Annotated in this window: 52 protein-coding genes and 1 pseudogene (1 of these 53 only partly in view); 32 read left to right on the plus strand and 21 right to left on the minus strand. The window is 62.4% G+C overall.

What is annotated here, in order from left to right; genetic code table 11:
- Positions 1 to 343 precede the first annotated feature (343 nt).
- Entirely contained in the window at positions 344 to 748 is a 405-nt protein-coding gene (gene cueR / locus Q8K09_RS01055) for a Cu(I)-responsive transcriptional regulator (RefSeq protein WP_305253110.1), read from the plus strand.
- A 139-nt stretch (positions 749 to 887) separates the two neighbouring features.
- Here cueR and Q8K09_RS01060 read toward each other — a convergent pair whose 3' ends face one another.
- From Q8K09_RS01060 to Q8K09_RS01070, 3 genes are read right to left on the minus strand one after another with little or no spacing between them, the layout of a single operon-like run.
- On the minus strand, positions 888 to 1,475 hold the full coding sequence (locus Q8K09_RS01060) for an HAD family hydrolase (RefSeq protein ID WP_305253111.1): 588 nt from the start codon (positions 1,473 to 1,475) through the stop codon (positions 888 to 890).
- Positions 1,472 to 2,341, minus strand: a complete 870-nt coding sequence (gene tesB, locus Q8K09_RS01065; RefSeq protein ID WP_304878242.1) for an acyl-CoA thioesterase II — start codon at positions 2,339 to 2,341, stop codon at positions 1,472 to 1,474. Before tesB ends, Q8K09_RS01060 begins: the two co-directional genes overlap by 4 nt.
- A gap of 13 nt (positions 2,342 to 2,354) precedes the next feature.
- Positions 2,355 to 2,519, minus strand: coding sequence for a hypothetical protein (locus tag Q8K09_RS01070; RefSeq protein WP_305253112.1), 165 nt, complete (start codon positions 2,517 to 2,519; stop codon positions 2,355 to 2,357).
- Positions 2,520 to 2,640: 121 nt separating this feature from the next.
- Here Q8K09_RS01070 and Q8K09_RS01075 point away from each other — a divergent pair, with 121 nt between their 5' ends.
- Entirely contained in the window at positions 2,641 to 3,588 is a 948-nt protein-coding gene (locus Q8K09_RS01075) for a histone deacetylase (protein ID WP_305253113.1), read from the plus strand.
- 122 nt (positions 3,589 to 3,710) lie between these two features.
- On the opposite strand, the gene Q8K09_RS01080 is transcribed toward Q8K09_RS01075, so the two are convergent.
- A complete protein-coding gene (locus tag Q8K09_RS01080; protein WP_305253114.1) occupies positions 3,711 to 5,684 on the minus strand; it encodes a DEAD/DEAH box helicase in 1,974 nt (657 codons plus the stop codon).
- A gap of 360 nt (positions 5,685 to 6,044) precedes the next feature.
- On the opposite strand from Q8K09_RS01080, the gene Q8K09_RS01085 reads away from it, so the two are divergent.
- The 5 genes from Q8K09_RS01085 to Q8K09_RS01105 all read left to right on the plus strand — a co-directional run bounded on the left by Q8K09_RS01085 (position 6,045) and on the right by Q8K09_RS01105 (position 11,105).
- Positions 6,045 to 6,848 (plus strand): TIGR04255 family protein, encoded by an 804-nt coding sequence (locus Q8K09_RS01085; RefSeq protein ID WP_305253115.1) that lies wholly within the window; start codon positions 6,045 to 6,047, stop codon positions 6,846 to 6,848.
- Positions 6,849 to 6,858: 10 nt separating this feature from the next.
- Entirely contained in the window at positions 6,859 to 7,485 is a 627-nt protein-coding gene (locus Q8K09_RS01090; protein ID WP_305253116.1) for a helix-turn-helix transcriptional regulator, read from the plus strand.
- Positions 7,486 to 7,498: 13 nt separating this feature from the next.
- Positions 7,499 to 8,320 carry a hypothetical protein gene (locus tag Q8K09_RS01095; RefSeq protein ID WP_305253117.1) on the plus strand — a complete coding sequence of 274 codons (822 nt, stop codon included), beginning with the start codon at positions 7,499 to 7,501 and terminating at the stop codon, positions 8,318 to 8,320.
- Between the two features lie 395 nt (positions 8,321 to 8,715).
- Complete coding sequence (locus tag Q8K09_RS01100) at positions 8,716 to 10,092, plus strand: hemolysin family protein (protein WP_305253118.1); 1,377 nt, start codon at positions 8,716 to 8,718, stop codon at positions 10,090 to 10,092.
- The gene (locus tag Q8K09_RS01105; RefSeq protein ID WP_305253119.1) at positions 10,089 to 11,105 is read left to right on the plus strand and encodes a CNNM domain-containing protein; all 1,017 of its coding nucleotides are present in this window, start codon (positions 10,089 to 10,091) and stop codon (positions 11,103 to 11,105) included. Before Q8K09_RS01100 ends, Q8K09_RS01105 begins: the two co-directional genes overlap by 4 nt.
- A gap of 252 nt (positions 11,106 to 11,357) precedes the next feature.
- Here the strand turns inward: Q8K09_RS01105 and Q8K09_RS01110 are convergent, their stop codons facing one another.
- A complete protein-coding gene (locus Q8K09_RS01110) occupies positions 11,358 to 13,496 on the minus strand; it encodes a NosR/NirI family protein (RefSeq protein WP_305253120.1) in 2,139 nt (712 codons plus the stop codon).
- Between the two features lie 208 nt (positions 13,497 to 13,704).
- Between Q8K09_RS01110 and Q8K09_RS01115 the strand changes: the two genes are divergently transcribed.
- Positions 13,705 to 13,908, plus strand: coding sequence for a DUF3079 domain-containing protein (locus tag Q8K09_RS01115; protein WP_305253121.1), 204 nt, complete (start codon positions 13,705 to 13,707; stop codon positions 13,906 to 13,908).
- Positions 13,909 to 14,266: 358 nt separating this feature from the next.
- On the plus strand, positions 14,267 to 15,526 hold the full coding sequence (locus Q8K09_RS01120; protein WP_305253122.1) for a TIGR03862 family flavoprotein: 1,260 nt from the start codon (positions 14,267 to 14,269) through the stop codon (positions 15,524 to 15,526).
- A gap of 665 nt (positions 15,527 to 16,191) precedes the next feature.
- On the opposite strand, the gene Q8K09_RS01125 is transcribed toward Q8K09_RS01120, so the two are convergent.
- Complete coding sequence (locus tag Q8K09_RS01125) at positions 16,192 to 17,529, minus strand: DEAD/DEAH box helicase (RefSeq protein WP_305253123.1); 1,338 nt, start codon at positions 17,527 to 17,529, stop codon at positions 16,192 to 16,194.
- A 263-nt stretch (positions 17,530 to 17,792) separates the two neighbouring features.
- On the opposite strand from Q8K09_RS01125, the gene Q8K09_RS01130 reads away from it, so the two are divergent.
- From Q8K09_RS01130 to Q8K09_RS01140, 3 genes are read left to right on the plus strand one after another with little or no spacing between them, the layout of a single operon-like run.
- A complete protein-coding gene (locus Q8K09_RS01130) occupies positions 17,793 to 18,395 on the plus strand; it encodes a LemA family protein (protein ID WP_305253124.1) in 603 nt (200 codons plus the stop codon).
- The gene (locus Q8K09_RS01135) at positions 18,395 to 19,120 is read left to right on the plus strand and encodes a YgcG family protein (RefSeq protein WP_305253125.1); all 726 of its coding nucleotides are present in this window, start codon (positions 18,395 to 18,397) and stop codon (positions 19,118 to 19,120) included. Before Q8K09_RS01130 ends, Q8K09_RS01135 begins: the two co-directional genes overlap by 1 nt.
- A 25-nt stretch (positions 19,121 to 19,145) precedes the next feature.
- Positions 19,146 to 19,763, plus strand: a complete 618-nt coding sequence (locus Q8K09_RS01140; protein WP_305253126.1) for a TPM domain-containing protein — start codon at positions 19,146 to 19,148, stop codon at positions 19,761 to 19,763.
- A 272-nt stretch (positions 19,764 to 20,035) separates the two neighbouring features.
- On the opposite strand, the gene Q8K09_RS01145 is transcribed toward Q8K09_RS01140, so the two are convergent.
- The 3 genes from Q8K09_RS01145 to Q8K09_RS01155 form a co-directional block, all read right to left on the minus strand.
- Complete coding sequence (locus Q8K09_RS01145; protein WP_305253127.1) at positions 20,036 to 20,218, minus strand: DUF6435 family protein; 183 nt, start codon at positions 20,216 to 20,218, stop codon at positions 20,036 to 20,038.
- A gap of 234 nt (positions 20,219 to 20,452) precedes the next feature.
- Positions 20,453 to 21,070: a PolC-type DNA polymerase III gene (locus Q8K09_RS01150; RefSeq protein ID WP_304878208.1), complete on the minus strand. Its 618-nt coding sequence runs from the start codon at positions 21,068 to 21,070 to the stop codon at positions 20,453 to 20,455.
- Positions 21,071 to 21,234: 164 nt separating this feature from the next.
- The gene (locus tag Q8K09_RS01155) at positions 21,235 to 21,714 is read right to left on the minus strand and encodes an NYN domain-containing protein (protein WP_304878206.1); all 480 of its coding nucleotides are present in this window, start codon (positions 21,712 to 21,714) and stop codon (positions 21,235 to 21,237) included.
- A 154-nt stretch (positions 21,715 to 21,868) separates the two neighbouring features.
- On the opposite strand from Q8K09_RS01155, the gene Q8K09_RS01160 reads away from it, so the two are divergent.
- Positions 21,869 to 22,531 carry a YciC family protein gene (locus tag Q8K09_RS01160; protein ID WP_305253128.1) on the plus strand — a complete coding sequence of 221 codons (663 nt, stop codon included), beginning with the start codon at positions 21,869 to 21,871 and terminating at the stop codon, positions 22,529 to 22,531.
- A gap of 43 nt (positions 22,532 to 22,574) precedes the next feature.
- Positions 22,575 to 23,009 carry a VOC family protein gene (locus Q8K09_RS01165; protein WP_305253129.1) on the plus strand — a complete coding sequence of 145 codons (435 nt, stop codon included), beginning with the start codon at positions 22,575 to 22,577 and terminating at the stop codon, positions 23,007 to 23,009.
- A 236-nt stretch (positions 23,010 to 23,245) separates the two neighbouring features.
- On the opposite strand, the gene Q8K09_RS01170 is transcribed toward Q8K09_RS01165, so the two are convergent.
- The 3 genes from Q8K09_RS01170 to hrpB all read right to left on the minus strand — a co-directional run bounded on the left by Q8K09_RS01170 (position 23,246) and on the right by hrpB (position 27,117).
- The gene (locus tag Q8K09_RS01170; RefSeq protein WP_305253131.1) at positions 23,246 to 24,091 is read right to left on the minus strand and encodes an SDR family oxidoreductase; all 846 of its coding nucleotides are present in this window, start codon (positions 24,089 to 24,091) and stop codon (positions 23,246 to 23,248) included.
- A gap of 32 nt (positions 24,092 to 24,123) precedes the next feature.
- A complete protein-coding gene (locus Q8K09_RS01175; RefSeq protein WP_305253133.1) occupies positions 24,124 to 24,363 on the minus strand; it encodes a CDGSH iron-sulfur domain-containing protein in 240 nt (79 codons plus the stop codon).
- Positions 24,364 to 24,582: 219 nt separating this feature from the next.
- A complete protein-coding gene (hrpB, locus tag Q8K09_RS01180; RefSeq protein ID WP_305253135.1) occupies positions 24,583 to 27,117 on the minus strand; it encodes an ATP-dependent helicase HrpB in 2,535 nt (844 codons plus the stop codon).
- Positions 27,118 to 27,257: 140 nt separating this feature from the next.
- Between hrpB and Q8K09_RS01185 the strand changes: the two genes are divergently transcribed.
- The 5 genes from Q8K09_RS01185 to Q8K09_RS01205 all read left to right on the plus strand — a co-directional run bounded on the left by Q8K09_RS01185 (position 27,258) and on the right by Q8K09_RS01205 (position 30,863).
- The gene (locus Q8K09_RS01185; protein WP_305253137.1) at positions 27,258 to 27,677 is read left to right on the plus strand and encodes a polyribonucleotide nucleotidyltransferase; all 420 of its coding nucleotides are present in this window, start codon (positions 27,258 to 27,260) and stop codon (positions 27,675 to 27,677) included.
- 86 nt (positions 27,678 to 27,763) lie between these two features.
- The gene (locus tag Q8K09_RS01190) at positions 27,764 to 28,618 is read left to right on the plus strand and encodes a cation diffusion facilitator family transporter (RefSeq protein WP_370869474.1); all 855 of its coding nucleotides are present in this window, start codon (positions 27,764 to 27,766) and stop codon (positions 28,616 to 28,618) included.
- Positions 28,619 to 28,864: 246 nt separating this feature from the next.
- On the plus strand, positions 28,865 to 29,620 hold the full coding sequence (locus tag Q8K09_RS01195) for a VIT1/CCC1 transporter family protein (protein WP_305253140.1): 756 nt from the start codon (positions 28,865 to 28,867) through the stop codon (positions 29,618 to 29,620).
- A gap of 401 nt (positions 29,621 to 30,021) precedes the next feature.
- Complete coding sequence (locus Q8K09_RS01200; protein ID WP_305253142.1) at positions 30,022 to 30,501, plus strand: Lrp/AsnC family transcriptional regulator; 480 nt, start codon at positions 30,022 to 30,024, stop codon at positions 30,499 to 30,501.
- A gap of 158 nt (positions 30,502 to 30,659) precedes the next feature.
- A complete protein-coding gene (locus Q8K09_RS01205; protein WP_305253144.1) occupies positions 30,660 to 30,863 on the plus strand; it encodes a DUF2788 domain-containing protein in 204 nt (67 codons plus the stop codon).
- A 159-nt stretch (positions 30,864 to 31,022) separates the two neighbouring features.
- Here the strand turns inward: Q8K09_RS01205 and Q8K09_RS01210 are convergent, their stop codons facing one another.
- Positions 31,023 to 31,652 (minus strand): pseudouridine synthase, encoded by a 630-nt coding sequence (locus tag Q8K09_RS01210; RefSeq protein ID WP_305253145.1) that lies wholly within the window; start codon positions 31,650 to 31,652, stop codon positions 31,023 to 31,025.
- 141 nt (positions 31,653 to 31,793) lie between these two features.
- On the opposite strand from Q8K09_RS01210, the gene Q8K09_RS01215 reads away from it, so the two are divergent.
- Positions 31,794 to 32,828 carry an NAD(P)-dependent alcohol dehydrogenase gene (locus Q8K09_RS01215; RefSeq protein WP_305253147.1) on the plus strand — a complete coding sequence of 345 codons (1,035 nt, stop codon included), beginning with the start codon at positions 31,794 to 31,796 and terminating at the stop codon, positions 32,826 to 32,828.
- A 153-nt stretch (positions 32,829 to 32,981) separates the two neighbouring features.
- Here the strand turns inward: Q8K09_RS01215 and Q8K09_RS01220 are convergent, their stop codons facing one another.
- Together Q8K09_RS01220 and Q8K09_RS01225 are read right to left on the minus strand one after the other, a co-directional pair.
- Positions 32,982 to 34,736: a bifunctional diguanylate cyclase/phosphodiesterase gene (locus Q8K09_RS01220; RefSeq protein ID WP_305253149.1), complete on the minus strand. Its 1,755-nt coding sequence runs from the start codon at positions 34,734 to 34,736 to the stop codon at positions 32,982 to 32,984.
- A 7-nt stretch (positions 34,737 to 34,743) separates the two neighbouring features.
- Complete coding sequence (locus tag Q8K09_RS01225; protein WP_305253151.1) at positions 34,744 to 36,306, minus strand: PAS domain-containing methyl-accepting chemotaxis protein; 1,563 nt, start codon at positions 36,304 to 36,306, stop codon at positions 34,744 to 34,746.
- Positions 36,307 to 36,454: 148 nt separating this feature from the next.
- Between Q8K09_RS01225 and Q8K09_RS01230 the strand changes: the two genes are divergently transcribed.
- Positions 36,455 to 36,910, plus strand: a complete 456-nt coding sequence (locus Q8K09_RS01230) for a transcriptional regulator (RefSeq protein ID WP_305253153.1) — start codon at positions 36,455 to 36,457, stop codon at positions 36,908 to 36,910.
- Between the two features lie 318 nt (positions 36,911 to 37,228).
- Here Q8K09_RS01230 and amn read toward each other — a convergent pair whose 3' ends face one another.
- Positions 37,229 to 38,704, minus strand: a complete 1,476-nt coding sequence (gene amn / locus Q8K09_RS01235; RefSeq protein WP_305253155.1) for an AMP nucleosidase — start codon at positions 38,702 to 38,704, stop codon at positions 37,229 to 37,231.
- A gap of 83 nt (positions 38,705 to 38,787) precedes the next feature.
- A pseudogene (locus Q8K09_RS01240) lies at positions 38,788 to 39,114 on the minus strand (DUF3703 domain-containing protein).
- A gap of 92 nt (positions 39,115 to 39,206) precedes the next feature.
- On the opposite strand from Q8K09_RS01240, the gene Q8K09_RS01245 reads away from it, so the two are divergent.
- Positions 39,207 to 39,941, plus strand: a complete 735-nt coding sequence (locus Q8K09_RS01245; protein WP_305253156.1) for a hypothetical protein — start codon at positions 39,207 to 39,209, stop codon at positions 39,939 to 39,941.
- 395 nt (positions 39,942 to 40,336) lie between these two features.
- Here the strand turns inward: Q8K09_RS01245 and Q8K09_RS01250 are convergent, their stop codons facing one another.
- The 3 genes from Q8K09_RS01250 to Q8K09_RS01260 form a co-directional block, all read right to left on the minus strand.
- Positions 40,337 to 41,989, minus strand: coding sequence for an acyl-CoA dehydrogenase family protein (locus tag Q8K09_RS01250; RefSeq protein WP_305253157.1), 1,653 nt, complete (start codon positions 41,987 to 41,989; stop codon positions 40,337 to 40,339).
- Entirely contained in the window at positions 41,986 to 42,639 is a 654-nt protein-coding gene (locus Q8K09_RS01255; RefSeq protein WP_305253158.1) for a TetR/AcrR family transcriptional regulator, read from the minus strand. The genes Q8K09_RS01250 and Q8K09_RS01255 overlap by 4 nt, the downstream gene beginning before the upstream one ends.
- Positions 42,640 to 42,853: 214 nt before the next feature.
- Complete coding sequence (locus Q8K09_RS01260; protein ID WP_305253159.1) at positions 42,854 to 45,235, minus strand: hybrid sensor histidine kinase/response regulator; 2,382 nt, start codon at positions 45,233 to 45,235, stop codon at positions 42,854 to 42,856.
- A gap of 503 nt (positions 45,236 to 45,738) precedes the next feature.
- Here Q8K09_RS01260 and Q8K09_RS01265 point away from each other — a divergent pair.
- The 5 genes from Q8K09_RS01265 to Q8K09_RS01285 all read left to right on the plus strand — a co-directional run bounded on the left by Q8K09_RS01265 (position 45,739) and on the right by Q8K09_RS01285 (position 49,830).
- Positions 45,739 to 46,533, plus strand: coding sequence for a hydroxymethylpyrimidine/phosphomethylpyrimidine kinase (locus tag Q8K09_RS01265; RefSeq protein ID WP_305253161.1), 795 nt, complete (start codon positions 45,739 to 45,741; stop codon positions 46,531 to 46,533).
- A gap of 27 nt (positions 46,534 to 46,560) precedes the next feature.
- A complete protein-coding gene (gene thiE, locus Q8K09_RS01270) occupies positions 46,561 to 47,190 on the plus strand; it encodes a thiamine phosphate synthase (RefSeq protein ID WP_305253163.1) in 630 nt (209 codons plus the stop codon).
- Positions 47,191 to 47,243: 53 nt separating this feature from the next.
- Entirely contained in the window at positions 47,244 to 48,533 is a 1,290-nt protein-coding gene (hemL, locus tag Q8K09_RS01275; protein WP_305253164.1) for a glutamate-1-semialdehyde 2,1-aminomutase, read from the plus strand.
- Entirely contained in the window at positions 48,533 to 49,189 is a 657-nt protein-coding gene (locus Q8K09_RS01280) for a hypothetical protein (protein WP_305253166.1), read from the plus strand. Before hemL ends, Q8K09_RS01280 begins: the two co-directional genes overlap by 1 nt.
- A 92-nt stretch (positions 49,190 to 49,281) precedes the next feature.
- Positions 49,282 to 49,830, plus strand: a complete 549-nt coding sequence (locus Q8K09_RS01285) for a tetratricopeptide repeat protein (protein ID WP_305253168.1) — start codon at positions 49,282 to 49,284, stop codon at positions 49,828 to 49,830.
- Positions 49,831 to 49,952: 122 nt separating this feature from the next.
- On the opposite strand, the gene Q8K09_RS01290 is transcribed toward Q8K09_RS01285, so the two are convergent.
- Entirely contained in the window at positions 49,953 to 50,276 is a 324-nt protein-coding gene (locus Q8K09_RS01290; RefSeq protein ID WP_305253169.1) for a DUF1820 family protein, read from the minus strand.
- Positions 50,277 to 50,466: 190 nt separating this feature from the next.
- On the opposite strand from Q8K09_RS01290, the gene miaB reads away from it, so the two are divergent.
- The 5 genes from miaB to lnt all read left to right on the plus strand — a co-directional run.
- The gene (miaB, locus tag Q8K09_RS01295) at positions 50,467 to 51,798 is read left to right on the plus strand and encodes a tRNA (N6-isopentenyl adenosine(37)-C2)-methylthiotransferase MiaB (protein ID WP_305253170.1); all 1,332 of its coding nucleotides are present in this window, start codon (positions 50,467 to 50,469) and stop codon (positions 51,796 to 51,798) included.
- 165 nt (positions 51,799 to 51,963) lie between these two features.
- Positions 51,964 to 52,968, plus strand: coding sequence for a PhoH family protein (locus tag Q8K09_RS01300; RefSeq protein ID WP_305253172.1), 1,005 nt, complete (start codon positions 51,964 to 51,966; stop codon positions 52,966 to 52,968).
- Positions 52,961 to 53,419 carry an rRNA maturation RNase YbeY gene (gene ybeY, locus Q8K09_RS01305; protein WP_305253174.1) on the plus strand — a complete coding sequence of 153 codons (459 nt, stop codon included), beginning with the start codon at positions 52,961 to 52,963 and terminating at the stop codon, positions 53,417 to 53,419. The genes Q8K09_RS01300 and ybeY overlap by 8 nt, the downstream gene beginning before the upstream one ends.
- Positions 53,420 to 53,458: 39 nt before the next feature.
- On the plus strand, positions 53,459 to 54,298 hold the full coding sequence (locus Q8K09_RS01310; RefSeq protein ID WP_305253176.1) for an HlyC/CorC family transporter: 840 nt from the start codon (positions 53,459 to 53,461) through the stop codon (positions 54,296 to 54,298).
- Positions 54,299 to 54,459: 161 nt separating this feature from the next.
- Positions 54,460 to 55,779, plus strand: partial view of an apolipoprotein N-acyltransferase gene (lnt, locus tag Q8K09_RS01315; protein WP_305253178.1) — the 5' portion only. Its footprint extends 201 nt past the window's final position; the window shows 1,320 of its 1,521 coding nt (coding positions 1–1,320); its start codon is at positions 54,460 to 54,462; its stop codon lies off the right edge, out of view.

Genomic DNA, 55,779 nt, shown 5'->3' on the forward strand with positions numbered 1-55,779 from the left:
GTCCGCGATGCTTTACCCTGGGCTGACAACCTTCGCGGACAAGTCCGCTCCCACAAGAACACGACCGCAGGCCGACGATGAATATCCGCCAACCACACAACCCGCACCACCACCGCCCCGAAGGAGGGGACTTGTCCGCGATGCTCTGCCCTGGGCCGACAACCTTCGCGGACAAGCCCGCTCCCACAAGAACACGACCGCAGGCCGACGATGAATATCCGCCAACCACACAACCCGCACCACCACCGCCCCGCAGGAGGGGACTTGTCCGCGATGCTTTGCCCTGGGCCGGCAATCTTCGCGGACAAGTCCGCTCCCACAAGAACCTGATTGGAGACCGACCATGAATATCGGCCAAGCTGCGCAGAAGACCGGCCTTAGCGCCAAGATGATCCGCTACTACGAGAGCATCGAACTGCTTCCGGCCGCAGGCCGTAGCGACAGCGGTTATCGCCAGTACAGCCCACAGGATTTGCATCGCCTGGCCTTTATCAAGCGCGCGCGGGATCTGGGTTTTGCCCTGGCCGAAGTGGCTCAGCTGCTGACCCTGTGGCAGGACCGCCAGCGCGCCAGTGCCGACGTAAAAGCGCTGGCTGCGGGGCATATCACCGAACTCAATCGCAAGATCGCCGAACTCAGCAGCCTGCGCGACACCCTGCAGGAGCTGGTGCAACACTGCCAAGGCAACGACCGCCCCGACTGCCCGATCCTCAAGGACCTGGCGTCCAGCGGCTGCGCAAACTCGTAAATCCGTGGTGCGCACAGCGCACCCTACGTGGCGGAGCGCTTGCCGTCGGGTGTGCGGGCAGCCTAGGCCGCGCGCACCGGAATTTTGATATGTCTGACCGCGCCCAATTCTGCTTGCCCGGTAAATCCGTGGAACCCGGCTAGATCACCTGCCGCAGCGCCGCACAATCCACGGCGAAGTGGTCGGCCAGTTCCGGCCAGGGGTTGTCCGGCAGATTGACCAGCACACTGTAAGCACCGGCAGCGCGAGCGCACTCCAGGTCGAAGCGGTAATCACCGACCATCACCAGCTCGCCCGGCGCCACCTGCCAGCGTGCGGCCAGGTGCAGCAGACCGCCGGGGTGCGGCTTGGGTGGCGCCTCGTCGCGACCGAGAATGTCGGCGTTGGCAAAGCAGTCACCCAGGCCAATCGCCTGCAGCGTAACCAGCGCCAAATCGTACGCGTTGCGGGTCAGGATACCGAGTTGGCAGCCGCGTTCGTGCAACGTGTGCACCAGCTCGATGGCTCCGGGTGCTGGCTCAGCGCTCAGGGCCAGCTCGCGCTCGTGCTCCAGCAGCCAAGCGTACTTGGCAGCGGCGACATCCTCGGGCAGGGCGGCCAGGTGATGCAGGATGTCATCCGCCTGGGGAATATCCAGCGACCGCTTGATCGCCTCGAAGTCATGCACCGCCAACGTCAGGGTGCCGTCCATGTCGAATACCCAGTGGCTTGCTGTGCGCAGTTTCATTTCCAATCCTCACGGACTCGGGTCAGGCCTTCCTGAGCCACCGAGGCGACCAGCTGGCCCTGACGATTGAAGATACTGCCGCGGGAGAAGCCGCGGGCATTGCCCGACCAGGGGCTGTCCATGGCATAGAGCAGCCAGTCGTCCATGCGCAGGTTGCCGTGGAACCACAGCGAGTGGTCGAGACTGGCGACCTGCATGAACTTCTGAAACACCGACACGCCATGGGGCAGCATCGAAGTGGTCAGCAAGTTGAAGTCGCTGGCGTAGCCGAGCAGGTATTTGTGCAGTTGCGGATCGTCCGGCAACTCGCCGGCAGCGCGGAACCACACATACTTCACCGGCTCGCACGGCTGCGGGGCAAAGGGGTTACCGACCGTAACCGGGCGGATCTCGATCGGCTTTTCCGACACTGCCAACGCCCGCATTCGTTCAGGCAACGAGTCGCCGATCAGCCGGGCCAGCTCGGTCTCCGACTTCAAGCCTTCCGGTCCCGGCACGTCCGGCATGCTGGTCTGGTGCTCAAAGCCCTGCTCGTCGTACTGGAACGAAGCGCTGCAGAAGAAGATCGGTTTGCCCTTCTGCACGGCGACCACGCGGCGGGTGCTGAAGCTGCCGCCGTCGCGAATCCGCTCCACCTGATAGACCACCGGCAACGACGCATCCCCTGCGCGCAGAAAATAGCCATGCATGGAATGCACATGACGATCCGCCTCGACCGTCTGGCTGGCCGCAGAAATGCACTGCCCGAGCACCTGGCCACCGAACAGCTGACGAAAGCCCAGATCCTGACTGCGGCCACGGAAGAGGTTCTCCTCAATGGCCTCCAGACTTAACAGGGCGACCAACTCGTCCAGTACCTGACTCATGCATGTTCTCCTATCAAGCGCCTAGCGCAGTGGCAAATGGTGTTCGGGACAGGGTGAAATGGTAAAGACTTTGCCCGCGGCTGTCGGCAATTCCGAGTAATTCAGATGGAAAATCGTCGAAATAGCCGCCGCAGAGGCCTGCAGAAAGCAAACGTGACCGATTTACCGAGACAATCATGCCAGGTTCCTGTCCGGGGACGCGAAGCACTGCGGCGGGCGTTTCGAGTCATTACGGCGCCACTTGAGTGGGGCCGGCAGCGCCAGCATACTCAGGCGCTGCCCCCAAAGAGCATCCTTGCATGCGCCTGCCGCTGGTCTATCACGACGACTACAGCCCGCCTTTCCCGGCGACGCATCGTTTCCCCATGGAAAAATTCCGCTTGCTGCGCGATCACCTGGTAGCCAGCGGCCTGACCAGCGATGCCGAGTTGCTACGCCCCGAGCTGTGCCCGCCGGAAGTGCTGGCCCTGGTCCACTGCCCTGCCTATATCGCGCGCTATATGAGCGGCGACCTGCCCCAGCAAGACCAGCGCCGCCTCGGCCTGCCGTGGAGCACGGCCTTGGCGCAACGCACCGTGCGCGCGGTTGGCGGCTCATTATTGGCGGCGGAACAGGCCTTGCAGCACGGCCTGGCTTGCCACCTGGCCGGCGGCACCCACCACGCCCATTACGACTTCCCCTCCGGTTTCTGCATCTTCAACGACCTGGCGGTTATCGCCCGCTACCTGCTCGAAGCCGGCAAGGTACAACGGGTGCTGATCTTCGACTGCGACGTACACCAGGGCGACGGCAGCGCCCGCCTGCTCGCCGATGTCCCCGAGGCGATCACCGTATCCCTGCACTGTGAAAAGAACTTCCCCGCGCGCAAGGCCGCCAGCGACTGGGATATTCCCCTGCCGATCGGCATGGGTGATGACGCTTACCTGAAGGTGGTGGACGACGCGCTGAACTACCTGCTGCCGCTCTACCAGCCGGACATCGTGCTGTACGACGCCGGCGTCGACGTTCACCAGGACGACGTCCTCGGCTACCTGAAGCTGACCGATGCCGGCGTCGCCGCCCGCGACACCGCGGTACTTAACCACTGCCTGAGCCGCGACATCCCGGTGGTCGGTCTGATCGGCGGCGGCTATGACAAAGACCGCCACGCCCTGGCCCGTCGCCACGGCATCCTGCACCACAGCGCAGCCAAGGTCTGGGGTGAACGTGGATTAGGCCGATTGAGCGCAGCGAAGCCCAACGGGTGATCGCAGATTCGTTGGGCTTTGTCGCTTCGGCCCCCAGGCACAACAGGCTAAGCGCCGCGCCCCATCGCACCTGGCGACTGGCGCGCGACGGCGATTGATACGTTCACCACCGCTGGTCGCCGTCAGCCACCGCCGCGCTGGCTGGCACGGCGCGCCAATACCTGGGTCGCGCCCTGGGTCTTCTTGGTGAACCAGAGCACCCGGCTCACGCCGCGGGTGATCGCCACATAGGCCAGGCGCAGGCCTTCATCCGCCATCGCCTGGTCGTAGCTGTTGGCAAAGAACCCCGAGTAGGCATACAGCGCGTTGCGCAGCGGGTGCGGCTGCGCCGGCATGCAATCGTCGACGATGATTGCCACTTCGGCCTGCAACCCCTTGGCGCGGTGAATGGTGTAGGCCTTGACCGGCAGTTTCTTGTCCAACTGGGCCTGAATGGCGCGCAAGGGCTCGTTGCGCCGACTGAGCAGCAGCACCGCGTTGCGGTCGGCCATGTTGCGGCTGGCAACGTGGGCGCACTGGGCCTTGATCGCCGCCAGCAACTCCGGCATCCGTGCCTTGATATCGAAGCCCTGCACCAGTTTGACCCCGTGATCGCCCGGCTGCATGGCCTTGAACGCCTTGCTGGTCTTGGCTTGCTTGCAGGCAACGCCCGCGAGCACCGCCTCACCGTCGCGGATCACCGGCTCGATGCAGCGGTAGTTAGTGGCCAGCATCAACAGCGCGCTGCTCTTCGCCTTGCCCTTGCCCGGGAAGTGCTTGTCGAAGTTCATAAATAGCTCCGGCGAGCTGCCACGCCAGCCATAGATCGACTGCCAGTCGTCGCCGATCGCCATCAGGCTGACCGCCGTGCCCTGGCGCGCCAGGCTGCGGTGCACCGCTTGCAGCCACTGCACGATCTGCGGGGAGATGTCCTGGAACTCGTCGATCAACAGGTGATTGAACGGCGCCAGCGCCTCGACCGAGATCCCCGCCGCGCCAGCAGACAGGCGCTCGCCGAGGGCCTGGAAGGCGCCGTCGAAGGTCATCAGGCCCTGCGCCTGCAGGCAGTCGTCGAAGGCCTTGCAGAACAACACCAGCGCCTCGATAAAACTGCGCTCGCGGGCGGAGCAGGACAGCGCCTGGGCATCTATCCGCTCGGGACGAATGCCGATGCTCTGGATAAAGCCGGCCTGCACATAAAAGGCCTCGAACAGCGGCAACGGGGTGAACTCACCCGCCAGCGTGAAGCCATCCAGCGGCGCCTTGGCTACCCGTGGCCGCTTGCCCTCGGTGGCTTCGGCAGGCGGCGCTGGCAGCCCCAGCAAGCTGTGCACCAACTGGCGAAACAGCGGCTCCTCGGTGTAGCACTGCTGGTAGGCCTGCTTGAGCAGGCGCTGCTGGGCCGGGCGCAGACGCGCTGAGGTCAGCGGGTTATCCAGCTCACGGGGTGCGCCGGGCGGGTCGTCCAGTTGCTCGAACCAGCGCGGGCTGTTCAACGCCTGCTTGGCCAGCACGCCCATGGCCGAATGAAAGGTGCGCACGCACTGGCGGGCCTGCGCGGCATCAAAGGGGTACTGCCAGAAACCCAGCACCCTGAGCAATTGCTCGCGCAACTCGGCGCAGGAAGCGTTGGTGAAGGAAATCACCGTCAGCCGGCCGGGCTCGATGCCCAGATGACAGAGCATGAACACCACCCGCAGCACCAGGGTGGTGGACTTGCCCGACCCCGCCCCGGCGAAGATCCGCGTGAGCGGATGACGACCGAGGATCATCGCCCACTGCTCGTCCGACGGTGCACTGATCACCCCCGCCGCCACTGCCTGGGCGACCCGCGCGCGCATGGCCTCGACTTGCGCCGCGTCGACCGCCAGCAACGCCGGCCCGTAAATCGCGGTGCTGGCCGGCTGGCCCGTTTTACCACGCGGCCTGGCAGGCTTTTTCCCGGCACCCGCCTTGCTCGCACCCGCCGTAGTCCCGCCCTTCTTCACCCGGGCACGCGGCTTTTTCAGCGGCACCCCCACCTCGCGCTCGGCGCGCAGATAGGCCGCGGTTCGCGGAAAGTAACGCGCCAAGGCCCCGGACAAGAGCAGCGTGTAGCGCTCGACGGCAGACAACATTCGGCAATTACCACCCAGAGCATGAGGTATATGGCTGAATGATAAGTGTTTTTCGCCGGGGACTGGCAAGTGCTGGACCAGCGCTGCACATCGCGGGGCCAGGCTGCGGCTCGTGGCGGCGCGGAATATGTCCGCGCAGTTGTGCGAGGCCGCCGGGAGTCGGGTGGCGACGAGGTCGACTGGCGGGAAACGGCCACTAGCAGCCATCGAGCGTCTATGAATTCTGGCGATTCAGCCCTCGGATCCACTTGTACGAAGGAGGCACCGACTGCTTTGTGATCTATTGCCTTGTTGGTGTGTCAACCGAAGTGTAAACTGACAACGTCATACGCTGCCTGCTACGACGACACGAGGATTGACATGAACCGACCTAGCCCCCTTTCTAACGCACCGGTGTATTTCGCGCTGGCGCAGGCGAGGTTCAATCCTGTTGCAGCCATAGCTGACTACGCCGGTAAGATTCAAGATCGCTTTCGGCGTAAGGGGTATACGGTTCTCGAAACCGAGCAGCTCCAAGGGTTCGAATTTAACGTTGGACTCCCACAACCGGGACAGTCCATGCGTGCTAATACGATTAATCATTGGTTTTTCACCAAAGCTGATCGTAGCTGCGGCTATGTCCTGGGCCAAGACTTTCTCACCTTCCAATCGACCTGCTACGAAAGCCATCAGGACTTTTTTGATGACTTGGTTGCTGGCGTTGAGATCGTGCATGAGATCGTGCAACTTGAGGCCATCTCGCGGCTAGGGATCCGGTACTTGAATGCGATCTTGCCAAGGGATGGGGAGACGGCAGAAAACTACTTGGCTGATGGATTGCATGGTGTTGCTGTCGGTGGCGCTGATAGGAAGTTCTCAGCCTCGGAGTCAATCTTTGAAACGCAGTGTGGGGACAGGTCCGGAACGCTGGTGACGAAAGTCTACAAAGCTTTCGGATTGGTTGGGTTTCCAGCCGACTTGGTGGCTAAGTCCGTACAGCTGCAACCGAAATTCCAGATGAATGAACAAAAGCATCACGCAGTTATAGACATGGATCATTATCTCGAGGCTTCTTTCCCTGCGGAGAGGGAGGCGCTTTTGCCAGCTCTGGGGGCATTGCATGATGCGATAGCCGTTAGTTTTCACGCTATAGCAACTCCGCATGCTTTCGATGTCTGGGAATAGGAGCGATGCAATGTACGGTTTAGCTAACCCATCTAGTACCGGTGGTCTTGGGCGAGTAGCTCGGTCTGCTTGTTATGTCGTTGGCGCTGCCCTGTTGAGCACTGGTGCAGTTGCGATGACATCTAGTACAGAACGCTTGCAATCTTACTTCAAGGGACGTGAACACCCGTCGGCGATTGCAAGCCCGAATGGCTCTTCCCAGGTCTCTAGAATCGACGTGCGTAGCGCGCAGCAGCACCTGGAAAATATCAAATCGGTTTTCGCGCTGCCGGTCTCCGACCTAGCTCAAGCGCTAGGGGTAACTAGGCAGTCTATTTATAAATGGATGTCGGCTAGTGCAATTCCAGAGGGTGATAACCTTTCTAGACTGGCCTCACTTAGTCGAATTGCAGATCGATTCTCAAATGCGAGAATCGAAAGAGCTGGGGCGCTTCTTTCTGTTAAGGTTTCTGGCGAGAAGTCCGTATTGGAGCTGTTCCGCTCGGGCGAAAGCGTCGATGAGTACATATCCCAGTTAGTGGCAGAAGCTACGGCTATTGATCACGCATATGAATCGAGCGCCGTACGTAATACGGCGGCATCCGGCTCTAGTGAGTGGAGATCTAGCATCTCTATTCCTCCAGCAAGCGAAGCCTAATTACGGATAACATATGACGCGAGAGATCAACTGGCGGCAGGGTAGCCTGGTGAAGCCTGAAGAGGTTGAGCGCCTAGGGCTGGTTGGTGTGAATGGATCTGCAGTCATGCTGATCACCCATGACTGCGATATTCCTGCGGGCAATAAAGAGCCCATTCTAGAGTTCATCGTCTGCCCGAGGACAAAGGCGGATACGAATTTTCTTAATTGTCGAAATGTGAGAAACCTTCACATCCCCTATCAAAGTGTTGATGGCCCCGTTCATTTTCACGTGAATTACCAAAATCGACATCTTGTGCCAAGGGAGCAGTTCGAAATCCTTGGTGAACCCGATGATTCATTGGAGCTCAGGGGTGAAGATAAACGCGTTTTGAAGCAATGGCTTTGCACCAGATACGGCCGTCCGGCTTATCCCAACGCTTTTGAAGATCGGCTTCGAAAGAAGAAAGGTAAGAGAACTGTCGAGTGGCATATCGCGAAGATCATTGAAGCGTGCCATGAGAACCTTTGCGGGATGTTCATTTCGCTTGGTGATGAAAAGCACATGGAACTGCCTGATGGTGAGCCCTATGGGCTTACCATCAGCCTTGTGTATCACACTGCCGGCGGAGCCCGGGCAAGGGAAGCCTGTGAAGCTGCTGCCGCGCAGATTGGGGGGCTGTTTGAAGAAATGTACGGTCCTATCGGTGAGGCAACCGAGGTCGCGCTTGAGGTGTGTGAGGCGGTCGCAGACAGTCGATTTAGTCTGGCAGATATCATGAAGACAGATCAGTGGCGTTTGGAATGGATCAGCCTTGAGGATGAAGGGGAGTTCCTAGAGGTAGCCACAGCCTAGCGTGCTGCACATAAAGGCCGTCAGCGATGACGGCCTTTATGTCGGTTCTTCGCGGAATCTGGGGAAAGAGCGAGTTGAATCGGCCCTGATTTCGTAGATACTCGATGGCCGCTTTTGGCCGATAACAGCCTGTCACCAGCGACCGTTTCCGGCCAAAAATCGGCCAAAAGCGGCCATTTACAGCAGGGAAAATAAATCTTTCCCTTTTTTTCACTTTTTCCTCGTCCCCAGTTTCCGGTCTTGGGGCATTCACAAACGGAAAAGATTCTCTGGCTAGACGACGCGGGGCAATCGCCCGTATTCTCCCGATCCCTCATTCGCATGGAATCCTTCGTGGACCCCAGCCCCGCAGCACACGGTCTATCCCTATTCCTTGAATTGGGCTCAGCGACCAAATGATCGAACCTATCCTTACCCTTCTTCTTGGCATCCTGGTCATCCTCGCGATCATCGCGGTGAATGGCTACTTTGTTGCGCAAGAATTTGCATACATGGCGGTCGACCGCACGAGGCTCGCAGCATTGGCGGCTGCCGGTGATGCGTCGGCAAAACGCGCATTGGCCGTCACGAACCGCACAAGCTTCATGCTGTCGGGTGCTCAACTCGGCATTACCGTCACTGGCCTGCTTGTTGGTTACGTCGCAGAGCCTTTAGTTGGCGAGTCATTAGGCGTTCTGCTCGGCGGAACGAGCATACCGGCTGAAGCTAGAGTGGCCGTCGGGACAGGGCTGGCTCTGGTTGCGGCGACGATCATTCAGATGATCGTGGGTGAGCTATATCCGAAAAACCTTGCTATTGCGAACCCTGAGCCACTGTCGCTCGGGCTTGCCCGCTCCACGCTCTTTTATATGTCGGCCTTCGGCTGGCTCATCAGTTTCTTCGACAAGTCTGCCAACCTGTTCCTGAAGTTACTGCGTATCGAGCCTATTCATGACCTCGACGTGAGCGCATCGGCTACCGATCTGCCGCACATAATCGCTGACTCGCGCGACAGTGGGGATCTGCCACGTGAGCTTTCGCTCATGATGGATCGCATCCTCGACTTCCCGCAACGCAACGTCGAGCACGCAATGGTGCCCCGCTCCCAAGTTGACTGGGTCGAGCCTGATACGACGCTCGAAGAGCTGCGTGGCCTGATGGCGCTTGCCCACACCCGCTACCCGGTGATTGATGACGATGATGCTCCAGTGGGCGTTGTCCATCTCGCCGATGTGCTGGCGCGTCTCGACTCGGGCAACGGTCACGAAACCGTTGCATCGCTGATGCGGCCTGCCAAGGTGCTACCGACACTGATGCTGCTGCCAGATGCGCTTGACCAGTTGGTGCAAACAACCAACCAGTTGGCCTGCGTTATCGACGAGTACGGCGGTTTTGCCGGAGTGCTCACGATTGAAGATCTGGCCATGGAAATCGTTGGCGAGATCACCGATGAGCATGATGCTGAAGCCGGCGATGCCATCGTCTCCGAGGGTAACGACACCTGGACCATGGATGGTGACGTTCACCTCGACGAGGTCAGGCGGATTATTGGTCACGACCTGCCGCGCGTTGATGTGGAGACGGTTGCCGGCATGCTCATCGCGGAGCTTGGCGCACTTCCTGCGCAAGGCGACACGGTCACCGTTGATCTGCCTATCGATCCTGCCGAGCTGGTTTCCGACGAACCCGTGATGTATCGACTCGAAGTCGATGTACTGCGCATTGAACGACACGTTCCGACTGAAGTTCGCGTGCGACTGGTCAAGGTGCCTGTGGCGGAGGAAGAGCAATGAATGATCCGCTGATAGTCACGCTAACGACAATCGCCCTGATCGCCCTGAGCGCCTTGTTCGTGGTCATCGAGTTTGCGTTGCTCGGCGCCCGCCGGCATCGCCTTGAAGAGCTGGCTGGTAACAGCCCGTCCGCTCGAGCCGCGCTGCGCGGCATGAATGATCTGACCTTGATGCTTGCCGGTGCTCAACTGGGCATCACGCTCTGCACCTTTGCCCTGGGTGCGGTGACAAAACCTGCGGTCGACGTTTGGCTCGGCCCGGTGTTCATCGCATGGGGCTTGCCCGATTGGGCGGCTGGTGGCGCAGCTTTTGGCCTCGCGCTTTTTCTGGTGACATTCCTGCACCTGGTTGTCGGCGAGATGGCGCCCAAGTCCTGGGCCATTGCCCACCCGGAAAAGTCCGCTCTTGCGATTGGCATCGTCTCGCGCATCTATATCTGGCCGCTGCGCCCACTGCTGAACTGGGTGAATCGTATCGCCAACCGTCTCGTCAAGGCCTCAGGTGTTGAGCCAGTCGAAAGCGCCGCCGTTGGCGGTCAGGATATTGAAACCATCCGCCAGCTGGTTGAGCATTCGGCAAAGGTCGGCACGCTGATGCCGCAGATGCAGCAGCAGCTTTCAGGCTTGATCGACCTAGGCACGCTGCCCGTCAAAGCGCTGCTAATCGAGGGTGAAATGCTGGTTCACGTTACGCGGAATGCAACGGTGGAGGATGTCCGCAGTGCGGCCATCCAGTCCGGGCACCTGCGCATTCTCGTGCTGGGCGCCGAGGGCATCCAGCCGTCGGTGGTTCACGTCCGCGACACCTTGCTTGAGCCGGCGACTCGGCCTGCGCATGAGCTTGCACGAGAAGCTTTTTTGCTCGACGCGCAAACCCCCGTCTATGAAGCGCTTACCCGCATGCGTAAATCGAGCGTTCAGCTTGCCTTGGTCATGAACGCCGATCGCTTGCTTGGCGTTATAACGCTGGCCGACATCCTCAAACGAGTACTCCCGGCGGCCTCTACTGCTTAGCGACCGCACGTCGAGATGCTGAGAGTTTCCCCATGGAGGTGTAATTACTCGATAGTTACACCTTCGCGGGGAAAGACGGCTCCCAGCTGAGATTTGTTGGCTAATCAAGCGCATAACAATCCGCGGCAGACCGCTATATTGAAGCGGCTGACTGGTCACCTTGGGTCGAAAGCTGCATGACCTGCATGGTTTCTTCCGGTCGACTGCCGCCAGTCACGAAGGGCCGCAATGGCCTGTCGCGACAGGTAAGCCCTAGCCGGCCTGCTCCGGTTGCCAGTCGCTGACGATGATTGCGTCCCGGCCTTGCTGCTTGCTGGCCTTTTCCGCCTTTTTCCGCGCGCTGATGGTGGCCACGCATTGGTCGTCGTTGTTGAGGATCACGATGCATTCCAGGCACTGGATGCACTCGTCGTAGTCGATGCGGCCGTTGCGCTCGATGGCGCCGATTTCGCAGTGGTTCTTGCAGTGCTGACAAGGATTGCCGCAGGCGTCGATGCGTTTAAGCCAGGCGAACAGGTGGAATTTGCCGAGCATCGCCAGGCCGGCGCCAAGCGGGCAGACATAACGGCAGTAGAACTTGTGCACGAACAGGCCGAGGCCGAGCAGTATCAAGGCGTAGAGCACGAACGGCCAGCTGCGCACGAAGAACAGGGTGATCGAGGTCTTGAACGGTTCCACTTCGGCCAGGCGCTCGGCCAGGCTCAGGGAGTAGAAAGCCGCGAATAGCAGGCCGAGCAAGATGCCATATTTGAGCTTTTGCAGGCGCTGGTGGCTGCGCTCGGCGATTTTCCACTGTTTGATCCGCAGGTGCTTGGCAACCCAGCCGAGCATTTCCTGCAGGGCACCGAAGGGGCACAGCCAGCCGCAGAACAGGCCGCGGCCCCAGATAAACAGACTGACGAAGGTGAAGCTCCAGAGGATGAAGATCAGCGGGTCCATCAGAAAAATGCGGATATCGAAGCCGTCCCACAGGGTCAGCAGCAGGGTAAAGATGTTCACCACCGACAGCTGGCCTTGGGCGTACAGCCCGATAAAGCCGAGGGTGAACAGCAGAAAGCCGCCGCGAAACAGGTGAAAGCCGCGGCTGTGTGCGCTGATGCGATGCTGGAAGATAAATACGCCGCTCAGCAGGAGCAACGAGCTGACCAGTAGCGCAATCTGCCACCAGCGCTCTTGCCACATACGCAGCCAGATGGGCACCGGCTTGGCTGGGGCGACGGCCTGCTGAATATCGAACAGCTGCTCGTCGAGCTGGAACGAGCGGGTGAAGTGGCTATTGCTTTCCACCAGGTGATTGCGCCGCAGGCTGACGTTCAGTTGCAGTGCGGCGGGCTGCGCCGGGTTGAAGGCCGCGTGGGTCTTGATGCGGAAGATGTGCGCGTCGACCTCCTGCAGCGGCGTGGCAAGCATCGTCAGCACCTCGCCGCTATTGAAGTGCATGTCGTACAGCTCGATGGCCTGGTCGTTTTGCATCAGCACCAGACGGCTCGGCGCGGTGGCAGGTGTGAAGTCGGCCGGGACATGCCGATACAGGCCGCTGGACATGACCAGCAGCGCCTGCTCGCCGGGCTGCAATTGCTCGCCGAGGGCTTGCCAACCGGCTGCGTTAAGCAGGTTGCGGCCAATGCTCGGAGCATTCAGGTAGGCAAAATGCAGTTCGCTGAAGGGGCTACTGTCGTCCTCCTGCGCGAACTCCGGGTAGTCGCTCAGCGCATGTTCCAGCTGGGCCTCGACCTCCTCGCGACTCAGCGTCCAGCGCTGTACATAGCCGTTGTCGAGCAGGCGCTGCCAGTCCATCGTTTCATATAGGTCGCTTTTCGGCGTGGCCAGCGGGGCACTGGCGAAGCCGTCGAGCAGTTGTCGGGCGACACTCAGGGCCGCCTGCAACACGGTTTCATTGAGGATGACCACCGACACCGTGGCCTTGCTGACGCCGTCGAACTGGGTGGTCGAATCACCGTCCGAACTGTCCGCACGCCGACCGCCGACGATGATCGGCCGGCTGATAGATTGCTGCCGATACTGATCGACGAAATCCAATAGCGGCTGCACCCCCAGGCCGTAGAGAAACACCGGCTCATGGTGCTCAAGCACTCGTACCCCGGCCAGTACGCCCTGCAGGTCCATGCCGATCAGCAGGCGCATGGGCTTGCCGGAAAACCCCTGGAGGCTGGAGTAGTCGGTGGACTCGAAGGCATAGCCGAGCAGTTCGTCGAGCTGGTAGACGCTGTAAACCGGCGGAGCCTCCTGCTTGGGCTCGATGCGCGTGGCTTTCGGGAACAGCTGCAGGATCTCGTCCTGCAGCGCCTCGGCGGCCAACGGCTGGCTGATCAGCGCGCACAGCAGCACGAATACTCGCACGCAGGAAAAGCGGCTGAAGCAGGATGGCATGGCGCGCCTCGTCGATATTGTCCTTATCGACCCATGCTATCGAGCGTGCAGCCGCGCGCCATGCGACTTGCCGGCAGGTAAGCCGCTACTTCAGTCGTAGAAAAACGGGCATGCAGCAGCGCTTGGGCTTCTTGCGCAGGATCAAGCGCGTATTCCGGCGCCAGGAGTAGGCTTGCTGCAGCGGCCGGTTCATTCCAGGGAGGCAAGCATGGCCAAGAAGTTCCCCGTAGACCCAGCGCATCCCGAGCGTATTTGCTGGGGCTGCGACCGGTATTGCCCGGCGGACTCGCTGGATTGTGGCAATGGCTCCGAACGCACCATGCACCCAAGCGAGCTGTTTGGCGCGGACTGGCACCTGTCCGGCGACTGGGGGATCGAACCTCCAAGCGAGGCGACGAAGGCGGAGGACTAAGCGCTCTGAATCGTCAGCGCAGCGGCAACCCGCCAGCATTTGTATCGCGCCGGTGAACCATGGTGCACTGCCTGCGGGTAGGGCGGCCGGGCCGCCGTCCGCTCGGCGCGCAGCGACAGCCCGCCAGCTTTTGTACCGCGCCGGTGAACCATGGTGCACTGCCTTCGGCGAGTGACACCCTACAGACCGCAGATTGCTGCAGATCGTCGGGCGGTCCGGGCGGCGTTCCGATCGGAGCGAAGCGACAACCCGCCACGAGCCAGCGGTTCACTGCCTGCGGCGAGTGACACCCTACAGACCGCAACCATCGCCCCTCGGGTAGAATGCGCCCTCTCCCGCCACTATCAGCGCCTCGCCCATGACCGACTCGGCCCAGCATATTGCCCCTCGCGTAGCCATTATTGGTGGCGGCCCAGCGGGCCTGATGGCGGCCGAAGTGCTGGCGCAGGGCGGGGTCAGGGTCGAGCTGTTCGATGCCATGCCGTCGGTCGGGCGCAAGTTCCTGCTGGCCGGGGTAGGCGGGATGAATATCACTCATTCCGAGGCCAAGCCGGCGTTCCTCGCGCGCTATGGCGAGCGCCGCGAGGAAATCGCCCGGCTGCTCGCCGAGTTCGATGCCGACGCCTTGCGCGCCTGGATTCATGGCCTGGGCATCGACACCTTTGTCGGCACTTCGGGGCGGGTCTTCCCTGGCGATATGAAAGCTGCGCCGCTGCTGCGCGCCTGGCTCAAGCGCCTGCGGGAGCTGGGGGTGCAGATCCATACCCGCCAGCGCTGGCTGGGCTGGCGCGACGACGGAGCCCTGCGCATCGCCACTCCCAGCGGGGAAATTGCCGTGCAGGCCGATGCGACCTTGTTGGCGCTAGGCGGCGCCAGCTGGGCGCGGCTGGGTTCCGATGGCGCCTGGGTGTCGCTGCTGCAGGCACGCGGCATTGCAATCACACCCTTGCAGGCGAGCAACTGCGGGTTCGAGGTGGCCGGCTGGAGCCCATTGCTGCAGGGCAAATTCGCTGGCGCACCGCTGAAGAACGTCAGCCTGCACCTGGACGACGAAGCGCCGCGCCTGGGCGAGTTCGTCGTCACCGCTGGCGGCGTCGAAGGTAGTCTGGTGTACGCGCTGTCGGCACCCATCCGCGAACGGATCAACAATCAGGGCAGCGCCACGGTCTATCTCGATCTGCTGCCGCAAAGCCCGCTGGCCAAGCTGCAAGGCGCACTGGCCAAGCCGCGCGGTTCGCACTCGCTGGCCAAGCATCTGCACCGCCAGGTCGGCATCGACGGAGTCAAGGCCGCATTGTTGCGTGAACTGGCGCCAGCTGACTGTTTCGCCGATCCCGCCCGCCTGGCCGCTGCGCTCAAGGCATTGCCTCTGACCCTGGTCAAACCGCGACCGCTGGATGAGGCAATCAGTACGGCCGGTGGCGTCGCCTTTGAGGCGCTGGATGCACGCTTGATGCTCAAGCAACTACCCGGGGTGTTCTGCGCCGGCGAAATGCTCGACTGGGAAGCGCCAACCGGCGGCTACCTGCTCACCGCCTGCTTCGCCAGCGGCCGGACTGCAGGGCTGGGCATGCTGGAGTGGTTACGCACCGTAGGCTGTGCTGCGCACCCCGAATAGATTGATCCGATCATGCATCCCGCCACCCCGGTGCGCACGGCGCACCCTACGCGGTTGAACGCAGCGATACCCATCGCGGCCTGGCCAAGACTAATCATCGCGCGCGACCACCCAAGACACTGAATGTCTGCAAGTGCGCTGGACTGCCGGATCGGCATGCTGGCGTGGCTATCCACCGTAGGGTGCGCCGCGCGCACCGGATAGATGGATCATCCCGGGCCCGATCATGTACCCCGTCACCCTGGTGCGCACGGCGCACCCTACGCGGTTGGGCGCAGCGATACCCATCGCGGCCTAGCCAAGACTAATATCGCGCGCGACCACCCAAGACGCTGAATGTCTGCAAGTGCGCTGGACTGTAGGATCGGCATGCTGGCGTGGCTACCCACCGTAGGGTGCGCCGCGCGCACCGAATAGAGGGCTCATCCCGAGCACGATCATGCACCCCGTCACCTTGGTGCGCACGGCGCACCCTACGCGGTTGAACGTAGCGATACCCATCGCGGCCTGGCCAAGACTAATCATCGCGCGCGACCACCCAAGACGCTGAATGTCTGCGAGTGCGCTGGACTGCCGGATCGGCATGCTGGCGTGGCTACCCCCGTAGGGTGCGCCGCGCGCACCGAGTAGAGTGACGCCCTACAATTGCGCGGGGCGCATCGGATCTAGGCTTTTCTGCCGCCCTTGACCGGTTTGCCGCCGAAGCTGGGGACCTTGCGCACGGCCTTGGCTGCCGGGGCGGCGGATGCGTCACTTTCTAGCCAGCGGCCGAGGCTGCCAGCTTTGCCGCCGCTGGCTACTTTGGGCTTCTTGGCTTTTTTCGGTTTCTTCACCACCTGGCCGCCGGGCAGGGTTTGCGGCACGCGGTGGTCGGGGATGAAGTCGGGTACGTCGATGCGCTGCAAGACCTGCTGGGTCAGGGTCTCGATTGCCGACAGCAGTTGCACCTCGTCGGCACACACCAGCGACACGGCCTGGCCGGTGGCGCCAGCACGGCCGGTGCGGCCAATACGGTGCACGTAGTCTTCGGCAACGATCGGCAGGTCGAAGTTGACCACCAGCGGCATGTCGTCGATGTCCAGGCCGCGGGCCGCCACGTCGGTGGCGACCAGCACCTTGATCTCGCCATCCTTGAAGCGCTGCAAGGCGCGCAGACGGGTGGCCTGCGGCTTGTCGCCATGGATCGCATCGGCGCTGATGCCGTGACGCTGCAGCTCACCTTCCAGCTCATCGACGCCCTTGCGGGTCTTGACGAACACCAGCGCCTGGCTCCAGCGCTTGCTCTGGTAGAGGTGCAGGAACAGTTCGCTCTTGCGCTTCTTGTCCACCGGGATCAGCCACTGTTTGACCGACTTGGCGGCGGCATTACGCGGGCTGACCGAAATGTTCAGCGGGTCGTTGAGCATTTCGCTGGCCATGGTGCGGATGGCTTCGGAGAAAGTCGCGGAAAACAGCAGGGTCTGGCGTTTTTTCGGCAGCGCGGAGAATACGTCCTGCAGCTCGCGGGCAAAGCCCAGGTCGAGCATGCGGTCGGCTTCGTCGAGTACCAGCACCTGCAGCTGGTTGAACTTGACCGCTTTCTGCCGGTACAGGTCGAGCAGGCGCCCGGGCGTGGCAACCAGCACGTCGATGCCCTTGCGCAGCTTCATCATCTGCGGGTTGATGCTGACCCCGCCGTACGCCGCATAGCTGCGCAGCGGCAGGTCCTGACCGTAAGTCTGGAAGCTCTGCTGCACCTGTTCGGCCAGCTCGCGGGTCGGCACCAGCACCAGGGCGCGCACCGAGTTGCTGGCAACCTCCGGGCCTTCCATCATCAACCGCTGCAACAGCGGCAGGGCGAAGCCGGCGGTCTTGCCGGTGCCGGTCTGCGCGGCGGCCATCAGGTCGAGGCCCTTGAGGATCGGCGGGATGGCCTGGGCCTGCACCGGGGTGGGGGTGACATAGCCGAGGCCATCGAGGGTGCGCAACAGGGGGTCGATCAGACCGAGGGAAGCGAAGGTCATGTGGGTAACCAGAACAGGGAGACTAAGTAGCCGAATCTGCGCAGTTTACCCTGCCCCGCGCCGGCCATCGCGTTTCTGTTGCGCGGACAGCGCACCCGGCGGCCCTGCAACGCGTCTTACACGGCCATGTCTATCGAATAAATGCCTGCCAACGCGCAACAGACCAGCGCCGCCCGGGCCGCCGCGATTGGCTTCTGGGCCGTGGGACAGGTAGGGTGAAGGTCTATTATTCATGGCTGAATGGAAATCAACGGATCATGCAGATGACATCGAGAGACTGGATCAGCGGGCGCGTGGCGGCCTTGCTGGTCATGGCGGCGCTGCTCAGCGGCTGCGGCGTCAACAACATCCCCACCTACGACGAGCAGGTCAAGGCCGCCTGGTCCCAGGTGGAGAATCAGTACCAGCGGCGTGCCGACCTGATCCCCAACCTGGTGGAAACCGTCAAGGGCTTCGCCAAGCAGGAACAGGAGACCCTGGTGGAGGTAATCGAGGCGCGAGCCAAGGCGACCTCGATCCAGGTGGATGCCAGCACCCTGGACAATCCGGAAAAAATGCGCCAGTTCCAGCAGGCCCAGACACAGCTGACTGGCGCATTGAGCCGCTTGATGGCGGTCTCCGAGCGTTACCCTGACCTGAAATCCAATCAGAACTTCCTGGCCTTGCAATCCCAGCTGGAAGGCACGGAAAACCGCATCGCGGTGGCCCGGCGCGATTTCATTACCGCGGTTAGTCGTTACAACACCGAGATCCGCACCTTCCCCGGGCGCGTCTGGCACAGCCTGATGTACAGCGACATGCCGCTGCGCGAGAACTTCGAAGCGACTACCCCGGAGGCTGAAAAAGCCCCAGAAGTGAAGTTCTGATGATCTTCACGCTGCGCCTGCCACTGTTGCTGTTGCTGTGCGCCTGGACCTGGATGGCCCAGGCACAACCCGAATTCCCACCCCTGAGCGGTCGGGTAGTCGACCAGGCCGAACTGCTGGACGCGGCAACCGAGGCCCGCCTGAGCCAGCTGCTGGCGGCGCATGAGCAAGCCAGCAGCGAGCAAGTGGTGGTGGTCACCTTGCCGAACCTGCAGGGCATCACTATTGAGGACTTCGGCTATCAGCTGGGCCGGCACTGGGGCATCGGCCAGAAGGGCGAGGACAACGGCGCCCTGCTGCTGGTCGCCCGCGACGAGCGCAAACTGCGCATCGAGGTCGGTTACGGCCTCGAGGGGCGCCTGACCGATGCGCAATCCTCCGCAATCATCAACCAGATCATCACCCCAGCCTTCAAGGCCGGCGACTACGCCAAGGGCATCGATGACGGCGTGGTCGCCATCCTTCAGGTGCTCGGCGGCGAGCCCGTGGCCGCCAGCAGCACAGCCAAGGACGAGCAGGCCAAGGCGATCCCCTTCTTCGTCATGCTGCTGATCGTCATCGGCCTGATCGGCGGTGGCCGCGGCGGACGTCGCGGGCTGCTGCTCGGCGGGCTATTGGCCGCTGGCATGGGCCGTGGTGGTTCAGGCGGTGGTTTCGGCGGTGGCGGCGGCTTTGGTGGCGGCGGCGGTGGTTTCGGTGGCGGCGGTGCTTCCGGCGGCTGGTAATTCAATTCACGAGCGAACAGACCCCATGGCTTTATTGACTGAAAGCGAACAACAGCAGGTCACCCAGGCGATCAACGCCGTCGAGCGCGAGACCGACGCCGAACTGGTCACTGTGCTGGCGGCTCAAGCTGACGATTACACCTATATCCCGCTGCTCTGGGCCAGCCTGGTAGCGCTGCTGCTGCCTGGCGCAGCAAATTATTTTTTCGCCTGGCTAAGCGCCCAGGAACTGTTGCTGGTGCAGTGGCTGACCTTTGCCGGGTTAAGCCTGCTGCTGCGCATTCCTGCGCTGACCACCCGCCTGATACCGCGCACCGTGCGTCACTGGCGCGCCGCCAACCTGGCGCGGCGGCAATTTCTTGAGCACAACCTGCACCACACCACGGGCGCGACCGGCATGCTGATTTTCGTCTCGGAGGCCGAGCACTATGTGGAGATTCTGGTCGACCGTGGCATTTCCAGCCGGCTGCCCGACGCGACCTGGCAGGCCATAGTCGCGGACTTCACCCAGCGGGTGAAGCAGGGTCAGACCCTGGAAGGTTTTCTTGGCTGCATTCAGGCCTGCGGCGAGCAACTCAAGCTGCATGTGCCTGCCACCCACGCGCGCAACGAGCTGCCCAACCATCTGGTGATCCTGCCCTGAGAACTTGAGCGCACCAGCCTGGAAGTCGTAGATCCTATGTTCATCTGCAAGGTCTGCGGCATCGTAAGGTGGGTGACGCTCTATTCATCCACCCATAGCGATGGTGGATGAAAAAGGCCTCAGCTACGCCCCCGATCAACCCTACACCGCTCTCGTAGAGCCCGGATAAGCCTTGGCGCAATTCGGGAATTCGGTTTTATGGCGCCTACCGATGTCGCGGATTGCGCCTGGGCTTGTTCGGACGACGAACCGGGCGTGACAGGCGTTCGGCCTCAGGGCTTGGCCTGGGCCTGCTCCAGCGGCTCAAGTTGCTTCCACAGCGCCTCAGCCTCTTCGGTCAGGCTGGAGTAACCGCGAATGTCGCCGTTGCGCTGGGCATGCATCGCTTCTTCGAGCTTGGCGCTGTATTGCTTGCGCAGTTTTTTGACAGGATCGCTTTTGAACAAACCGAACATGGGCATGCCTCTTGTGGACGCGCTGGCGCGATAGCCAACACTCCGTCCACTGTATAGACCGCCCTGCCTGCACTCGATGGGCAATATGTTACAAACGAAGAAAGCAGCTCCGTAGCCGGATGAACTCCGGGGCGAGGTTCAACCCCTACAAATTATTCCCGGATTGCATCCGGGCTACGGGACGGGCGACCTGTGGCAGGGGCCTTGCCGCGATTGGCAACTGCCAGCGCTCAGCTAAAAACCGCGCAGGCGCTGCAGCGCTTGGCCCATCTTGGCGGCAGGAACCTTCTGCAGACTGCACAGCAACTCATGGGAAACCCCGGCAATGCCGTGGCGTTCGCGCAGCAGTGCAGCCATGAAGCAGGTCAGATTGGCCGCCATTTCCGCATCGGCCAGCGCACGGTGCGCCTGGCCGGTGTCCGGCAGCTGTGCCCAGCGATTCAGGGTGCCGAGCTTGTGGTTTGGTGCCATCGGCAACAGACGACGCGCCAGAAGCAACGAGCAGGCGAACGGCTGCACCCGCTTGCGGCGGATCAGTGCCAGCTCGGCATCCCAGAACTTCTGGTCGAAGGAGGCGTTGTGCGCCAGCAAGGGAATGTCGCCGACGAAGTCTGCCACCTCGTTCATCACCTGCGCCGCCGGCGGGGCGTTGCGCAGCATGCTGTTGCTGATCCCGGTGAGCTGCTCGATGAAGGGCGGCACCCAGGCGCCGCTGTTCATCAGGCTCTGGTAACGCGCAACTATCTGCCCGCCTTCGACGATAACCACGCCGATCTCGGTGGCGCGCGCCTGCTGCGCCGGCGACATGCCAGTGGTTTCAAAATCGAGGACGGCTATCGGAGCTTCGAGCATTGATCGGTTTCCCAACGACTAATTTCCATCGACCCGGAGGCTGACCTGTGGAGGCCGCCCAGGCCGTGCGCAACACTGACAACCGGGGTTGGTGCGCACAGCACACCCTACGAGCCGGGCCAGCGAAGCAATAACTGCGAGACAGCGCAGCAGCTTCCCAGCAACTAGCTGCGCAACAACAATGCGCCTTCGATCGGCACATAACGGCTGGCCGCACGCACCAGCGATTGTGCAGTCAGCCCCGGTACGCCATAGGCCACGGCCTCGACCCCGTAGCTGCTGCGGATTTTCTCCAGCAACAGATCAAAATCGCCATCGCCGGAGGCCAGCACCACCTCGTCGACCCGCGGTGCGGTGTCCATGATATCGATGGTGATGCCCACATCCCAGTCGCCCTTGGCCGAGCCGTCGCTGCGCTGGATATAGGGTTTGAGCTTCACGGTAAAGCCAAGGTTGCGCAGGATCTGCTGGAACTGCTGTTGCTTGGCGTCGCCACGGTCGATCGCGTAGGCGTAGGCTTCGACGATCTGCCCGTGCTGGCTGATGTCAGCCCAGAGCGCGGCGTAGTCGAAGTGGCAACCATAAGCTTGGCGGACGGTGTAATAGAGGTTCTGTACATCGGCGAATATGGCGATTTTCTTCACCGGTAATCCTCTTGGGGGCAAAAAACGCCGCTTAGTATGCCAGAACCGTCCCGCCACGCTTGCCTGCATGCGCAAGCCGAACGCCCTGCCGTGGCCTTTGCATGCAGCTATCGGCTAGAGTGGCGCCCTGCTCACTCGACCGCGACCCCTGCCCATGAATGTGTTCCATGCCCTGCGCGATGCCTGGTTTTTCTTCAGCCATAATCTGCCGGCGATCATCCGCCTGTGCCTGCCACTGGTGGTGCTCGAAGCTGTGGTGCAACAGTTTGTCAGCGCCCAGGTCGGCATCGAAGCGACGGCGGCTTACGGCATTCTGGTAGGCCTGCTGTTCTATCCGCTGTACACCGCGGCACTGATCCTGTTCCTCGATGCGCGCAGCCGGGGCGAGGTGCCCGCCAACCGCGACCTGTTCGCCGCCAGCCTGCGCCTGTGGCCGGCCTTTGCCCTGCTGGCAGGCCTGAGCACCCTGGCGATCATGCTCGGCGCCTCGCTGTTCGTGCTGCCGGGCCTGTGGCTCATGATCAAGCTGGCATTCGCCGAGTACCTGCTGGTGCTGCGCGGGCTGAGCCCGATGAAAGCGCTGCGTGAGAGTTTCGAGCTGACCAACGGTTACTTCTGGCAGATTCTGACTTGCGTGCTGTGCGTCATGCTACCGCTGTGGCTGCTGTCCTGGGCCAGCCAACCGGCCGAGGGCACGCAACCAGACGTGCTGCTCAGCCTGCTGCTCGACAGCGCCAACGGTTTTCTCCAGCTGTTTGCCACTGTAGTTTTGTTTCGTTTGTTCATGTTGCGCAGCAGCTTGCCGGCAGAGGAATGAATTCCGGCTAGGCTGTTAGGGGTCCCTCTCCAAGGAGCGCCCCATGGCCGACGCCAACTCCAGCAGCCTGTCGCACGTATCGCTCGGCACCAACCGGTTCGACCAGGCCGTGGTCTTCTACGACCAGGTGCTGCCAACCCTTGGCTGCAAACGCATTCTCGCCCACCCCGGCGCAGTGGCCTATGGCCGCGAATATCCGGAGTTCTGGGTGCAGGCTCCCATCGATGGCCAGCCAGCGGGCGTCGGCAACGGTACTCACGTTGGTTTTAGCGCGCCCGACAAGGCCGCCGTGCATGCCTTCTACCATGCGGCACTTGACGCCGGGGCGACCAGCGAAGGTGAACCCGGCCCTCGCGACGAATACGGCGAGCCCTATTACGGCTGTTTTGTGCGCGACCTCGACGGGCACAAGATCGAAGCGGCCTATTGGGATCTGGAACAGGTTTATGAGCTGTATATCGCGCCGGTCGAAGACTGAGAGTCTTGTGCCCCCCACCTACTGCGAGCGCCCCCAATAGCCCTCTGCCAGCGGTGCGCACGGCGCACCCTACCCGAGCGCGCCTTGTGTTGTGACCGAACGATCCGCCTTGGTCGCGAAGCCTAGCTACCGTCTGAGTTCACGGGCGATCCGGCTCATGCAATAGCTAACCGGGACATAGCCGTGAAAAAACTCCAGCCGGCTGCGAGCGCGCTGGCTATCTTCACGGCCGCGGCTCAAGTGCGCCCGCTGCGTTGCGGCTTCATGCCGGACAGGCGCGGCAGCAGCACCCGCTCGAACAGGCGCGGGAAGAAGCGCGCCAGGATGCGTGCGCGCCAATCGACGTTGGACAGGATCAACAAGCGCTTGCGCTTGAGCGCCGCCAGGTAGATGGCTTCGGCGACATCCTGTGGCGAGGCCACCTTGCCCATTGCCAGTGGCGGCTGCGGGGCCACCGAACCGTCGCCGACCAGGGCGTTCTTGCGCAGGTCGGTGGCGGTAAAGCCGGGGCAAACCAGCATCACGCTGACCCCGCTGTCCTTCAGTTCGTAACGCAGGGTCTCGAACAGGCCATGCAGTGCATGCTTGCTGGCGTTGTAGGCGCTGCGGTAAAGCAACGGGGAGAACCCGGACAACGAACTGAGCACAATGATCTGCCCACCTCGCGCCAACAAGCTGGGTAGCGCCGCCTTGGTGCAATGCAGGGCACCAAAATAGTTGACCGCCATGACCCGCTGAAACACTGCCAGCTCGGTCTCGGCAAAGCTGCTGCGGTGAGTGATGCCGGCATTATTGACCAACACATCAATACCACCAAAGCGCTCGACGGCCAGGGCCACGGCGCGCGGCACTGCGTCGGCATCGGCGACGTCGCACACCAGCCCCAGCGCCTCGGCGTTGTGATGATCGGCCAAATGTTGCACCAGACTGTCCAGCGCCTGCTGCTGCAAATCCAGAATCACCAAACGTGCGCCAGCCTGGGCCAGACGAACGGCCAAGGCGCGGCCGATGCCGGCGCAACCGCCGGTAATCAGCACCACCTTACGGTCGAATACTTTATTGGCGAAGACCTTGCGATACATGGTTTGCCCCCCGGCTTTGCTGACTGCTGGTACTACAGCTTGTTATGGCTGCCGTCGCAACAGGGCGGCGCCTGGGTATGTTTGCAACCGCAAAAGTACAGGGTGTCGCTCTGTTCGACATGGTATTTCAACGGTGTGATACCCGTACCTTTATGGTTGCCGTCACAAAACGGCTGACTAACACTACGCCCACAACGGCACCAGAAATAGTCTTTCCCGGCCTGCACCTCGACGGCAAAGGGGGCGCGTTGGGCAATCAGCGGCTCAGTCATGTTAGCTCCTCAATTCACGGCATAGCTCGGTCGGCGCAAGGACTGGCTCGCGCTCACCGCCCAGGTTTGCTCAGCATAGTCCAAGGGGCCGACGCACTAGGGGCCACCGCTAACCGCCAGGCAAAACGTACCAATCTGCAGGATGGCACGCGGCGCCTACGCTGAGCGTTGCGACACCTATCACCATCCCCGCGTGCAGAGCACCTCGTTCCAGCCAGGCTACTTGCGCGGTTTGGCCCGCGCGGTGGGTTCGGCGATCAGCGGGTCATCCGGCCAGTAATGCTTGGGATACCTGCCCTTCAAATCCTTTTTCACCTCGCTGTAGGTGCTGCGCCAGAAGTTGGCCAAGTCCTGGGTCACCTGCACCGGGCGGCGTGCAGGCGAAAGCAGATGCAGCTTGACCACTTGCCGGCCGCCGGCAATGCGCGGCGTATCGGCCAGGCCGAACAACTCCTGCAGGCGCACCGCCAGCACCGGCGGTTGCTCGCTGTAATCCAGGCCGATGCGCGAACCAGACGGCACCAGCAGGCTACGTGGCGCCAGCTCCTCGAGGCGCTGCGGTAGCGGCCAGGGCAGCAGGTTCTTCAGCAAATCGGACAGATCCAGATTGGCGAAATGACTGAGGCGCTTGACCTTGCCCAGGTAGGGTTGCAGCCAGTCTTGCAGGCTTGAAAGCAGCGCCGCATCGCTGACATCCGGCCACTCGCTGACGCCATTGGCGGTCAGATCCAACGCGCGCAGCAAGGCCACGCGCGCCTGCCACTGACGCAGTTCTGGGGTCCAGGGCAGCAACGCCAGGCCCTTGCGCCGCACCAGGCCAAGCAAAGCGCGGCTGCGGGCCTCCTCGTCCAGGCCGGTCAATGGCTCGCGCTCAAGCACCAGTTCGCCAACCTTGCGCTGGCGCTCGGCGCGCAGCACACCTTCGCGCTCGTCCCAGTCCAGCTCCTCGTGGACGCTGACCTGCTCGGCCAGCACCGTCTCGAACAGCTGCGGGTCGAGGTCGGCGGCCAGGTAGATGCGCTCCTCACGCTGGCCCTGGCGGCTGCCGAGATCGGCCAGTACCAGCCATTCATGCTTCATCAGCGCATCGGCGTCGGCAAACAGTGCGGCGCGGCCGTTGGCCAGGCGGTATTCAGCACCCGACGCCCGGCGCTGCTGGGCCACCCGGTCCGGGTAGGCGAATGCCAGCAAGGCGCCGAGCCAGCGCGGGTGCTCGGGGTCGCTCACCGGGGAAGTCACGGCCGTGCGCTTGAGGTAGCCCTGGAACTGCCGGGCCAGTTGTCGCGCTCGTTGAATACCGCCTTGGGCACCACGGGCGGCCTTGCCCGCGCCGCTGAGCAAGGCTATACGGCTGTGCAGATCGGCGCCTGCGCCTCTCAGAATGTCGCGCTCGCCGAGCAAGGCAGCCAAGTCGCAGGCCAGCGTACCCAGGCCCAATGCCTGGCCACGAAGTAGCAAGTGAGCGATGCGCGGGTGTGCCGGCAATTCAGCCATCGCCTGGCCGTGGGCTGTCAGTACCCCGCGCTGATCCAGCGCGCCGAGGCGGGTCAGCAAATCCGTGGCCTGGGCATAGGCGGCGGCAGGCGGTGGGTCAAGCCAGGCCAGTTCGGCCGGGGTCACGCCCCAGCGCGCCAATTGCAGGGCCAGGCCGGCCAGGTCGGCCTGGAGAATTTCCGCCGGGGCATAGGCGGCAAGCTGTTCGTGCTGGTGTTGCGACCACAGCCGATAACAGCTCCCCGGCTGCAGGCGCCCGGCGCGACCGGCGCGCTGGGTGGCGCTGGCGCGGGAAATGCGCTGGGTGTCCAGGCGCGTCATGCCGCTGCCCGGATCGAAGCGCGGCACCCGCGCCAGGCCGGCGTCGACCACCACGCGCACACCATCGATGGTCAGGCTGGTCTCGGCGATGTTGGTCGCCAGCACCACCTTGCGCTTGCCCGCAGGGGCTGGCTCGATGGCCGCGCGTTGGGCGCTCAGGTCCAGCTCGCCATGCAATGGACAGAGCAGAATCTCGGCGCGACCGGCCAAGGCCTCGGCCAATTGTTCATTGACCCGGCGGATCTCTGCCTGACCGGGGAGAAATACCAGCAGGCTGCCCGGCTCGTCGGCCAGCGCCTGCAGCACCGTCTGCACCACCTTGGGTTCTAGCCACTCGCCGGGTTGATAGGGTGCGCCCCAGCGCAACTCCACGGGAAACATGCGTCCCTCGCTGCGCAGCACCGGCGCATCGTCGAGCAGCGCGGCCAGCTTCTCGCCCTCCAGGGTCGCCGACATCAGCAGCACTTTGAGCGCCGGCTCACCGGAGTCCGCACCGCGAAACATGCTGCGGCCGTTGAGGCACAAGGCCAACGCCAGGTCGGCATCGAGACTGCGTTCGTGGAATTCGTCAAAAATCACCAGACCGACCCCTTCCAGCGCCGGGTCGTCTTGCAGGCGGCGGGCGAGAATGCCTTCGGTGACCACCTCGATACGGGTGCGCGGGCCGACCTTGCTGTCCAGGCGAATACGGTAGCCGACAGTCTCGCCGACCTGCTCGCCCAATTCACTGGCCAGCCGTTCGGCAGCGGCGCGCGCGGCCAGCCGGCGCGGTTCGAGCATGATGATGCGCTGCCCGGCCAACCAGGGTTCATGCAGCAGCGCCAGCGGCACGCGGGTGGTTTTGCCGGCGCCGGGTGGAGCCTCCAGCACCGCTTCGTGGCGGCTCGCCAGGGCCTGGCGCAGCGCAGGTAACAGGACGTCGATGGGCAGGGAATTCATGAACACTCCAATCTGGCCGGCGATTATAGCGGCGAACCACCTGTACGCTGTGCCGGTCTTAGCCTGGCTAGATCGATGCTTGGCAGTTTTGCCAGGACCAGCTTGCTATAGTTGTACCCACTTTTCCCCGGAGGTATTCCATGCGCACCCCCTACCGCGTTATTAGCGGCGCTCTCGCCGCCGTTCTGCTGGCCCAGTTAACCGCCTGCGGCACGTTGTTTTTCCCTGATCGGCGTGGCCAGATCGACGGACGAATCGATCCGGTGGTGGCCGCGCTGAATGCCATCGGCATCCTGTTTTACGTGATCCCTGGCCTGATCGCCTTTGGCATCGACTTCGCCACTGGCGCCATCTACCTGCCGAATGGGCAAAGCGCCCAGGTCGATCCGCAAGAGCTGCACAAGGTTGTAGATGCCGAGGGCAAGATTGACCACGCCCGACTCAAAGCGCTGATCGAACAGCAAACCGGCCACAGCCTGCCGCTCGACGATCCACGCCTGATCCACAGCAGCGCCAGCGCCGAGCAACTGGCGGCCTACGGTCTGCGTCCGGCTGCTTGATCGCCACAACCTTAGCTTGGCCCTCTCGGCCAGGCCTGACATAGAGTGCGAGACCCGTGACCATATTGCCGCAGCATGCTCGACTGATGCGCCAGGCCACCTTTGCGGCGCTGGCCGTGGCATTGACCCTGGCGCTGGCCAAAGCCATCGCATGGTGGTTGAGCGGCTCGGTCAGCCTGCTGGCCGGTCTTACCGACTCACTGCTGGACGGCGCCGCCTCGCTGCTCAATCTGATCGCCGTGCACTATGCCTTGCGCCCGGCGGACGAAGATCATCGTTACGGACACGGCAAAGCCGAGGCCCTCGCCGGGCTTGGCCAGGCACTGTTTATCGGTATCAGTGCAGTGGTGGTCGGCCTGCATGGCGTAGATCGCATGCTCAATCCGCAACCACTCGGCGCCGCAACCCTGGGCGTGGTAGTGATGCTGGTGTCGCTGGCACTGACCGCCGCCCTGCTGATGTTCCAGGGCCATGTGGTGCGCGAAACCGGCTCCACGGCTATCCGCGCAGACTCGCTGCACTACCGCTCCGACCTGCTGCTCAATGCCAGCATCCTGCTCGCCCTGCTGCTGGCCAGCTTCGGCTGGCCGCAGCTGGATGCGCTGTTCGGTATCGGCATCGCCTTCTTCATCCTCTGGAGCGCCGTGAGCATCGCCCGCGAGGCTTCGGCTGTGCTGATGGACAAGGAACTGGCGCCGGAACTCAGCGAGCGCATGCACCTGCTGGCCTGCGGAATACCCGGGGTGCTCGGCGCGCACGACCTGCGCACGCGGATGTCTGGCACCCGCTGGTTCGTCCAACTGCATGTAGAGCTGGACAGTGAGCTGAGCCTGCTGCAGGCCCATGAACTGTGCGAGCAAGTCGAGTACGCAATTCGCGCCGAATTTTCCCGTGCCGAGGTGCTGGTACATGCCGACCCACTCGAGCCGGCTCAGCCTTGAGAATGGCGATGCACCCCTTTTTCAAGGCAACAACCGGTTGCGGCGTGGCGCCTGAGGGAAAGAGCGCCAACACTCGTGGTGCTCAAGGCGCCCGCCGCACGCCACTTCTGACACTGCAAAGCATGCGGCTGCACTGAAGTCGCGCCGCTGGCGCCATAACGACAGACTGGCGGGAGGCCAAACGCATCGCAAAACGGATTTTCTGCTTATGCTGATAGGGCGCATCCGCTTTGTGGACAAGGCCCCATGAAAAAATCCAGCCTCGAGACGCTTCACCGCGAACACCAGCCCGACGCCATCGAGAAGCGCCTGAACCGCAGGCACAAACCGCAAACCATTTCCGATGCCGTACTCGGCGGCATCGACGGTTGCGTCACCACTTTTGCCATCGTCGCAGGCGCGGTCGGCGCCGGATTTTCCGCATCGGTCGCGTTGATCATGGGCTTTGCCAACCTGTTTGCCGACGGCTTCAGCATGGCCGTGAGCAACTATGAGGCGATCAAGGCTCAGCGCGAGGTTCGCGAGCAGGCCCGCCGCATGGAAGAGGAACACATTGACCGGGTGCCCGACGGTGAACTCGAAGAAATCCGCCAGGTGTTCTACCGCAAGGGCTTCAGCGGCGAAATACTCGAGGCGATCGTCACGACCATCAGCCGGGATCGTCAACTCTGGGTTGAAACCATGCTCATAGAAGAACACGGCCTGCAGACCGTCGAACTGCAGCCTGCGCGCTCGGCCGCCGTGACGTTTACAGCCTTTCTGATCGCCGGGGCCATCCCGTTGTTACCCTTGCTTTTCTCCAGCCTGGGTATCCAGCGCCAATTCATGCTGAGCACGGCCCTGGCCGCAGCGGTGTTCTTTTCCATCGGCATGTTGAAGAGCCTGGTGTTTGCCAAACCGGTGCTGCGCGCCGGATTTAGCACCCTGCTCACCGGCGGCGCGGCGGCCTCTCTGGCCTACCTGACCGGCTACCTGCTGCGCTACGTGTTCGGCATCGAGTGATACGACCGCTCACGCCTGCGGGGGCGCTGAAGCCTGGAATGCGCGAATGCGCGCAACACGGCGTGAGGACATCGCCAAGAAAAAAGGGAAACCTGACGGTTTCCCTTTTTTCTTGCCTAGGGCAAGTGTCCGCTACTGGCAATTCTGTTGCCGCTTTCGTCGCCTGCCTGGTTGGGCAGTGCGGACCCGGGTGCCGTGACGACCTGGTAAGGCCGGCGGCGCCGATTCGCCTGATTGGGCGAGCCGGGTGGACATGTCGTCCGGGCCGTGAAACTGAGATAAATACTACCGAAGCAGGCGCAGTTAAAGATTGCGGATATTGCTGATTAACTCACCACTTGCGCAATTTTTAACTAATAGCGCATGATTAATCGCAACCAACAGATGAAAGCGCACCAATCATGACCAGACTTGATCGATACGACCTGAATATCCTCGCCGAACTGCAGCGTGACGCCACCCTGTCCAATCAGGATCTGGCCGAACGCATCGGCCTGTCGCCCTCGCCCTGTTCGCGGCGGGTCAAGCAACTGGAAGAAGACGGCTACATCATCGGCCAGGTCGCCCTGCTGGATCGCAAGAAGCTCGGCCTGACCCTCACCGCCTATGTGTTGATCGGCATGGACAAACACACACCCGAGCGTTTCGAGCACTTCCAGGAAATGATTCGCCAGTGCCCACAAGTGCTGGAATGTAGCCTGGTCACCGGCATGGATGCCGATTACCAGCTAAAGGTGGTGGTACCGGACATGGACCATTACCAGCAACTGCTTCTCGGCACGCTGACCCGTATCGAAGGTGTCTCCAGTGTGCGCTCGAGCTTCGTGCTGCAGCAGATCCTGTCCAGCACCCAGTTGCCACTGCAACACCTGCGACATTAAGTCCGAGAGGCTGCCAGGCCGCATAGGTATAATCCCTAGCATTCAGCTGTGCCTTGTGCGGCCTGCCATAAAGAGCCTTGCGCTCAGACAATAACAATCGCCCTGCCCACCTACTGCCTGTTATGGCGGCACAGCCTCGTTTTGCCAAAGAGGCCACCATGGAACCGCATGTATTCGAAGAGTTAATGATGACCGTACTGGTCGGCGGCCTGGTGCTGTTCATGGCGTTCATCGTCTGGGACCTGGCAAAGAAGTCCAAGGCCGGACGCTTTGGCACCATGATCCTGTTTCTGGCCCTGGGCCTGGGCGTGCTTGGCTTTGTCATCAAGACCGTGGTGATCGCCGGGATGGAAGGCGTCTGAGCAGTCGCTGAAAACGACCATAGCCGCTCAACTGTCGCTCCCTCACGCCACGCTCCGCGTAGGCGCAATCAAAGCCATACGCGGTTCCCCTGTGGTAGCGGACTTGTCCGCGAAGCTCTTGCCTTGCCCGCACCGCCGATCACACAAACAGCCCACACCCTACAAGCGCGCCTCGACCTCTTTCCACTGGCCGGGCTGCAGGTCGTCCAGGCCCCAGGGGCCGATGCGCACGCGCACCAGACGCAGGGTCGGCAGGCCCACCGCAGCGGTCATGCGCCGAACCTGGCGGTTGCGCCCCTCGCGAATCACCAGCTCCAACCAGGCGGTCGGCACGCTCTTGCGAAAACGCACTGGCGGGTCGCGCGGCCATAGCGATGGCTCAGCCAGCAAGCGCGCCTCGGCCGGTAGCGTTGGCCCGTCGTTCAGCTCGACGCCAGCGCACAGGCGCTGCAACTGCTCGGCCGTCGGTTCACCTTCCACCTGCACCCAATAAGTTTTCGCCAGCTTGTGTTTGGGATCGGCGATGCGCGCCTGCAGGCCGCCGTCGTTGGTCAGCAGCAGCAAGCCCTCGCTGTCACGGTCCAGACGCCCGGCTGGATAGACGCCTGGCACTGCGACGAAGTCCTTGAGGGTGGCGCGGCCCTGCTCATCGTTGAACTGGGTCAGGACATCGAAGGGCTTGTTAAGCAGCAGCAAGCGCGGCTCGGCCGGGGGCGCCTTGGCTACCCGACGGATGGCGGGCTTGCCAGCAGTACGCGATGGCGCGGCAGAACGGGGCGGGCGTGGCATGCAGGCTCCGGGAGCAGGAAACGGGGTCGCCAGTGTAACCGAGACCACTCCTCGACCATCAGCCTGGCTTATCGGCGATTCTTTCACGCGCACGGCCGGCTATGCTGGAGGGGCTTTGTCATCCGTATCGAGGGAATCCGCATGAGCTCGTCCGAAACCATACTCGACACCTTCACCGGCTGGGCCGCCAAGGCACCCGGCGCGCCCCTCGAACAACACAGCTATGACCCCGGCCCACTGGGCGCCGAGGAGGTCGAGGTAGCGGTCGAGTACTGCGGCATCTGCCACTCCGACCAGTCGATGATCGACAACGAATGGGGCAACGCGCGCTACCCGTTCATCCCCGGGCATGAGGTGGTCGGCCGCATCGTGCGCGTCGGCGAGCAGGTGCGCGGCCTTGAACTCGGCCAGCGGGTCGGTATTGGCTGGTATAAAGGCAGCTGCATGCACTGCCACTCCTGCATGGAGGGTGCGCACCAGCTCTGCGGCTCGGTAAAACCGACCATTGTCGGCAGCAACGGTGGGTTTGCCGACCGCCTGCGCAGCCATTGGGCCTGGGCCATCCCGCTCCCGGACGGCCTGGAACCCAGCCTGGTCGGCCCGCTGTTCTGCGCCGGTTCGACAGTGTTCAGCCCGCTGCTGGAGTTCAACGTCAAACCCACTGACAAAGTTGGCGTGGTCGGCATCGGTGGCCTGGGTCACCTGGCGCTGGGTTTCCTCAATGCCTGGGGTTGCGAAGTCACCGCCTTCACCTCATCACTGAACAAGCAGGAAGAAGCCAAGCGCCTGGGCGCGCACAAGGTCGTCGCCTCGACCGACAGCGCAGCGCTCAAAGCCATCGCCGGCAGCCTGGATTTTCTTTTGGTCACCGCCAGCGCCGACCTCGACTGGAACGCCATGATCGGCACCCTCGGCGGCAAGGGCCGCTTGCACTTCGTCGGCATCGTGCCGAGCGCGATTCCGGTGCATGTGTTCAACCTGATCCCGCGCCAGCGCAGCCTGTCCGGCTCACCGGTAGGCTCGCCCGCAAGCATGGCGACCATGCTGGAATTCTGCGCGCGTCATCGGATTCTGCCGCAAGTCGAGCTCTTCCCCATGAGCCGGGTCAACGACGCCATCGACCACCTACGCGCCGGCAAGGCGCGCTACCGGGTGGTGCTCGACGCCAACGCGTAGGTTGGGCCGGGCACGGCCTGCGCGACGCGTGCAGCGAGTTGAGATGGCTGCGCAGCAGGCCGAGGGCGGTAATGCCTATGTGCAAATGCTGGGTCACCGCCGATCCCGTAGGGCGCGCCATGCTCACCAGGCTCCCGGAACGGCGGTTCATCATTAACCGCGCAGTTTGCGTGCACGCAGCACGTCGGTCAGCTCTGCCAAAGGAATAGGCCTGGCAAACAGAAAACCCTGGCCCTGGCTGCACCCTTCGGCTTGCAGATACGCCAGCTGTTCTTGAGTTTCTATGCCTTCCGCGACGGTCTCCATCTGCATGCCGCGGGCAATACCCAGGATGGCATGGATGATCGACTGATCACTGGCGTTACCCGGTAACCCGCTGACGAAGGAGCGATCTATCTTTAGCTTGTTGAACCGCAAGCTCTTCAGGCGTCCCAGCGACGAGAAGCCGACACCGAAGTCGTCCATCGCCAAGAGAACCCCGTGCGCCCTCAGTTCTTGGGCGTTTTGCAACACCTGCGCCGAGGGACTCATGGCAACATCCTCGGTAATCTCAATCTCCAGTCGATTGGCCGGTAGATCGCTGTCGCACAGTGTTTGCCGAACCAGAGGCACGAAACCCACCCCGCTGAACATGGGCGCGCAGATATTCACCGCCACCGCCACATCCAGCAGCCCCTCGGCGATTAACCAAACGTTATCCGCACATGCCTGACGCATGACCCACTGACCAATTGCAGGCATCAGTCCATATTTCAGAGCAATCGGGATGAATTGCCCAGGCGCAATAAGACCGCGACTGCCATCGCGCCAACGCAGCAGCGCCTCCATGCCGGAGGGTTGCAGCGTTTGCAGGTCGACCTGTAACTGGTAATGCAACTCGAACTGCTCAAGCTCAAGCGCCTTACGCAGACGACTAACCACCCGGTATGTCTGTTCGGATTTTTCACGCAATGCCTGGCTGAACAGGCAAATCCCATTACCGCCATCCACCTTGGACTGGAACATGGCGATATCCGCCTCGTTCATCAGCTCATCAGCGGACTCACAGTGCCCTGGATAAATGCTGATACCGATGCTCGCCCGAACCAGTAAACAGACACCTTCGATAACAAACGGTGCGTCGAGACTGGCGATCAGACGCCCGGCGATTTCTTCTGCGCGGCTTACTTCGCCATCAAGGAGCAGTGATGCGACGAACTCATCGCCCCCGACGCGGCCCAACATGTCGGTATCACGCAAGCTTTTCTGGAAACGCTCGGCAGCCTGCTTGAGCACTTGGTCACCGACACTATGACCGTGATGGTCATTAATCTGCTTGAACCCATCCAGGTCGATGAACAAGACCGCAAGTTGCCTGCCAGCAGGCTTGCACGCCTGCATACCCAGATCGAGCGCCTGTAGAAAGCGATGCCGGTTTACGCAGCCAGTGAGTGCGTCGTGGGCGGCCAGAAAGGTGATGTGCTCGGTGGATTTACGCCGCTCGCTGATATCGTGGCAGATACCGACGAATAACCGCTGCCCACCCAGCTGAAACTCACCGACGCTCAAGTGCAGCGCAAAGCAGCTGCCATCCTTGCGACGGCCCGTGACTTCCCGACCGATGCCAATGACCTTACGCTCACCGCCCGCGCAGTAGTCGTGCAGATAGCCATCATGCGCCCGGGCATGCGGCTCGGGCATCAGCATGGAAATATTCTTGCCGAGCAGTTCGTCCTCGGCAAAACCGAAAGTCTGCACGGTCGCCTGGTTCAGTGCCTGGACGATGCCATGCGCGTTAATAACCAGCATGCTGTCGACTGCCGCATTGAAAATTGCACCGGTAAGCGCCGACTCGAGACCATCCTGCCGACCCAAGCCGCAGCCCAAGCCTTCGGCAACGCCTACTGCGTTGTCTTCCCTATTGTTCATGTGAGTCTCAACGACTGAAGCGCTCGACCAAGGCATGCATGGCACGCGACGTTTGCTCCAGATCGCTACCGACCTGCGCGGACTCCCCGGCCAATTGGGCATTGTGATCAGAGGCCTGGGCAATGCGGGTGATCTGCCGGGAAATATCCTCGGCAACATGGGCCTGTTCCTCGGACGCCGCCGCCATCTGCTGCCCCATGTCATGAATCAGGTCGACGGCACTGCTGATCCCCTGCAACGCGCTCTGAGTAGCGATCACTTGCTGCACGCCTGCAGCGGCCTCTTGCGTGCCGGCCTGGGCAATCGTTACCGCATTCTGCGCACCCGCCAGCAGCGTTTTGATGATGCCCTGGATGACACCCGTCGATTCCTGAGTCTTCGAAGCCAATGCCCGCACTTCATCGGCAACCACGGCAAAGCCCCGGCCCTGCTCGCCGGCCCGTGCCGCCTCGATGGCCGCGTTCAGAGCCAGCAGATTGGTCTGCTCGGCAATTGCCCGAATCATGCTGGCGGCCTGCTGAATGGACTGGGTATCGCGAGCCAGCTCCTCCACCGAGACACTGATACCTGACACGGTGCGCGCCAGTTTTTCAATCACCTCGCGGGTCTTGCCGGCTTCGGCCGAACCATCGTGAGCCAGTGCGTTAACCCGCCGAGCCTCATCGGCGGTGCGATGAACATGGCCCGACACCTCGGCAATAGAGGCAGCCATTTCATGCATGGCAGTTGCCGCCATGTCCGCTTCGCCACGCTGCGCTTGCAGCGATGCCTCGGAGCTAGTGGTCAGTTGACCACTGCGCTGAGCCAGTTCCGCGCTGTGATCGGCGTAGTCCTCCAGGCGGCTGAGCACCGTGCGTATGCGCGCCTGCTCACTGATCATGGCCATCTGAACCTGTGCGGGCTTGCCGGACAAGTCGGTATATGTCTGCGCGATCAACTCACTGTCGAAAGCGCCTTTCACGCTGGCGTGCAAATGATCGAGCAACCCTGCAGTCTGCCGACCGTGCAGACCCTGCAAGACAAATACCCCCAACAGGGCACACCCCAAGCCCACCGCAGGCGTAATCAGCTGATAGGCGGCCAATGCAGACAGCGCAATCAATGTGGGCCAGGTCAGCGCCCGGTGCATACGCCGAGCCCAATTCCACTTATTTTGCGAAGCATGCGAACGCATGCGTGCATAAAGCAGGCTGGCCCTACGCACTTGGTCGGCACTCGGCTTGACCCGTACCGACTCATAACCGGTCACCCGACCACCTTCAAGAATCGGCGTCACATAAGCGCTGACCCAGTAAAAATCGCCATTCTGGCAACGATTCTTGACGATCCCCATCCAGGCCTTACCGGACTTGAGATGGCTCCACATGTGCGCAAACACCGCTTCCGGCATATCGGGATGGCGCACAAGATTATGCGGTTGCCCCAGCAACTGATCGCGCTCAAAACCGCTGACGCTGACAAATTCATCGTTGCAATAGGTTATGGTGCCTTGCACATCGGTCGCCGATATCAAGCGCTGCGTAGCTGGAAATTCGCGCTCCCGCCCTGTTACAGGTGCATTTAGCCTCATCGAATTACTCACTCTGTGCACTTGATAACGGAATCATGACGATAGCACCGCATCACCATGAGCGTGACAAGTAGTTACGCTTTTAGGTTAATCGGTCTCGTTAATTGTGTTACGCCACACCGGAGCGATACTCCGTAATGTTCCCCCTATGGAAAAAACTCGCCAACGATTCGCCAACCGCCTGTGCTGCGCGCTCGCACAAGCTGGCTACGCGGCAAAACCAGCTGTTCTGGAGCGTGAGTTCAATCTGCGTTACTGGGGCAAACCCGTGACCTTGCACGGTGTGCGGCGCTGGCTGAGAGGTGAAGCACTGCCGACAGAGGACAAGCTGCTAGTGCTCGCGCAATGGCTGCATATAGACCCCCATACCCTGAGGTTCGGAGAAGAAGTCTCCAACCAGATCACCAAGCAAAAAGACCTCTACCAGTCCATCCCGCCTCAGGAGCGGGAGGCTATAGATGCTTTTCTGAAACTCTCCACGACCTGCCGCCGGCTCGCCCGCGAGGTGATCATGACCTTCGTACAGGCTGAACGCGTGCAGGCCCAGGAAGAGGAAGAGCAAGAGCCAAGCCCCACCAGCCCTGTCGATAAAGACTTGAGCTAATTCGGCTGTAAAGATACCGAACGTCTGTAGCGGAGCCTGGTTAGGCGGCAGAAGGAAGTTGACTGTCTGTCGCGATCTTTCACCGATCGAACAGGTGACAACCCGCAGCGTGCCAGGCTGTCACCACTGCGCCAAACCGACACCTACCTACCGGAACGGCGGCTCATCGAAGCTACGCAGCTTGCGCTGATGCCGATGTGCAGATGCTGGGTCACTGCCGATCCCGTAGGGTGCGCCGTGCGCACCAGGCTCCCGCAACCAAAGGTGCGCACGGCAAGGAGCAGGCTATGCCCGCGACCCATTAAGGCTGTCAGCCACCTACCGGAACGGCGGCTCGTCGAAGCTGCGCAGCTTGCGCGAGTGCAGTGAGTTGAGCTGGCTGCGCAACAGGTCGAGGGCGGTGATGCCGATGTGCAGGTGCTGGGTCACTGCCCGCTCGTAGAAGGCGCCGGCGGCACCAGGCAGTTTTATTTCGCTGTGCAGCGGCTTGTCCGACACGCACAACAAGGTGCCATAAGGCACTCGCAGACGATAACCCTGGGCGGCGATGGTGCCGCTTTCCATGTCCACTGCCACGGCGCGGGACAGGTTGATCAGCGGCCGCTCCTGAGCCCAACGCAATTCCCAGTTACGGTCGTCATAGGTCAGCACGGTGCCGGTGCGCAGGCGTTTTTTCAGCTCATCGCCCTGCTCGCCGGTGACCTGCTTGGCCGCTTCCTGCAAGGCCATCTGCACTTCGGCCAGGGCTGGCAGGGGAATATTGGGCGGCAGCACCCGATCAAGAATCCCGTCGCGGCGCATATAGGCGTGGGCCAGCACGTAATCGCCGATGGTCTGCGATTGGCGCAGGCCGCCGCAGTGGCCGATCATCAGCCAGCAGTGCGGACGCAGTACGGCCAGGTGGTCGGTGATGTTTTTCGCGTTGGACGGGCCGACGCCGATATTCACCAAGGTAATGCCGTCACCCGGCTTGGCGCCTTGCAAGTGGTAGGCCGGCATCTGGTAGCGGTGCCAGACAACGGTCTCGATGATCGCCTGCATCTCGCCCTCGGCCATGCCGCGCTCGATCACTACGTTGCCCGGCAGCACCATGCGCATGAACCGCGAATCCGCCTGCAGCACATCCAGGCCATGGCGAATGAACTGGTCGACATAACGGTGGTAGTTGGTCAGCAGAATCCACGGCTGCACATGGCGCCAATCGCTGCCGGTGTAATGCACCAGGCGGCGCAGGGAAAAGTCCACCCGAGCGGCGTCGAACAGGGCCAGCGGCAACTGCTCCGCGCCCTCCCAGTCGTACAGGCCATCGGCTGTGCCGTCGTTGGCGGCGGACAGGTCAGTGCTGGGGAACACCCGCGCCAGTTCGGCGGCAGTAATCCCCGACCCGGCCAGCTCATCGCCATGCTCGACCACATAGGGATAGGGAATATTCTGCTGACTGACGCCCACCTCGACACACACGGTGAAGTCGTGCATCAGCGGCTGCAGTTGCTCCAGCAGGTAATTGCGGAAGGCCTCGGGGTGGGTGACGGTGATGCTGTAGGTGCCGGGCACCTGAACCTTGGCATAGGCACGCACAGTCGCGGGCGCCTCACCCTGGCACCGATAAGTCAGGCGCAACTCGGGATAATGGAATTGGCGCAGTTGCTCGGCATCTGGCTTGATGCCTTCTTTGACATAGCGCTTGAGCGCCCGACTCAGAGCAGCAGTGGCCTGCTGATGCAGGGCGGCCAGGCGATCCACGGCCTCTTCGGCAGTAGTGGCAACAACAAAGTCTTCTGAACTGGGGGTCACAAGTCATCTTCCTGGCTGATCAGACAGGCTCTATCTTGCCCTGATCCACCGCGCGAGCGATAGCGCGGCGATGGCGGTGCGGACTACTTGAGCAGCGCGCGCAAATCCTCAGGCACGGCCTGCGGGGTCAGCGGCCCGACGCGCCGCGTACCCGGATTGCCCAAGGGAAAGAGCCCAACTAAAGAACCCAGACTACCGGGGATGCGCAGCACCTGCGCCTGGCATTCAGCCCAGTCACGCTGACGCCACGCCCAGGCAAGCATCTACACATTACTGCGCAGGTGTTCGCGACAATAACGCTGCCCCAGAATATGCGCCTGCTCCAGATGGCGCAGTTCGGCAGCAGGGTCAAGGCCGCACTGCGCGCATGACAGTTGGTATTCCTGCCAGAAAGCCTGTTCACGGTTCATGGCAACACCCCTATAGTGATTGGCGTCGCCAGTGTGCAACTGCAGGGCGGCACATTGGTCAAGCACCCACAAGGACGTTTTGGAGATCACGCATGTCGCGCACGCTGCTCACCCTGATGCTGTGTCTACTGCCCTGCGCGCTGCTGGCCAATAACCTAGACGGATACTACCTGGCCACGCTGGATGGGCAACCGGCCGAAATGCACCTACGCAGCCAGGATCAGCAGGTCAGCGGTGAATACATTGAAGGTCGCCGACTGCGCTTGAGGATCAGCGGCCACTTCGACGGCCAGTTGCTCAATGCCCAGATCAGCGACGCGCAATCCGCCCAGCCGATTGCCCGCATGAGGGCCACCTACACCAACGGCGTCCTCACCAGCCATATCACTGCGCGCAGCCCGGTGACAGGCGAAACGCTGGAGCGCCGCGCCGTATTTAATCGGCAGCGTTTCAGCGACGCGGCCATCACCAGCCAAGCTAACCGGCAATTTCGCGACCCTGAATTGATCGCCACCTGGGTGCACGAGCAAATCACCCGCAGTGAAGACACCAGCGCGGCCTCGACAAGCACCCTACTGATCCTGCAATTGACCGTTAATGGCGGCATTAGCCAGTGGTCCCGCAGCGCTGCAGACAACAGCGACTGGCATCCCGATGCGCCCGGCGAACTCCACTACACAGGCCGCTGGCTGGCCAGCAACGGCGTGCTGGAAGTACAGCTGCAGGACCAGAACGACTATCAACCGACGGCGCGCTACCACTTCAGTGACGACTATCTGGTTACCGAAAGCTCAACCGGCACAAGACGCTGGCAACGCCGGCCATAGCCTGAAACGGGTCGCCAGATCGACCATCGCCAAGGTCACGCGCGCCGGCTGTGGAGCCGTAGCGCGCCGTCCCCAGACAAAAACACTGCGACCTAGCGCAACCAACTCGCGCTAACGCGAATGGCCACGCATGCACACCTCCTCTGGGCCCGCGCCCACAGACGACACAGCACGCGAGGCTCAAGCCAGATGCGGCGCTGTAATGGACGACTTATTCCCCCGCTGACGCGGGGCACGCTTGGGCGTGCTGTTTGCAGCACCCGCTAGGGACGGTTCATCCCCGCAGGTGCGGGGAACGCTCATCCATCGCGCGGGCGTAGTTGTGCGCCCACGATTCATCCCCGCGGACGCGGGGAACACGGCAAGCTTGCCGAACCCACCGGCACCACAGCTGACTACTCGATGCAGGGCGTGCTACGCGCCACCAGCGCCGCGACATCAATACCTCGCGGTAAGGTGCCGTAGACCCGCCCGCCCTGATCACGCAGACGGCTGGCGATAAAGGCATCGGACACCGGCGCATTGCCAGCCTCCAGCAGCAACTTGGCCTGCAGGGCCAGGGCCACGTCTTCGGTCAATTGGCGGGCGCGGTACTGGATGTCGGCGGTATCGCGAAAATCCGCCTGGAGTTGATTGATATGGGCCTTGAGGCGAGCATCGCCATGGCCGTCGCCCAGTTCGGCGAACAGTGCATCGAGCACGCCGGGTTCCTTGGACAGCGCACGCAGCACGTCCAGGCACTGCACGTTGCCGGAGCCTTCCCAAGTCGAGTTGACCGGCGCCTCGCGGTACAGCCGCGGCAGGATGGTTTCCTCGACGTAACCGGCGCCGCCCATGCATTCGGCGGCCTCGTTGATCATCGCCGGCGCGCGCTTGCAGATCCAGTACTTGCCCACGGCGGTGACCAGGCGGGCGAACTTGTCTTCCTGCGGGTCTGCGGCGTTGTCCAGCGCCTTGCCCATGCGCATAGTCAGTGCCAATGCGGCTTCGCTTTCCAGGGCCAGGTCGGCCAGCACGTTCTGCATCAGCGGCTGTTGGTTGAGCACGCGACCGCCGACCTGGCGGTAGGCGCAGTGATGGGCGGCCTGGGTCAGGGCCTGACGCATCAGGGCGCTGGAGCCGACCATGCAGTCGAAGCGGGTCAGCGCGACCATCTCGATGATGGTCGGCACGCCGCGGCCTTCCTCGCCGACCATCCAGGCCAGGGCGCCGCGGAATTCCACCTCGCTGGAGGCGTTCGACCAGTTGCCCAGCTTGTTTTTAAGGCGCTGGATATACAGCTCGTTGCGCGAGCCGTCCGGGCGATGACGCGGCAGCAGAAAACAGGTCAGGCCCTTATCGGTGTAGCCCAGGGTCAGGAAGGTGTCACACATCGGTGCCGAGCAAAACCATTTGTGGCCGACCAGTTCATAAGCCTGCCCGGGGCCGCCAGCGCCGACCGGGTAGGCACGGGTGGTGTTGGCGCGCACGTCGGTGCCACCCTGTTTCTCGGTCATGGCCATGCCGATGGTCGCGCCGGTTTTCTGCTCGATCGGCAGGTTGCGCGGATCGTATTGGGTCGAGAGAATCTTCGGCAGCCAAATCTCGGCGAGGTCCGGCTGCAACTTCAACGCCGGCACGCTGGCGAAGGTCATGGTCAGCGGGCAACCGCTGCCGGCCTCGGCCTGGCTGTGCAGGTAGCTCATCGCGGCGCGCGCCACCTGGGCGCCGGGGCGTGGATCGGTCCAGGGCATGGACGGCAGGCCATGGGCGATGGCGGCACTCATCAACTGGTGATAGGCCGGGTGGAACTCGACCAGGTCGGTGCGCTGACCATAGCGGTCATGACTCTTGAACACTGGCTTGTTTTCGTTGGCGAGAAAGCCCGCAACCATCAGCTCGCCGCCGGCCAGGGCGCCATAGGCGTCGATGCGCGCCTCGGCCCAGCCGCCGCCAAAGCGCTGGTTCCACTCCTGCAAGGGCAGGTCAATGCGGTACAGATTGGCGCCGTCCAGCGGCGGCACCTGATTGAACACTTCATGGGTTTCGGCATGCTGACTGGCATTCATGACTGCGGTTCCTTTTCGGGCAGCGGGGCGCCGACGGCGCGTAGACAGAAGGTGACCAGGCCCTGGCTGACTTCACTCAGGCTCAGGGCGGGATAACCCGCTTCGCGGGCGGCGCGAGCGGGGGGCGACAAGGGCCCGACCAGGGCTTCGGCGATAGCGCCGACCAGGCAGGCGGCGGTCAGGCTGAGATGGCTGACGCGAAAAACGCCTGCCGCGTTACCTTGCTCGAGCAACTCGCCGAACGACTCGGCATAGGCCTCGCGGTAGAGCAGGCGCTGCTCGTCGACCTGCGGCTCGACCGGCTCGGCGATCAAGGCAAAGGCCAGGCGCCGGCTGTGCCAGGCGCGTGCGGCAAATTGCTGCAAGCCGGCCGCCAGACGTTCAGCGGGCGACCCCGGCCCGCGCAGGGTCTGCAGCAGCGCCTCAAGTTCGCCCTGACTGGCAAGCGCAAAGACTTCCGCGGCCAATTCGCCCTTGTTGTGAAAGTGGCGGTACAGGCTGCCGGTGGCGATACCCACGTCCTCGGCCAGCGCCTGCATGGTCAGGGCGGCAAACCCGCCCTCGGCAACCCGCGCCAGGGCACTGGCGAGGATTCGCTCACGTAGCGCCTGGTCACGGTCGATACGCAGGGCGGTGGTGCGATAAGCCATGATCTGAATCCTGGTTCACCAATTTAACTCAGTGAATCATGCTTCAGCGTGTGCACAAAGGGGCATATCGGCCAAGAGCGAGGGCTGGGGCCGAGGCTTGGAATGATTGTTGCGGTGACACCGGCGCGGAGGGTGCGCCGTACCTGGTGCGCACAACGCACCCTACGCAGGCCCGCCGCCGCTGCCTGAGCAATGAATAGTGCGAGACGGCAGACTAGCCTGGACGGCACAACACCCAGCCATGCAGCAAACCGCGCAATACTTCGAACTTCAAGGGTTTGGCCAGGTAATCATTCATACCGGCCGCCAGGCAGCGTTCGCGGTCGCCGCTATGACTGTGGGCCGTGATTGCCAGGACGGGCACCTCGGCACAGCCCGCCAAGGTGCGTAACGCACGGCAGGTGGCAAAACCGTCCATCACCGGCATCTGACAATCCAGCAGAACCGCATCGACCGACTCACGCTGCAGCACCTTGAGCGCCTCGGCGCCATTGCCGGCGCAACGTACGCGGTAGCCGAGCTTAAGCAGCATGCCGCGGATCACTAACTGGTTGATCAGGTTATCCTCGACCACCAGCACGGTGCACTGCTCGGGACGGCGCACGGCCTGAGCATGCGTTATCGATGCAAGTGAGGGTTGCACGACCACCGGGCGCGGCAGGGTCAGCGGCACATGTAACTGGAAACAGCTGCCCTGGCCCGGCTGCGACTCATGGCTGAGGCTGCCGCCTTGCAGATCAACCAACTGCCGACAGATTGCCAGGCCGATCCCCAGACCACCGTACTCACGGGTCATCGAGCCATCCAGCTGATGGAAGCGCTGATACAACCCAGCCTCCTGCGGCACGCTAAACCCCACGCCAGTGTCGATCACCTCAATGCTCAGCGGCAGGCTATCGGGCCGAGTGCCGGCGCGCCTGATACGCAATCGAACCTCGCCGCGAGCGGTGAACTTGATGGCGTTATCGAGCAAATAGCCGATGCTCTGCGCTAGCTTGCCGGCATCGCCTTCGAGGGTATCGGGCAGGCTTTCATCCAGTTCCATAATAAAACGCAGCCCCTTGTCTTCGGCGTGCGGCGCATGCTGCGCGCGCAGGCCGTCAAGCAGCCCGCGCAGGCTGAAGGGCTGCCGCTGCGGATAGAGCTTTCCAGCCTGTAGTTCGCTGAGGACGAGGATGTCATTGACCATACGCATCATGTCGCGCGCCGAACTGGCGGCGGTCGCTTGGTATTGCGCCAGCTCGGCGTCCAGGCTGACCGTTTGCATCAACTCCAGCGAACCAATCACGCCGTTCATCGGCGTGCGCAGCTCGTGGGTGACAGTGGCGAGAAACTCGTCCTTGAGCCGGTTGCTGTTGGCCAGTTGCTGGTTCAGTGCTTCCAGCTTGCGCCCGCTATCCTGAAGAATCCGCGCGCGCTCCTCCTTCATCGCGTTAATCCGGTCGGCCAGGGCCAGCGATAGCAAGCCGACCTCCAGCGCCGAGCCGATCTGACTGGCATACATGGTCAGGAATACATTGGGCAGGTAGCCAAGCACCATCAGGCTGTTGATCGCCCCGCCGAGCAGAAAAGCGCTCCAGGCGATGATGAAGTAGCGCGCCACCCCCATGCCCCGCAGCCAGGCAAGAACCCCGGCGACGAAGATCACCACAGTGAACAGCAATGCCAAGTAGGTGGCCAGGCGCAGCGACAGCGCGTAGCTGACGGTCAGCGCCAGGACCATCACCCCGACACCGCTGGCCATCATCAGCAGCAGCGTGCGGTCGACCCAGGGACTGTGTGCGGCGGTATGCAGAAAACTGCGCGCAAACTGGCAGCCGAACAGCGCTGCCGAGCCAATCAGAAAGGGCGTTGCGGTATTCGCCCACCAAGGGTTATTCGGCCAGAAATACTCGATACCGGCACCGTTGACCGACACCTGATAAAGGCCGAACGACGCAATATAAAGAATGTAATAGAGGTAGCTGGCATCCCTGACGCTGAGAAAGATGAACAGGTTGTAGATCAGCATCACCAGCAGCACGCCGTAAATGATGCCCAGTACATAGTTGCGCGCGGGCTGCTCTTCTAAATAAGCATTGGGCGCCCACAGACTCAGCGGCGCCTGGATCGAGCCCTGGCTTTGCAGGCGCAGATAGACGCGCTGCGGCTGGTAAGGCTGCAGGTCCAGCTCAAACAGGTAGTTGTGGTGTTTGATCTGTCGACTGGCGAATGGCAGCGAGTCGCCGGTCCGCTGCGCCAGCTGGAATGTGCCTTGGGCGTCCGGCAGATACAGATCCAGCTGATCCAGCGGCGGGTAGGCCAGTTCCAACAACCACGAGCGCGCCCCGTCCGAGCGCTGCGGCCGGTACTCCAGATCCAGACGCAGCCAGAATACCGAACGCGAATACCCCGCATTTAGTACCGGCTTGTGATGTTGACGAAAACTCGACTGCAGGGCCGACGAGGTGATCTCATCGATAGTCGCATCGCCGCGCACATCCTCGAACACATGCATGACCTGGCCAAGCGGCAGCATGCGGGTATGCTCATCGAGCACCACGGCAGAGGCGCACAGCGGCCAAACTGCGAACAGCAGAATCAGGAGGTAACGCATGCGGCCCCACGAAGGCAAAGTCGAATAATGTCGGGATGCGTCACCGAGCCCTGCTCCCTTTACTGACGCAACCTCGCCTACCCGGTTATTTGAGTGGCAGCCACTCTAGCACAGGCTTTGCGAGGCGAAACGCCGGCCGATGGATAGATTCTGGACAGGTCGTAACAGGCCCCGAAACCCGCACCGACAACCAACGGCTATAGCCTCATCGAGCACCAAACCATAACCGTAGGCATGCTCGAAATCACGCGCCGCCGCGAACATATCGAGCGCCGCCGCGAGACTGGCGCGCGGGATTAGCGGCAAGCCGCGCGGAGCATGCATAACGGGGCTTAATGCGCCTGATTGCCCCGCAGGGCAACGTCAGGACCGTGCGCTTGCAGAGTCGGCCGCACTCGGCGAGCGTCTTTTCATCGTTCATCACTGCAGCCTGACGGATTGACGTCAGCGCCGTGCATTCCCCGCGATTCAATCTGGCCGGTTTAATGCTAAGCTCGCGCACCATGAAAATGCCTACTTCCCGCCCCGTAGTGCTCTGCTTGTCCGGCCATGACCCAAGTGGTGGCGCTGGCCTGCAAGCCGATATCGAAGCCCTGCTCGCGCAAGGCTGCCACGCCGCCCCAACGGTAACCGCACTGACCGTGCAGGACACGGTGAACGTCTCCGACTTCCGCGTACTTGATCGTGAGTGGGTGTTGGCGCAAGCCAATGCGGTGATCGCCGATCTGCCGGTAGAAGCCGTCAAGCTGGGCATGCTCGGCTCGGTTGAGATGGTCGAGACCGTGCTAGAGATCATGCACAAGCTGCCGGGCATTGCGCTGGTATGCGACCCGGTCTTGCGCGCAGGCGGCGGCGGCGCCCTGGGCAAGGATGAAGTCGGCTACGCCATGCGCGAACGCCTGTTTCCCGTCGCCACCATCGCCACGCCAAATCTGCCCGAAGCGCGCATTCTCGCCGAGCTGCCGGACGGCACCGCCGATGAATGCGCGGAAAAGCTTCTACCTTATATCCAGTACCTGCTGATCACCGGTGGCCATGGCGATGAACATCAGGTGCATAACCGCCTGTATTGCCGCGACGGCAGCCGTCATACCTTCACCTGCCAACGCCTGCCGGGCAGCTACCACGGCTCAGGTTGCACCCTGGCCAGCGCCTTGGCCGGTCGCCTGGCTCTCGGCCAGGAACTGGTCAGCGCCGTGCAGTTCGCCCTCGATTACACCTGGCGCACCCTGCGCGACGCCGAGCAACCCGGCCACGGCCAGTACATCCCGCGTCGCCTGCCCCTGGACTTATCCTGATGAACTGCCGCTGATGGAGAGCCGTCGATGAAACTGCGTGGTCTGTATGCCATCACCGACAGCCAACTGCTGGCTGACGGCAAGCTGTTGCCTTACGCCGAAGCGGCGCTGAAAGGCGGCGCCATCCTCCTGCAATACCGCGACAAGTCCAGCGACGACGCACGCCGCCTGCGCCAGGCCGAAGCCCTGCGCGAGCTGTGCAATCGCTACGGCGCCGGACTGATCGTCAACGACGACGCTGAACTGGCCGCACGCCTGGGCGTCGGCCTGCACCTGGGGCAGAGCGACGGCTCGCTGTCCGTCGCCCGCGCCTTGCTCGGCCGTCAGGCGATCATCGGTGGCACCTGCCATGCACAGCTGGAGCTGGCCGAGGCTGCTGCCAAGGAAGGCGCCAGCTATGTTGCCTTCGGTCGCTTCTTCGATTCCAACACCAAGCCTGGCGCGCCCAGCGCCACGCTCGAACTGCTGGATGAGGCAAAGAGTCGCATCAACCTGCCAATTGTCGCCATCGGCGGCGTGACCCTGGACAATGCCGGCCTGCTGATCGCGCACGGCGCCAGCATGGTGGCAGTAATCCACGCGCTGTTTGCTGCCGATTCGGCAGCCGAAGTCGAGCGCCGCGCGCGTGCCTTCAGCGCCCTGTTCGCCACTCATTAACTGATTTACGGGGCGGCCCGCTCGCCCCGATTAAATATTTGAGAGACCCTGCCATGTCCCGTTCCGAAATCCTCTTCGCCCACGCCCAGAAGCACATCCCCGGCGGCGTCAACTCGCCGGTGCGCGCCTTCAAGAGCGTTGGTGGCACGCCGCTGTTCTTCAAGCATGCGGCCGGCGCCTATATCACCGATGAGGATGACAAGCGCTACGTGGACTACGTCGGTTCCTGGGGCCCGATGATTCTTGGCCACAGCCACCCCGACGTACTCGACGCCGTGCGTCGTCAGCTGGAGCACGGCCTGTCCTATGGCGCGCCAACCGCCATGGAAACCGAGATGGCCGACCTGGTCTGCGCCATGGTGCCCTCCATGGAGATGGTGCGCATGGTCAGCTCCGGCACCGAAGCGACCATGAGCGCGATCCGCCTGGCGCGCGGCTTCACCGGTCGCGACAGCATCATCAAGTTTGAAGGCTGCTACCACGGTCACTCCGACAGCCTGCTGGTGAAGGCCGGTTCCGGCCTGTTGACCCAAGGCGTACCGAGTTCCGCCGGGGTGCCGGCAGATTTCGCCAAACACACCCTGACCCTGCCGTTCAACGACCTCAAAGCTGTCGCACAGATGCTCGCCGAGGTCGGCCAGGACGTTGCCTGCATCATCGTCGAGCCAGTGGCTGGCAACATGAATTGCGTGCCACCGGCTCCGGGCTTCCTCGAAGGCCTGCGCGAACAATGCGACAAGCATGGCGTGGTACTGATCTTCGACGAAGTGATGACCGGCTTTCGCGTGGCACTCGGCGGTGCCCAGGCGCATTACGGCGTGACCCCGGACTTGACCACCTTCGGCAAGATCATTGGCGGCGGCATGCCGGTCGGCTGTTTTGGCGGCAAACGCGAGATCATGCACTGCATCGCCCCGCTCGGCCCGGTCTACCAGGCCGGCACCCTGTCAGGCAACCCGCTGGCCATGGCCGCCGGCCTGACCACCCTGAAGCTGATCAGCCGCCCGGGCTTTCATGCCGAGCTGAGCGATTACACCGCCTGCATGCTGCAGGGCCTACAGGATCGCGCCGATGCCGCCGGCATCCCCTTCGTCACCACTCAGGCGGGCGGCATGTTCGGCCTGTACTTCAGCGGTGCTGATGACATCGTCACCTTTGAAGACGTGATGAGCAGCGATGCCGAGCGCTTCAAGCGCTTCTTCCACCTGATGCTGGACGGCGGCGTCTATCTGGCCCCTAGTGCCTTTGAAGCCGGCTTCACCTCCATCGCTCATGGCCAGACGGAGCTCGCGATCACCCTGGACGCCGCCGAGCGCGCCTTCGCCGAGCTGAAAAAAATCTGATGCAGTACAGCACGCTCCTGTCCGGCGGCATACTGGCGCTCGCCTGCCTTGCCTGCGCCCTGCTCATCGGCAAAGCGCGCAAGGGTTACGGTGAAGCCGATCAGCCGGCGCTGTTCTGCGCCCTGCTCGGCTTTATTATGGCGGCGGCGGCAGCCGGCGCCGGGGTTATGAGCCTTGCCGGCGACCCGAGCTGGCAGGCAGCCCAATTGTGGCTGAGCCAGGCCAATAGCTTCCTCGGCTTGCCGCTGCTCGGCGTGGCGGCCCTGACCCTAGGCCGCGGCTGGGCCTGGAGCCGACCGAACTGGGGCCGCGTGGTGCTCGGGCTGTGCGCCTTTTTCGAGCTATTCCGGCAGATGAACCTGCTCGACGATTACCACCTGCTACTCAACCTGGCGACCCTGTTACTGATTGTTTATGCCGGCGCCGTACAATGGCCGCGACGCACACCGGCATTCGCCGCACTGGCTGCGGTCAGCCTGTTTTTACTGGCCGACCTGGCTATCGACGGCGACGGCTTTATCGGTCCGCTACGGCGCATCGACCTGCTGCATGCCGTGCTGACCCCGGCCTACCCTATACTGGCGTGGTTGCTGCTGAGCCTGCCGGGCAGTACCGACGATTGCGCCAACCGAGAAAACTCGGTAAAGACTTTGTAAGAACGCCACTGCTTATTTCATAATGCCAACGCCGACCCACCTTGTCGGCCTGGCGCTACGCCAGTACTGCTTCCTGAGGCACACGGATTTCCATGACTTGCACCGGCCGCACCCTATCGCTGGGCTGCCTGCTGCTTCTTCTGCCGCTATTCGCGCTAGCAGGCGGTAACACCCTGCTGATCCCCGCAACCGGCAGTTGCTCGCTGAACACCTCACCCGAAGACCTGCCCGACGCACTAGCCGCCTGCCAGCAAGCCGCACAGAACGGTGACCCGCAAGCCGAATACGAATTGGGTGAGTTCTTTTACGACGGCCAGCGCGCGCCGCGCGACCTGGTACAAGCGCTCGACTGGTTCGAGCAGGCCTCACTGCAGGGTCATGCCCAAGCGCAATACCGCCTGGGCATGATGTTCTTCCGCGGTGAAGGCGTGCCCGCAAACAATGTGCAGGCGTTTATCGTGCTGAAAATGGCGGCGGTGAATGGCTCAGATGAAGCCATGGACAGCGCCGATCTGGTTTCCGAGCGCATGCAGCGCGAGGAACTGGAAATTGCCAGTCAGGTACTCGGCGAAATATTCCGCAACTATCTGCTCGAACTGCAGGCCGCCGACGGCCAATCACCGTTCGCACCGCTGCCGTAGGGTGGCCTCCCCAAGGATGGCCACGAAGGGTTTTCCAGCGCACGGCTTTAAACAGTGCACTGACGCAGGACGGTGGATGTAAAAAGCGACATCCACCCAGCGACCTCGAACCAGCTGAACCGCTACTTATCAGGCATCGGCATAGGGAACGGCATGACGTTGCCACCGCCCTTGGCTTCGCTAATTTTTGGCGTGCCCAGACGCTCGACTTCGTCGATGCGGATGATCGAGTTCATGGGCAGAAAGCTGCGCACCACGCCATCGAACTGGGCCTTGAGCTTCTCTTCGCTGGGGTCGACCACCACTTGGGTTCGCTCGCCGAAGACAAACTCCTCTACCTCCAGGAAGCCCCACAGATCGCTCTGAAAGATCTGCTTGGCGTACATTTCGTACACCTGGCCCTGGTTGAGGAAAATCACCTTATAGATGGGTTCGCGCTTGCTCATGGATGGCGTTCTGGACTGGGAGGAAAATAAGAGGGCGCAAATCATAGCACAGCCACCGGGCAGGCAATGCCAGCAGCTGGTCAGGCTTCACGCTACCCGACTACGGACACTTAACTGCGACAGCGCCGCTAGGAACCCAGCCGTTCGGCCACTATAATGCGTGGTTATTCGAATAACCCCTTGAGTGAGCATGACCAAGAAGCTTTATATCGAAACCCACGGCTGCCAGATGAACGAGTACGACAGCTCGCGCATGGTCGATTTGCTGGGCGAACATCAAGCCCTGGAAGTCACCGCACGCGCTGAAGATGCTGACGTGATCCTGCTCAACACCTGCTCCATTCGCGAAAGAGCGCAGGACAAGGTGTTCTCCCAGCTTGGTCGTTGGCGCGAGCTGAAACTGGCCAATCCCAACCTGATAATCGGCGTCGGCGGTTGCGTAGCCAGCCAGGAAGGCGCGGCGATCCGCGACCGCGCGCCCTATGTCGACGTAGTCTTCGGCCCGCAGACCCTGCATCGCCTGCCGGAAATGATCGCCGCTGTGCGCAGCACCAAGTTGCCGCAAGTGGACATTTCCTTCCCCGAGATCGAAAAATTCGACCGCCTGCCTGAACCGCGGGTCGACGGCCCAAGCGCCTACGTTTCGGTCATGGAAGGTTGCAGCAAGTACTGCACTTTCTGCGTGGTGCCCTACACCCGCGGCGAAGAGGTCAGCCGCCCACTGGCCGATGTGCTGGCCGAAGTGCTGCACCTGGCCGAAAATGGCGTGCGCGAAGTGACCCTGCTTGGCCAGAACGTCAACGGCTACCGCGGCGCCACTCCGGAAGGCCAACTCGCCGATTTCGCCGAACTGCTCTACGCCGTGGCCACCATCGACGGCGTCGACCGCATTCGCTACACCACCAGCCACCCGCTGGAGTTCTCCGATGCGCTGATTCAGGCCCATGCCGAGATCCCCAAGCTGGTGAAATACCTGCATTTACCTGTGCAGTCTGGCTCCGACCGCATTCTCGCCGGCATGAAACGGGGCCACACGGCACTCGAATACAAGTCCCGCATCCGCAAGCTGCGCGCCGCGGTGCCGGACATCCTGATCAGCACGGACTTCATCATCGGCTTCCCCGGCGAAACCGAGAAAGACTTCGAGCAGACCATGAAACTGGTCGAGGACGTCGGCTTCGACTTCGGTTATTCATTCATTTACAGCGCGCGCCCCGGCACCCCGGCGGCAGAGCTGAGCGATGACACCCCGGAAGAGCTTAAAAAGCAGCGCCTGGCGATCCTGCAGCAGCGCATCAGCCAGCAAGGCGCCGAAAACAGCCGGCGCATGGTCGGTACCGTGCAGCGCATTCTGGTCAGCGACTACTCGAAGAAGGACCCGGGCATGCTCCAGGGCCGTACCGAGAGCAACCGGGTGGTCAACTTCCGCACCGACAACCCGCGCCTGATCGGCCAATTCGTCGACGTGCATATCGACGACGCCCAACCCAATTCGCTGCGTGGCAGCCTGCTTGGCGAGTGACCGGGCGCTGACGCAACTCCATGGCCCAGCAGGGTGCGCCGCGCGCGCCCTGCCCAGGCTATCCGCAGGCGATGCTAAAGTCGCAACAGCCCGGGCTTTCCCACGCGCACGCCTGGCGTTATTCTTCGTATCATCAACCAGCCGACTGGCGGCCATTAAACGACCTTGAACGCACCCATAGAACCACATCGCTTTATCCTCGAGCCCTTTGAGGCTCGCCGTTTTGCCAGCCTTTGCGGGCAATTCGATGAGCATCTGCGTCTGATCGAGGCGCGCATGGCCATCGAAATCCGTAATCGTGGCAACCAGTTCGAGCTGATCGGCGCACCGGAGCAGACCAACTCCGCCGAACAATTGCTGCGCCGCCTCTACCGCGAGGCCAAAAGCACGGAACTGTCACCGGGCATGGTGCACCTGTTCTTGCAGGAATCTGGCATAGAAGAGCTGGCCAACCCCGTGACCGAGCCCGGCATCGCCCTGCGCACCCGCAAGGGCATGATTCGCCCACGCGGGTTAAACCAGCAGCGCTACGTCAAAGCCATCCTCGAGCACGACATCAACTTCGGCGTCGGCCCGGCCGGTACCGGCAAGACTTACCTGGCAGTGGCCTGCGCCGTGGACGCCCTGGAACGCGAACAGATTCGTCGCATCCTGCTGGTACGCCCCGCAGTAGAAGCGGGCGAGAAGCTCGGCTTCCTGCCCGGTGACCTGTCGCAGAAGATCGACCCCTACCTGCGCCCACTGTATGACGCGCTGTACGAGATGCTCGGCTTCGAGCAGGTGGCCAAGCTGATCGAGAAGCAAGTGATCGAGGTCGCACCGCTGGCCTATATGCGCGGCCGCACCCTGAACAACAGCTTCATCATCCTCGACGAAGCCCAGAACACCACCCTGGAACAGATGAAGATGTTCCTCACCCGCATCGGCTTTGGCTCCACCGCGGTGATCACCGGCGACATCACCCAGGTCGACCTGCCGCGCGGCACCAAGAGCGGCCTGACCCACGTCATCGACGTGCTGCAAGACGTGCCGGGCATCAGCTTCACCCACTTCAAGCCTAAAGACGTGGTGCGCCACCCCCTGGTTCAGCGCATCGTCGAGGCCTACGAACGCTACGAAGATCGGGTTCACGGCAAGTCGCCAGACGGAAAGGACAACGGCAATGCTTGAGCTGGACCTGCAAGTCGCGACCCAGGCCGCCGACTTACCGAGCGAGGCGCAGTTTCGCGCCTGGTGTGAAATCGCCCTACGCCAGCGCGCGGCCGACTCCGAGCTGACCATTCGCCTGGTCGATGAGGCCGAAGGCCTCGAGCTCAATCACACCTACCGTCAACGCGACTACGCCACCAATGTGCTGTCGTTCCCCGCCGATGTACCCGATGGATTATTGGATATCCCCCTGCTCGGCGACCTGGTGATCTGCGTGCCAGTGGTCGAGCGCGAGGCGCTAGAACAAGAGAAAACCCCAGAGGCGCACTGGGCGCACCTGGTGATCCACGGCTGCTTGCACCTGCTCGGCTACGACCACATCGACGATGACGAAGCCGAAGAAATGGAAGCGCTAGAACGCACACTGCTCGCTGAGCTGGGTCATCCCGACCCGTATGCCGACGACAAATAACCACCAATTGCCCATCAGCAAGGATCCCGAGTAACCGCCATGAGCGAAGACCGATCGAGCAACGAGCCAAAGTCCTGGTTGAATAAATTGACCCAGGCTTTTGCTCATGAGCCGAAAAACCGCCAAGAATTGCTGGAAGTCCTGCGCGAAGCGCACCAGAACAAGCTGCTTGACAGCGAAGCACTGGCCATTGTCGAAGGCGCCATTCAGGTTGCAGACTTGCAAGTTCGCGACATTATGGTTCCACGTTCGCAGATGATCAGCATCAAAGCCAATCAGACGCCCAAGGAGTTCCTGCCCTCGATCATCGAGGCGGCTCACTCGCGTTACCCGGTGGTAGGCGAAAGCCTGGATGACGTAATCGGTATTCTGCTCGCCAAGGATCTGTTGCCGCTGGTACTGCTGAGCGAGCAGCCGAACTTCAACATCAAGGACGTGCTGCGCCCAGCGACCTTCGTCCCCGAGTCCAAGCGCCTCAACGTGCTGCTGCGCGAATTCCGCGCCAACCACAACCACATGGCCGTGGTCATCGATGAATATGGTGGCGTGGCCGGCCTGGTGACCATCGAAGACGTACTCGAGCAGATCGTTGGCGACATCGAGGACGAGCACGATGTCGAGGAAGACAGCTACGTCAAACCGCTGCCCAGCGGTGACTTCCTGGTCAAGGCGCTGACCCCGATCGACAGCTTCAACGAATCCTTCGACACCACATTCTCCGACGACGAATACGACACTGTCGGCGGCCTGGTGATGAGCGCATTCGGCCACCTGCCCAAGCGTAACGAAGTGACCGAGATCGGCGAGTTTCGCTTTCGCGTACTCAATGCCGACAGCCGCCGCATCCACCTGCTGCGCCTGACGCCGCTGGTCCGCTGAAGCCCTGCCCGCCGCTGTAGGAGCCAGGGGGATGCCTAGTCCGTGCTGACGATCCGTGCGAGATGATCGCCCGCAAGCACCAGGCGCGCCCCTGGCTCCTACCCAGGCCTGCGTATTCCGCTTTCCCCTTGCGCCACTCCCAATCCAAGGATCTGCATGCAATGCACTGGATAACTCGCTCCGGCTGGCCGGGCAACCTGATCGCACTGACTGCTGGCGCCATCACTACACTGGCGCTGGCGCCGTTCGACCTGTGGCCGCTGGCCCTGCTCTCGATTGCCCTGTTTTATCTCGGCCTGCGCGACCTGCAGCCACGCCAGGCGGCGTGGCGCGGCTGGTACTACGGATTCGGCCTGTTCGCCGCCGGCACCAGCTGGGTCTATGTCAGCATCCACGACTACGGCGCGGCCTCGCCGGCCCTGGCCGCCTTTCTGACCCTCGGTTTTGTCGCCGGCCTGGGCCTGCTGCTGGCCCTGACTGCCTGGCTGTGGGCGCGCTGGCTACGCCGCAGTGAAGCGCCGCTGGCCGACGCACTGGCCTTCGCCGCGCTGTGGCTGGCCCAGGAAGCCTTCCGCAGCTGGTTCCTCACCGGCTTTCCCTGGCTCTACGCCGGCTACAGCCAGCTCGACGGCCCGCTGGCTGGACTCGCACCCCTCGGCGGTGTCTGGCTGCTGTCCTTCGTCTTGGCCTTGAGCGCCGCTCTACTGGTCAACCTGGCGCAGCTGCGTAAGCAAAAAGCCATGCTCGCGACCGCTATCCTGCTGCTGGCGGCCCCCTGGCTCGCAGGCCTCGCACTCAAAGGCCACGCCTGGACTAAGCCGGCCGGCGAGCCACTCAGGGTCGCGGCCATGCAGGGCAATATCGAGCAGAACCTGAAATGGGATCCGGCCCAGCTCAACGCCCAGCTCGCGCTGTACCGCGACCTGAGCTTTGGCGCCGAACCGACTGACCTGATCATCTGGCCGGAGACTGCGGTGCCGATACTCAAGGAGCAGGCTGCCGGCTACCTCGAGGTCATGCAGCGCTTCGCCAATGAGCGCCAGGCCGCACTGATCACCGGCGTACCCATCCGCCAGGCCAACGAACGGGGCGAGCAGCGCTACTACAATGCGGTGAGCGTGTTTGGCCAGGGCGACGGCGACTACCTCAAGCAGAAACTGGTGCCCTTCGGTGAATACGTGCCCCTGCAGGAAGTGCTGCGCGGGCTGATCGCCTTCTTCAACCTGCCGATGTCGGACTTCGCCCGCGGCTCGGCCGAGCAGCCGCTGCTGCAGGCCAAGGGGTACAGGATTGCCACGTTCATCTGCTACGAAGTGGTCTACCCGGAGTTCGCTGCCGGGCTCTCCGCGCACAGCGAACTGCTGCTGACCGTGAGTAATGACGCCTGGTTCGGTCGCTCGATCGGCCCCCTGCAGCACCTGCAGATGGCACAGATGCGCGCCCTTGAAGCCGGACGCTGGATGATCCGTGCGACGAACAAT

Origin of the sequence: Pseudomonas sp. (assembly GCF_030683065.1) — a bacterium.
GTDB lineage: Bacteria > Pseudomonadota > Gammaproteobacteria > Pseudomonadales > Pseudomonadaceae > Aquipseudomonas.

Excerpts from the sequence above, each read along its gene's own strand:
- cueR (WP_305253110.1), top strand. The coding sequence starts at position 344 with ATGAATATCGGCCAAGCTGCGCAGAAGACCGGCCTTAGCGCCAAGATG.
- Q8K09_RS01060 (WP_305253111.1), bottom strand. The coding sequence starts at position 1,475 with ATGAAACTGCGCACAGCAAGCCACTGGGTATTCGACATGGACGGCACC.
- tesB (WP_304878242.1), bottom strand. The coding sequence starts at position 2,341 with ATGAGTCAGGTACTGGACGAGTTGGTCGCCCTGTTAAGTCTGGAGGCC.
- Q8K09_RS01070 (WP_305253112.1), bottom strand. The coding sequence starts at position 2,519 with ATGATTGTCTCGGTAAATCGGTCACGTTTGCTTTCTGCAGGCCTCTGC.
- Q8K09_RS01075 (WP_305253113.1), top strand. The coding sequence starts at position 2,641 with ATGCGCCTGCCGCTGGTCTATCACGACGACTACAGCCCGCCTTTCCCG.
- Q8K09_RS01080 (WP_305253114.1), bottom strand. The coding sequence starts at position 5,684 with ATGTTGTCTGCCGTCGAGCGCTACACGCTGCTCTTGTCCGGGGCCTTG.
- Q8K09_RS01085 (WP_305253115.1), top strand. The coding sequence starts at position 6,045 with ATGAACCGACCTAGCCCCCTTTCTAACGCACCGGTGTATTTCGCGCTG.
- Q8K09_RS01090 (WP_305253116.1), top strand. The coding sequence starts at position 6,859 with ATGTACGGTTTAGCTAACCCATCTAGTACCGGTGGTCTTGGGCGAGTA.
- Q8K09_RS01095 (WP_305253117.1), top strand. The coding sequence starts at position 7,499 with ATGACGCGAGAGATCAACTGGCGGCAGGGTAGCCTGGTGAAGCCTGAA.
- Q8K09_RS01100 (WP_305253118.1), top strand. The coding sequence starts at position 8,716 with ATGATCGAACCTATCCTTACCCTTCTTCTTGGCATCCTGGTCATCCTC.
- Q8K09_RS01105 (WP_305253119.1), top strand. The coding sequence starts at position 10,089 with ATGAATGATCCGCTGATAGTCACGCTAACGACAATCGCCCTGATCGCC.
- Q8K09_RS01110 (WP_305253120.1), bottom strand. The coding sequence starts at position 13,496 with ATGCCATCCTGCTTCAGCCGCTTTTCCTGCGTGCGAGTATTCGTGCTG.
- Q8K09_RS01115 (WP_305253121.1), top strand. The coding sequence starts at position 13,705 with ATGGCCAAGAAGTTCCCCGTAGACCCAGCGCATCCCGAGCGTATTTGC.
- Q8K09_RS01120 (WP_305253122.1), top strand. The coding sequence starts at position 14,267 with ATGACCGACTCGGCCCAGCATATTGCCCCTCGCGTAGCCATTATTGGT.
- Q8K09_RS01125 (WP_305253123.1), bottom strand. The coding sequence starts at position 17,529 with ATGACCTTCGCTTCCCTCGGTCTGATCGACCCCCTGTTGCGCACCCTC.
- Q8K09_RS01130 (WP_305253124.1), top strand. The coding sequence starts at position 17,793 with ATGACATCGAGAGACTGGATCAGCGGGCGCGTGGCGGCCTTGCTGGTC.
- Q8K09_RS01135 (WP_305253125.1), top strand. The coding sequence starts at position 18,395 with ATGATCTTCACGCTGCGCCTGCCACTGTTGCTGTTGCTGTGCGCCTGG.
- Q8K09_RS01140 (WP_305253126.1), top strand. The coding sequence starts at position 19,146 with ATGGCTTTATTGACTGAAAGCGAACAACAGCAGGTCACCCAGGCGATC.
- Q8K09_RS01145 (WP_305253127.1), bottom strand. The coding sequence starts at position 20,218 with ATGTTCGGTTTGTTCAAAAGCGATCCTGTCAAAAAACTGCGCAAGCAA.
- Q8K09_RS01150 (WP_304878208.1), bottom strand. The coding sequence starts at position 21,070 with ATGCTCGAAGCTCCGATAGCCGTCCTCGATTTTGAAACCACTGGCATG.
- Q8K09_RS01160 (WP_305253128.1), top strand. The coding sequence starts at position 21,869 with ATGAATGTGTTCCATGCCCTGCGCGATGCCTGGTTTTTCTTCAGCCAT.
- Q8K09_RS01165 (WP_305253129.1), top strand. The coding sequence starts at position 22,575 with ATGGCCGACGCCAACTCCAGCAGCCTGTCGCACGTATCGCTCGGCACC.
- Q8K09_RS01170 (WP_305253131.1), bottom strand. The coding sequence starts at position 24,091 with ATGTATCGCAAGGTCTTCGCCAATAAAGTATTCGACCGTAAGGTGGTG.
- Q8K09_RS01175 (WP_305253133.1), bottom strand. The coding sequence starts at position 24,363 with ATGACTGAGCCGCTGATTGCCCAACGCGCCCCCTTTGCCGTCGAGGTG.
- hrpB (WP_305253135.1), bottom strand. The coding sequence starts at position 27,117 with ATGAATTCCCTGCCCATCGACGTCCTGTTACCTGCGCTGCGCCAGGCC.
- Q8K09_RS01185 (WP_305253137.1), top strand. The coding sequence starts at position 27,258 with ATGCGCACCCCCTACCGCGTTATTAGCGGCGCTCTCGCCGCCGTTCTG.
- Q8K09_RS01190 (WP_370869474.1), top strand. The coding sequence starts at position 27,764 with ATGCGCCAGGCCACCTTTGCGGCGCTGGCCGTGGCATTGACCCTGGCG.
- Q8K09_RS01195 (WP_305253140.1), top strand. The coding sequence starts at position 28,865 with ATGAAAAAATCCAGCCTCGAGACGCTTCACCGCGAACACCAGCCCGAC.
- Q8K09_RS01200 (WP_305253142.1), top strand. The coding sequence starts at position 30,022 with ATGACCAGACTTGATCGATACGACCTGAATATCCTCGCCGAACTGCAG.
- Q8K09_RS01205 (WP_305253144.1), top strand. The coding sequence starts at position 30,660 with ATGGAACCGCATGTATTCGAAGAGTTAATGATGACCGTACTGGTCGGC.
- Q8K09_RS01210 (WP_305253145.1), bottom strand. The coding sequence starts at position 31,652 with ATGCCACGCCCGCCCCGTTCTGCCGCGCCATCGCGTACTGCTGGCAAG.
- Q8K09_RS01215 (WP_305253147.1), top strand. The coding sequence starts at position 31,794 with ATGAGCTCGTCCGAAACCATACTCGACACCTTCACCGGCTGGGCCGCC.
- Q8K09_RS01220 (WP_305253149.1), bottom strand. The coding sequence starts at position 34,736 with ATGAACAATAGGGAAGACAACGCAGTAGGCGTTGCCGAAGGCTTGGGC.
- Q8K09_RS01225 (WP_305253151.1), bottom strand. The coding sequence starts at position 36,306 with ATGAGGCTAAATGCACCTGTAACAGGGCGGGAGCGCGAATTTCCAGCT.
- Q8K09_RS01230 (WP_305253153.1), top strand. The coding sequence starts at position 36,455 with ATGGAAAAAACTCGCCAACGATTCGCCAACCGCCTGTGCTGCGCGCTC.
- Q8K09_RS01245 (WP_305253156.1), top strand. The coding sequence starts at position 39,207 with ATGTCGCGCACGCTGCTCACCCTGATGCTGTGTCTACTGCCCTGCGCG.
- Q8K09_RS01250 (WP_305253157.1), bottom strand. The coding sequence starts at position 41,989 with ATGAATGCCAGTCAGCATGCCGAAACCCATGAAGTGTTCAATCAGGTG.
- Q8K09_RS01255 (WP_305253158.1), bottom strand. The coding sequence starts at position 42,639 with ATGGCTTATCGCACCACCGCCCTGCGTATCGACCGTGACCAGGCGCTA.
- Q8K09_RS01260 (WP_305253159.1), bottom strand. The coding sequence starts at position 45,235 with ATGCGTTACCTCCTGATTCTGCTGTTCGCAGTTTGGCCGCTGTGCGCC.
- Q8K09_RS01265 (WP_305253161.1), top strand. The coding sequence starts at position 45,739 with ATGAAAATGCCTACTTCCCGCCCCGTAGTGCTCTGCTTGTCCGGCCAT.
- thiE (WP_305253163.1), top strand. The coding sequence starts at position 46,561 with ATGAAACTGCGTGGTCTGTATGCCATCACCGACAGCCAACTGCTGGCT.
- hemL (WP_305253164.1), top strand. The coding sequence starts at position 47,244 with ATGTCCCGTTCCGAAATCCTCTTCGCCCACGCCCAGAAGCACATCCCC.
- Q8K09_RS01280 (WP_305253166.1), top strand. The coding sequence starts at position 48,533 with ATGCAGTACAGCACGCTCCTGTCCGGCGGCATACTGGCGCTCGCCTGC.
- Q8K09_RS01285 (WP_305253168.1), top strand. The coding sequence starts at position 49,282 with ATGACTTGCACCGGCCGCACCCTATCGCTGGGCTGCCTGCTGCTTCTT.
- Q8K09_RS01290 (WP_305253169.1), bottom strand. The coding sequence starts at position 50,276 with ATGAGCAAGCGCGAACCCATCTATAAGGTGATTTTCCTCAACCAGGGC.
- miaB (WP_305253170.1), top strand. The coding sequence starts at position 50,467 with ATGACCAAGAAGCTTTATATCGAAACCCACGGCTGCCAGATGAACGAG.
- ybeY (WP_305253174.1), top strand. The coding sequence starts at position 52,961 with ATGCTTGAGCTGGACCTGCAAGTCGCGACCCAGGCCGCCGACTTACCG.
- Q8K09_RS01310 (WP_305253176.1), top strand. The coding sequence starts at position 53,459 with ATGAGCGAAGACCGATCGAGCAACGAGCCAAAGTCCTGGTTGAATAAA.